This is a genomic window from Mycobacterium sp. B14F4 (assembly GCF_039871645.1).
GTDB lineage: Bacteria > Actinomycetota > Actinomycetes > Mycobacteriales > Mycobacteriaceae > Mycobacterium.
In genome coordinates this window covers 956,137-1,003,523 of the sequence record NZ_JBDPMF010000001.1, presented here as the reverse complement: position 1 = coordinate 1,003,523, position 47,387 = coordinate 956,137, and the positions used below count along the sequence as shown (strand labels likewise).

The 47,387-nt window shown below is 67.9% G+C and carries 49 protein-coding genes and 2 pseudogenes (1 of these 51 running past the window's edge); 24 read left to right on the top strand and 27 right to left on the bottom strand.

The window, feature by feature from the left end:
• Positions 1–260: 260 nt before the first annotated feature.
• Positions 261–1,145 carry an acyl-CoA thioesterase domain-containing protein gene (locus ABGB19_RS05055; protein ID WP_347684626.1) on the bottom strand — a complete coding sequence of 295 codons (885 nt, stop codon included), beginning with the start codon at positions 1,143–1,145 and terminating at the stop codon, positions 261–263.
• A 78-nt stretch (positions 1,146–1,223) separates the two neighbouring features.
• Between ABGB19_RS05055 and ABGB19_RS05050 the strand changes: the two genes are divergently transcribed.
• The 4 genes from ABGB19_RS05050 to ABGB19_RS05035 all read left to right on the top strand — a co-directional run bounded on the left by ABGB19_RS05050 (position 1,224) and on the right by ABGB19_RS05035 (position 5,674).
• Positions 1,224–1,847, top strand: a complete 624-nt coding sequence (locus ABGB19_RS05050; RefSeq protein WP_347684624.1) for a TetR/AcrR family transcriptional regulator — start codon at positions 1,224–1,226, stop codon at positions 1,845–1,847.
• 130 nt (positions 1,848–1,977) lie between these two features.
• A complete protein-coding gene (locus tag ABGB19_RS05045; RefSeq protein WP_347684622.1) occupies positions 1,978–3,201 on the top strand; it encodes an amidohydrolase family protein in 1,224 nt (407 codons plus the stop codon).
• A gap of 80 nt (positions 3,202–3,281) precedes the next feature.
• The gene (locus ABGB19_RS05040) at positions 3,282–4,418 is read left to right on the top strand and encodes an acyl-CoA dehydrogenase family protein (protein WP_347684620.1); all 1,137 of its coding nucleotides are present in this window, start codon (positions 3,282–3,284) and stop codon (positions 4,416–4,418) included.
• Positions 4,418–5,674, top strand: coding sequence for an acyl-CoA dehydrogenase family protein (locus ABGB19_RS05035; RefSeq protein ID WP_347684618.1), 1,257 nt, complete (start codon positions 4,418–4,420; stop codon positions 5,672–5,674). The genes ABGB19_RS05040 and ABGB19_RS05035 overlap by 1 nt, the downstream gene beginning before the upstream one ends.
• Positions 5,675–5,720: 46 nt before the next feature.
• On the opposite strand, the gene ABGB19_RS05030 is transcribed toward ABGB19_RS05035, so the two are convergent.
• The gene (locus tag ABGB19_RS05030) at positions 5,721–6,737 is read right to left on the bottom strand and encodes an Rv2578c family radical SAM protein (protein ID WP_347684617.1); all 1,017 of its coding nucleotides are present in this window, start codon (positions 6,735–6,737) and stop codon (positions 5,721–5,723) included.
• 190 nt (positions 6,738–6,927) lie between these two features.
• Here ABGB19_RS05030 and helR point away from each other — a divergent pair, with 190 nt between their 5' ends.
• The 3 genes from helR to ABGB19_RS05015 are packed head-to-tail and all read left to right on the top strand — an operon-like array spanning position 6,928 to position 10,620.
• Positions 6,928–9,105 carry an RNA polymerase recycling motor ATPase HelR gene (gene helR / locus ABGB19_RS05025; RefSeq protein ID WP_347684615.1) on the top strand — a complete coding sequence of 726 codons (2,178 nt, stop codon included), beginning with the start codon at positions 6,928–6,930 and terminating at the stop codon, positions 9,103–9,105.
• Between the two features lie 23 nt (positions 9,106–9,128).
• Complete coding sequence (locus tag ABGB19_RS05020; protein WP_347684613.1) at positions 9,129–9,722, top strand: TetR/AcrR family transcriptional regulator; 594 nt, start codon at positions 9,129–9,131, stop codon at positions 9,720–9,722.
• 10 nt (positions 9,723–9,732) lie between these two features.
• On the top strand, positions 9,733–10,620 hold the full coding sequence (locus ABGB19_RS05015) for a haloalkane dehalogenase (protein ID WP_347684611.1): 888 nt from the start codon (positions 9,733–9,735) through the stop codon (positions 10,618–10,620).
• A gap of 22 nt (positions 10,621–10,642) precedes the next feature.
• Here the strand turns inward: ABGB19_RS05015 and ABGB19_RS05010 are convergent, their stop codons facing one another.
• Entirely contained in the window at positions 10,643–11,062 is a 420-nt protein-coding gene (locus ABGB19_RS05010) for a hypothetical protein (protein WP_347684609.1), read from the bottom strand.
• Between the two features lie 244 nt (positions 11,063–11,306).
• On the opposite strand from ABGB19_RS05010, the gene urtA reads away from it, so the two are divergent.
• From urtA to ABGB19_RS04980, 6 genes are all read left to right on the top strand, one after another.
• The gene (gene urtA / locus ABGB19_RS05005) at positions 11,307–12,572 is read left to right on the top strand and encodes an urea ABC transporter substrate-binding protein (protein ID WP_347684607.1); all 1,266 of its coding nucleotides are present in this window, start codon (positions 11,307–11,309) and stop codon (positions 12,570–12,572) included.
• Positions 12,573–12,579: 7 nt separating this feature from the next.
• Positions 12,580–13,464 (top strand): urea ABC transporter permease subunit UrtB, encoded by an 885-nt coding sequence (gene urtB / locus ABGB19_RS05000; RefSeq protein WP_347684605.1) that lies wholly within the window; start codon positions 12,580–12,582, stop codon positions 13,462–13,464.
• Complete coding sequence (gene urtC, locus ABGB19_RS04995; protein WP_347684603.1) at positions 13,461–14,576, top strand: urea ABC transporter permease subunit UrtC; 1,116 nt, start codon at positions 13,461–13,463, stop codon at positions 14,574–14,576. The genes urtB and urtC overlap by 4 nt, the downstream gene beginning before the upstream one ends.
• Positions 14,573–15,394 carry an urea ABC transporter ATP-binding protein UrtD gene (gene urtD, locus ABGB19_RS04990; RefSeq protein WP_347684601.1) on the top strand — a complete coding sequence of 274 codons (822 nt, stop codon included), beginning with the start codon at positions 14,573–14,575 and terminating at the stop codon, positions 15,392–15,394. The genes urtC and urtD overlap by 4 nt, the downstream gene beginning before the upstream one ends.
• A complete protein-coding gene (gene urtE / locus ABGB19_RS04985) occupies positions 15,394–16,086 on the top strand; it encodes an urea ABC transporter ATP-binding subunit UrtE (protein ID WP_347684599.1) in 693 nt (230 codons plus the stop codon). The genes urtD and urtE overlap by 1 nt, the downstream gene beginning before the upstream one ends.
• A gap of 114 nt (positions 16,087–16,200) precedes the next feature.
• Complete coding sequence (locus ABGB19_RS04980; protein WP_347684597.1) at positions 16,201–16,728, top strand: hypothetical protein; 528 nt, start codon at positions 16,201–16,203, stop codon at positions 16,726–16,728.
• A gap of 153 nt (positions 16,729–16,881) precedes the next feature.
• On the opposite strand, the gene hisS is transcribed toward ABGB19_RS04980, so the two are convergent.
• Together hisS and ABGB19_RS04970 are read right to left on the bottom strand one after the other, a co-directional pair.
• Positions 16,882–18,147, bottom strand: coding sequence for a histidine--tRNA ligase (gene hisS / locus ABGB19_RS04975; protein ID WP_347684595.1), 1,266 nt, complete (start codon positions 18,145–18,147; stop codon positions 16,882–16,884).
• Positions 18,147–18,833 carry an MBL fold metallo-hydrolase gene (locus ABGB19_RS04970; RefSeq protein ID WP_347684593.1) on the bottom strand — a complete coding sequence of 229 codons (687 nt, stop codon included), beginning with the start codon at positions 18,831–18,833 and terminating at the stop codon, positions 18,147–18,149. Before ABGB19_RS04970 ends, hisS begins: the two co-directional genes overlap by 1 nt.
• A 105-nt stretch (positions 18,834–18,938) precedes the next feature.
• Here ABGB19_RS04970 and ABGB19_RS04965 point away from each other — a divergent pair, with 105 nt between their 5' ends.
• Positions 18,939–19,811, top strand: a complete 873-nt coding sequence (locus tag ABGB19_RS04965) for a peptidylprolyl isomerase (protein ID WP_347684591.1) — start codon at positions 18,939–18,941, stop codon at positions 19,809–19,811.
• Between the two features lie 4 nt (positions 19,812–19,815).
• Positions 19,816–20,847 (top strand): peptidylprolyl isomerase, encoded by a 1,032-nt coding sequence (locus tag ABGB19_RS04960; protein ID WP_347684589.1) that lies wholly within the window; start codon positions 19,816–19,818, stop codon positions 20,845–20,847.
• Between the two features lie 9 nt (positions 20,848–20,856).
• Here ABGB19_RS04960 and ABGB19_RS04955 read toward each other — a convergent pair whose 3' ends face one another.
• From ABGB19_RS04955 to yajC, 7 genes are all read right to left on the bottom strand, one after another.
• Positions 20,857–21,150 (bottom strand): DUF4333 domain-containing protein, encoded by a 294-nt coding sequence (locus ABGB19_RS04955; protein WP_347684587.1) that lies wholly within the window; start codon positions 21,148–21,150, stop codon positions 20,857–20,859.
• A 76-nt stretch (positions 21,151–21,226) separates the two neighbouring features.
• Positions 21,227–23,686 (bottom strand): RelA/SpoT family protein, encoded by a 2,460-nt coding sequence (locus ABGB19_RS04950; protein WP_347684583.1) that lies wholly within the window; start codon positions 23,684–23,686, stop codon positions 21,227–21,229.
• 46 nt (positions 23,687–23,732) lie between these two features.
• Positions 23,733–24,311, bottom strand: coding sequence for an adenine phosphoribosyltransferase (locus tag ABGB19_RS04945; protein ID WP_347684577.1), 579 nt, complete (start codon positions 24,309–24,311; stop codon positions 23,733–23,735).
• On the bottom strand, positions 24,266–25,930 hold the full coding sequence (locus ABGB19_RS04940; protein WP_347684575.1) for an ABC transporter substrate-binding protein: 1,665 nt from the start codon (positions 25,928–25,930) through the stop codon (positions 24,266–24,268). The genes ABGB19_RS04945 and ABGB19_RS04940 overlap by 46 nt, the downstream gene beginning before the upstream one ends.
• Positions 25,931–25,936: 6 nt before the next feature.
• Complete coding sequence (gene secF / locus ABGB19_RS04935; protein ID WP_347684573.1) at positions 25,937–27,187, bottom strand: protein translocase subunit SecF; 1,251 nt, start codon at positions 27,185–27,187, stop codon at positions 25,937–25,939.
• Position 27,188: 1 nt separating this feature from the next.
• Positions 27,189–29,006 carry a protein translocase subunit SecD gene (gene secD / locus ABGB19_RS04930; RefSeq protein WP_347684571.1) on the bottom strand — a complete coding sequence of 606 codons (1,818 nt, stop codon included), beginning with the start codon at positions 29,004–29,006 and terminating at the stop codon, positions 27,189–27,191.
• Positions 29,007–29,085: 79 nt separating this feature from the next.
• A complete protein-coding gene (gene yajC / locus ABGB19_RS04925) occupies positions 29,086–29,421 on the bottom strand; it encodes a preprotein translocase subunit YajC (protein ID WP_347684569.1) in 336 nt (111 codons plus the stop codon).
• 262 nt (positions 29,422–29,683) lie between these two features.
• On the opposite strand from yajC, the gene gabT reads away from it, so the two are divergent.
• On the top strand, positions 29,684–31,024 hold the full coding sequence (gene gabT, locus ABGB19_RS04920) for a 4-aminobutyrate--2-oxoglutarate transaminase (protein WP_347684567.1): 1,341 nt from the start codon (positions 29,684–29,686) through the stop codon (positions 31,022–31,024).
• 29 nt (positions 31,025–31,053) lie between these two features.
• Entirely contained in the window at positions 31,054–32,487 is a 1,434-nt protein-coding gene (locus ABGB19_RS04915; protein ID WP_347684743.1) for a gamma-aminobutyraldehyde dehydrogenase, read from the top strand.
• 11 nt (positions 32,488–32,498) lie between these two features.
• Here ABGB19_RS04915 and ABGB19_RS04910 read toward each other — a convergent pair whose 3' ends face one another.
• Positions 32,499–33,332 (bottom strand): alpha/beta fold hydrolase, encoded by an 834-nt coding sequence (locus ABGB19_RS04910; protein WP_347684565.1) that lies wholly within the window; start codon positions 33,330–33,332, stop codon positions 32,499–32,501.
• A 62-nt stretch (positions 33,333–33,394) separates the two neighbouring features.
• Here ABGB19_RS04910 and ABGB19_RS04905 point away from each other — a divergent pair, with 62 nt between their 5' ends.
• Positions 33,395–33,859: a MarR family transcriptional regulator gene (locus tag ABGB19_RS04905; RefSeq protein WP_347684563.1), complete on the top strand. Its 465-nt coding sequence runs from the start codon at positions 33,395–33,397 to the stop codon at positions 33,857–33,859.
• 29 nt (positions 33,860–33,888) lie between these two features.
• Here the strand turns inward: ABGB19_RS04905 and ABGB19_RS04900 are convergent, their stop codons facing one another.
• Positions 33,889–34,662, bottom strand: a complete 774-nt coding sequence (locus tag ABGB19_RS04900) for an SDR family oxidoreductase (protein WP_347684561.1) — start codon at positions 34,660–34,662, stop codon at positions 33,889–33,891.
• Positions 34,659–35,477: a MerR family transcriptional regulator gene (locus tag ABGB19_RS04895; RefSeq protein ID WP_347684559.1), complete on the bottom strand. Its 819-nt coding sequence runs from the start codon at positions 35,475–35,477 to the stop codon at positions 34,659–34,661. Before ABGB19_RS04895 ends, ABGB19_RS04900 begins: the two co-directional genes overlap by 4 nt.
• A gap of 89 nt (positions 35,478–35,566) precedes the next feature.
• On the opposite strand from ABGB19_RS04895, the gene ABGB19_RS04890 reads away from it, so the two are divergent.
• On the top strand, positions 35,567–35,917 hold the full coding sequence (locus ABGB19_RS04890; RefSeq protein ID WP_347684557.1) for a nuclear transport factor 2 family protein: 351 nt from the start codon (positions 35,567–35,569) through the stop codon (positions 35,915–35,917).
• A 249-nt stretch (positions 35,918–36,166) separates the two neighbouring features.
• On the opposite strand, the gene ABGB19_RS04885 is transcribed toward ABGB19_RS04890, so the two are convergent.
• From ABGB19_RS04885 to ABGB19_RS04850, 8 genes are all read right to left on the bottom strand, one after another.
• The gene (locus tag ABGB19_RS04885) at positions 36,167–36,895 is read right to left on the bottom strand and encodes a hypothetical protein (protein WP_347684554.1); all 729 of its coding nucleotides are present in this window, start codon (positions 36,893–36,895) and stop codon (positions 36,167–36,169) included.
• A gap of 187 nt (positions 36,896–37,082) precedes the next feature.
• Positions 37,083–37,994 (bottom strand): alpha/beta hydrolase, encoded by a 912-nt coding sequence (locus ABGB19_RS04880; protein ID WP_347684552.1) that lies wholly within the window; start codon positions 37,992–37,994, stop codon positions 37,083–37,085.
• A 9-nt stretch (positions 37,995–38,003) separates the two neighbouring features.
• Positions 38,004–38,390, bottom strand: coding sequence for a DUF1304 domain-containing protein (locus tag ABGB19_RS04875; protein WP_347684741.1), 387 nt, complete (start codon positions 38,388–38,390; stop codon positions 38,004–38,006).
• Positions 38,390–39,028, bottom strand: a complete 639-nt coding sequence (locus tag ABGB19_RS04870) for a hypothetical protein (protein WP_347684550.1) — start codon at positions 39,026–39,028, stop codon at positions 38,390–38,392. Before ABGB19_RS04870 ends, ABGB19_RS04875 begins: the two co-directional genes overlap by 1 nt.
• A 12-nt stretch (positions 39,029–39,040) precedes the next feature.
• Complete coding sequence (ruvB, locus tag ABGB19_RS04865) at positions 39,041–40,111, bottom strand: Holliday junction branch migration DNA helicase RuvB (RefSeq protein WP_347684548.1); 1,071 nt, start codon at positions 40,109–40,111, stop codon at positions 39,041–39,043.
• On the bottom strand, positions 40,108–40,695 hold the full coding sequence (ruvA, locus tag ABGB19_RS04860; RefSeq protein WP_347684546.1) for a Holliday junction branch migration protein RuvA: 588 nt from the start codon (positions 40,693–40,695) through the stop codon (positions 40,108–40,110). The genes ruvB and ruvA overlap by 4 nt, the downstream gene beginning before the upstream one ends.
• On the bottom strand, positions 40,692–41,267 hold the full coding sequence (gene ruvC, locus ABGB19_RS04855; RefSeq protein ID WP_347684544.1) for a crossover junction endodeoxyribonuclease RuvC: 576 nt from the start codon (positions 41,265–41,267) through the stop codon (positions 40,692–40,694). The genes ruvA and ruvC overlap by 4 nt, the downstream gene beginning before the upstream one ends.
• A gap of 75 nt (positions 41,268–41,342) precedes the next feature.
• Positions 41,343–41,648: a hypothetical protein gene (locus tag ABGB19_RS04850; RefSeq protein WP_347684542.1), complete on the bottom strand. Its 306-nt coding sequence runs from the start codon at positions 41,646–41,648 to the stop codon at positions 41,343–41,345.
• A 129-nt stretch (positions 41,649–41,777) separates the two neighbouring features.
• Here ABGB19_RS04850 and ABGB19_RS04845 point away from each other — a divergent pair, with 129 nt between their 5' ends.
• On the top strand, positions 41,778–43,001 hold the full coding sequence (locus ABGB19_RS04845) for a mechanosensitive ion channel domain-containing protein (RefSeq protein WP_347684540.1): 1,224 nt from the start codon (positions 41,778–41,780) through the stop codon (positions 42,999–43,001).
• Here the strand turns inward: ABGB19_RS04845 and ABGB19_RS04840 are convergent.
• Entirely contained in the window at positions 42,975–43,580 is a 606-nt protein-coding gene (locus tag ABGB19_RS04840) for a helix-turn-helix domain-containing protein (RefSeq protein ID WP_347684538.1), read from the bottom strand. The genes ABGB19_RS04845 and ABGB19_RS04840 overlap by 27 nt on opposite strands.
• Before the next feature lie 64 nt (positions 43,581–43,644).
• Here ABGB19_RS04840 and ABGB19_RS04835 point away from each other — a divergent pair, with 64 nt between their 5' ends.
• Together ABGB19_RS04835 and ABGB19_RS04830 are read left to right on the top strand one after the other, a co-directional pair.
• On the top strand, positions 43,645–44,478 hold the full coding sequence (locus ABGB19_RS04835; RefSeq protein WP_347684536.1) for an alpha/beta hydrolase: 834 nt from the start codon (positions 43,645–43,647) through the stop codon (positions 44,476–44,478).
• A gap of 210 nt (positions 44,479–44,688) precedes the next feature.
• Positions 44,689–45,090 (top strand): nuclear transport factor 2 family protein, encoded by a 402-nt coding sequence (locus tag ABGB19_RS04830; RefSeq protein ID WP_347684534.1) that lies wholly within the window; start codon positions 44,689–44,691, stop codon positions 45,088–45,090.
• A 6-nt stretch (positions 45,091–45,096) separates the two neighbouring features.
• On the opposite strand, the gene ABGB19_RS04825 is transcribed toward ABGB19_RS04830, so the two are convergent.
• From ABGB19_RS04825 to ABGB19_RS04815, 3 genes and pseudogenes are all read right to left on the bottom strand, one after another.
• Positions 45,097–45,855 carry a YebC/PmpR family DNA-binding transcriptional regulator gene (locus tag ABGB19_RS04825; protein ID WP_347684532.1) on the bottom strand — a complete coding sequence of 253 codons (759 nt, stop codon included), beginning with the start codon at positions 45,853–45,855 and terminating at the stop codon, positions 45,097–45,099.
• 64 nt (positions 45,856–45,919) lie between these two features.
• Positions 45,920–46,354, bottom strand: a complete 435-nt coding sequence (locus tag ABGB19_RS04820; protein WP_347684530.1) for a hypothetical protein — start codon at positions 46,352–46,354, stop codon at positions 45,920–45,922.
• Positions 46,351–46,686: pseudogene (locus ABGB19_RS04815) on the bottom strand (TetR/AcrR family transcriptional regulator); the annotation flags it as partial. The gene ABGB19_RS04820 and the pseudogene ABGB19_RS04815, both read right to left, overlap by 4 nt.
• On the opposite strand from ABGB19_RS04815, the pseudogene ABGB19_RS04810 reads away from it, so the two are divergent.
• Positions 46,676–47,113 (top strand): annotated as a pseudogene (locus ABGB19_RS04810) (CocE/NonD family hydrolase C-terminal non-catalytic domain-containing protein); the annotation flags it as partial. The pseudogenes ABGB19_RS04815 and ABGB19_RS04810 sit on opposite strands and share 11 nt — an antisense overlap.
• A gap of 60 nt (positions 47,114–47,173) precedes the next feature.
• Positions 47,174–47,387: the beginning of an acyl-CoA dehydrogenase family protein gene (locus ABGB19_RS04805; protein ID WP_347684528.1), read on the top strand. Its footprint extends 998 nt past the window's final position; the window shows 214 of its 1,212 coding nt (coding positions 1–214); its start codon is at positions 47,174–47,176; its stop codon lies off the right edge, out of view.

The window sequence follows — 47,387 nt, the reverse complement described above, 5'->3', positions numbered from 1 at the left end:
GTTGCACGTGCACCTTTTCGCAGTTCCATCGCCCCAGCTTTGCGCCACCAGGCTGAACCGACGTTGCGCGACACACCTACCTGTCGCTCGGCCTCGAGCACCGGAGTGCCGGCACACACCAGGTCGAAGAACTGTCTCCGCACCGCCAATGGGACGGGGTATCCAGACGGCATTGCAACCTCCAAACGGCGATATTGCAGTGACCGTATGAATCTGCCCGTCAATTCGCCTGCACAACTTCAGTTTCGGCGGGGAAAAGTCTAGAGGCGCGACTGTTCCTTGATCGCGGTGTCAGTGGTGCGCAGCGGACGGATCAGCGCGTCCTGGGTGAACGACGCGATCAGCTCACCGGACTCGGTGTGGACTGTGCCGCGCACGTAGGACATGCCGGCGCCCACCTGCGTGCTCTCGTGGCTGTAGAGCAGCCACCCGTCCCACGTGAACGGCTCATGGAAGCTGACCGAGACGGTCATCGGCGCGGTCGACACCGTGAGGTGCGACTGCGCCGTGCCGATCCCTTCGTGCGCACGCATCGTCGTCGAAATACCGAGGTGGCCGGTGAAGTACGCGATCAGCGCCTTGGCGAGGTCGTCTCGCGTCGGAATGGGGTCGTAGTGCAGCCAGGCGTACAGCTCCGGGGGCCCGACCTCGTCGGGGCTGTTGACGTCGACCACGTCCACCAGCCGCAACTGCCTGCCGGTCATGGGCATCGCGGAGACGTTGGCATCGGCGGGGGCCGCGACGTCGGGACGGGGCAGCGCATGGCGGATGACGTCGGCGGTCGGCACGTCGGCCAGCACTGTGACGGTGATGCACCGCTTGCCGTTCTGCTTCGCCGCCACAACTGCCGTTGCGGTGGAACGGCCTTCGCTGACGACGTCGACCTCCAGTTCGACCGGTCCGGCACTGACCATCACCGCGCGCGCAAACACCGCATACACCGAGCGCACCGACTTGCCTCCGAATCGCTTGGCCGCTGCGACGATCGCCTGGGCCAGCACCTGGGTGCCCTCCACCACCTGCCGCGCGTCCTCGCCTGCGGGGCCGGTATCGGCGGTGAAGAGGTTCTCGCCGGCCGGCTGCACGTCGAACAGGTCGAGCAGCCCTTGCACGGTCCACGGCATCTGCGCTGAGTCTGTCGTCATGGAACGCAACAGTAACCGAGCTTCTGCAAAAGCGGTAACGTCATTACCAGCGGGTCCCGATGCCGGAAGGTGACGACGATGGCGAAGCCGAGCGGACGTACGGCGAGCACTGTCGGCGCCGATCCCGAGTCACGACCCAAGCGCTTCATGAAATCGGCGCTGGCGATCCTCGGCGAGACCGGGCGCACCGACTTCACCGTTCTCGAGGTGGTCGAGCGGTCCAAGACCTCGCTACGGTCCTTCTACCAACACTTCTCGACAAAGGACGAGCTGCTTCTCGCGCTGATCGACAAGATCATGTCCGAGTCGACGCGGCGGTGGCGCGAGGACACCGCCGACCTGCCCGCCGCCGAAGCGTTGCGGGTGCTCATCGACCGGATCTGCACGCCGGCCGAGACGACCACGCAGGACAAGGTCAACCGCGGTCTGACCTATTACAACGATCGCCTCGCCGAGGCGCTGCCACGCGAGTACGCACGCGTCCTCTCCCCCGTGCACGACTTGATCAAGGACATCATCAACCGCGGCGTGACCGAGGGCGCCTTCCGGACCGACCTCGACGTCGAGGCCACCGCCGCGCTGATCATGCAGTCCGCCCTGGGCGCGATGCGGCTGCAGGTGCTGGGCGCCGAACTCAACGGCGCCCCGGTCGCCGCCGACCACATCTACGACTTCTGCGTCAGCGGCCTGCTCGCCCGCTGACGGCCTGCACCGCGTCTGACCTGCGCTGCACCCCGTGGAGAACGAGCTTCTCGGTGGCTGCTGTTTTCGCTGGTCCAGAAGTGGTAATGTCATTACCACCACGGCACAACAAGACTTCCAGGAGGCGACTATGACGCGCAAGCTTCCCTATCCGGTGTTCGACGCCGACAACCACTTCTACGAGCCGAAGGAAGCGCTGACCAAGTTCCTTCCCGACCGCCGCAAGAACGTCATCGACTACATCGAGGTCCGCGGCCGCACCAAGATCATGGTGCGCAACCAGGTCAGTGACTACATCCCCAACCCGACGTTCGAGGTCGTCGCGCGGCCCGGCGCGCAGGAGGAGTACTTCAAGCACGGCAGCGGCGGCAAGAGCTTCCGCGAGGTGATGGGCAAGCCGATGAAGGCGATCCCGGCCTTCCGCGAGCCCGCCGCTCGGCTCGAGGTGATGGACGGACTGGGCCTGGACTACTCGCTGATGTTCCCGACGCTGGCCAGCCTGGTCGAGGAGCGGATGAAGGACGATCCCGAGCTCATCCTCGACGTCATCCACGCGCTCAACGAGTGGATGTACGAGACCTGGCAGTTCAACTACCAGGACCGCATCTTCTCCACGCCGGTCATCAACCTCGGCATCGTCGACCGCGCACTCGAGGAACTCGAGTGGTGCCTGGAACGCGGCGCCAAGACGGTGCTCGTGCGTCCGGCCCCGGTGCCCGGTCTGCGCGGTACGCGGTCCTTCGGGCTGCCGGAGTTCGACCCGTTCTGGGATGCGTGCGTCAAGGCGGGCATCCCGGTGTCGATGCACGCCTCGGACTCCGGTTACGCCGAGTACCTCAACGACTGGGAGCCCGCCGACGAGTATCTGCCGTTCAAGCCGACCGCGTTCCGCATGGTCTCGATGGGCAAACGCCCCATCGAGGACTCGATGGCCGCGTTGGTGTGCCACGGCGCGCTAACCCGCAATCCCGATCTGCGCATCCTGTCGATCGAGAACGGCGCGGACTGGGTGCCTTATCTGTTCAAGCAGTTCGAGGGTGTGTACAAGAAGATGCCGCAGGAGTTCCCGGAGAATCCCATCGAGGCGTTCAAGCGTGGCGTGTACGTTGCGCCGTTCTGGGAGGACGACTTCAAGCAGATGGCCGATATCCTCGGCGTCGACCGGGTGATCTTCGGATCGGACTGGCCGCATCCCGAAGGCCTGGCCGAGCCGACGCACCTCATCGACGACCTGCAGGGCCTCGACGAGGAGGGTCAGCGAAAGGTGATGGGCGGCAACATGGTCGAGCTGTTCAAGGTGCCCAACGAGATCGTCCACAACCCCGACGTACCCGCGCTCGTCATCCCCGCCTGATCTGAGGGCTCACGTCGTGAACGTGCGTGTCGATCCGTCGGCACGCACATTCGCATCACCACGAAAGCGAGCTGGCGCCAGTGACCGACAGCGCTGAGAACCCCGAGGTACTGCTTTTCGCCTCGACGACGCAATCCTTCCTCGAGAAGGAGACACCACTGGGCCGCATCCGCGAGATGCACGATGCGGGAACCTCTTTCGACGCCGGCTGGTGGCGTCGCGCCACCGAACTGGGCTGGACCAGCCTGCTGGTGCCCGAGGATCTCGGCGGCGGCAGCGTGTTGGGCGACGGCGTGCGGGATCTGGCCCTGGTGGCAGGGATCGCGGGCAGGACCGTCGCTCCCGGTCCGCTGCATCCCGTCAGCACCGTGCTTGCCGGCCTCGTCGAGGCCCCGGACAACCACGGCGACACCATCGAGGCGCTGATCGCCGGCGAACTGGTGGCGTCCTGGGCCGTCTACGAACCGGGTCAGCCGTGGGCACCGCTGAGGCCCTCGGTCACCGCGACGCCGACCGGTGGCGGATTTCGGGTCGACGGGGTCAAGGACCGCGTCGAGGCCGGCGCCGACAGCGGAATATTCCTTGTCACAGCGCAATCCGAGGGTGCGGTGCGCCAGTTCCTGGTTACCGCCGACGCGCCCGGCGTGCAGGTGGAGCGGCAGAGTTCGATCGACATGGTCAAGACCTTCGCCCGGGTGCGGTTCGACGGCGTCGAGATCGACGGCACCGCCGCGGTCGGCTCGGCCGGGCAGACCGAAGCGCTGATCGCCCGGCAGAGCCAGATCGCCGCGATCCTCCAGTGCGCCGAGGTCGTCGGCATCCTCGACACGGTGCTGGACTTCACCATCCAATGGGGCTTCGACCGGCATTCGTTCGGCCGCCCGCTGGGCTCGTACCAGGCGCTCAAGCACAAATACGCCGATCTGAAGATCTGGTTGGAGGCGTGCCGCGCGACGACCACCGCCGCGGTGGCCGAAGTGGCCAGTCGCTCCCCCGGCGCCGAACTCGCGGTCAGCGTGGCGAAATCCTATGTGGGCGAATATGCGCCGGGCATGGTGCAGCAGTGCGTTCAGCTGCACGGCGGCATCGGCGTGACGTGGGAACACGATCTACACCTCTTCCTGCGGCGAGTCACGTTGAACCGCTCGATGTTCGGCACGCCCGAGGATCACAATCTTCGCGTCTACGCGCTCAACAAGGAGTTGGAGCCAGCCTGATGACCGAGACGACATCGGCACCGTCGACGACCGACGAGTCCGTCGCGGACTTCGCCGCCCGCGCGAAAGCGTGGCTGGCCGAGAACATGCCGCCGATCGATCCGAACAACCCGCCGGAACACGACCGCGGCGAAGAGGAGCCGTGGCTGCGCGCGCGCGAGCTGCAGAAGAAGCTCTACGACGGCGGGTTCGCCGGGATTTGCTTCCCGAAGGAGTACGGCGGTCTGGGGCTGCCGATCGCCTACCAGAAGGCGTTCGACACTGTGTCGCGCAGCTACGAATTGCCGATCATCCTCAACACACCGACGTTCACGATCTGCGCCGCGACCATCCTCGACACCGGCAGTGAACAACAGAAACGTCAACACATCTCGGCCGCACTGCGCGGCGAAGAGGTGCTGGTGCAGCTGCTGTCGGAGCCGAGCGGCGGGTCGGACCTCGCCGGTGTCATCACCCGCGCGGACCGCAGGGGCGACAAATGGGTGATCAACGGCGCCAAGACCTGGAGCACAAGCGCATTCGCGGCCGACTACGGGCTGATGCTGGCGCGCACCAATTGGGACGTGCCCAAGCACGAGGGCCTGACGATGTTCCTGGTGCCGATCGACAGCCCGGGCATCACGTTGCGGCGCATCAAGCAGGTCAACGGTTCGGTCGAGTTCTGTGAGGAGTTCTTCGACAATCTCGAACTCGGCGACGACGCCGTGGTCGGGGAGGTCAACGAGGGCTGGCACGTCGCGTCGCGCCAGCTGTACCACGAGCGGCGGGCCGTCGGTGGCGGCTCGGAGTTCGCCAGCGGCATTGGCGCCGAAGGCAAGTCCGACGTGCCGATCAACTACGTCGAGCTGCTGGACAAGGTGGGCCAGCCCGACAACGAGCGCCTCCAGCAGATGGCGGGCCGGGCGCTGGCGCACCGGGCGGTGCAGGAGCAACTGGTCGACCACGTCTATCACGGCGTCCTCGACGGCTCGCTGCCCCCGGCGGCGGGTTCGATCATCCGCATCACGCACGCCGAAGTCCACCACCTGGAGTTCGACACCGTCTTGTCGATCGCGGCGAGCGGCGGCGTCGTCGACGTCGGCGACGACCTCATCCGATACGGCGAGCGGTACCTGTCGCGGCAGACTGCTGCGCTGGGCGGCGGCACCACCGAGATCGCGCGCAACATCATCGGCGAGCGGGTGCTGGGCTTCCCGCGCGAACCGGCCGCCGACCGTGGCGTGCCGTTCAATCAGGTCAAACGCAACAAGGGCTAGGACACCGCGGCGGGCCGCGAATCAGGACACCGCGGCGGGCCGCGAATCAGAACAACGTCGGCTGCAACTCCCGTGCGGGCGCTGCTGCCGGAACATCGGCCGCCCGGAACGAGCGGCGGTCCGGCGCCAGTCCATGCCGAGCGACCAGAGGTGCAGCTCTGTCGTGCAACATCTTTCGGTAGTCCTGCGGCAGGTAGGCCCCACGCCGGTACAGATCCCGGTACACCGCCACGAGCTCGGGGTGTGAGCGCGCCAGCCAGCCCATGAACCATCCGCGCGTCGAGCCGCGCAGGTGCAGCCCGAATACGGTGACACCGGTGGCGCCCGCGGCCGCGATCTGGCCGAGCAGGGAGTCGAGATGCTCCGCCGAATCCGTCAGGTGCGGCAGTATCGGCGCCACCATGACGTGGCAGTCGAGTCCGGCGTCGCGGATCGCGGAGATCAGGCCGAGTCGAGCCTGTGGCGAGGGTGTTCCCGGTTCGACGTCGCGGTGCAGGTCGGGGTCCCCGACGGCCAGCGACACCGCCACGCTGATGTCGACGTGCCGCGCCGCCTCGATGAGCAGCGGCAGATCGCGGCGCAGCAGCGTGCCCTTCGTCAGGATCGAGAACGGCGTACCCGAGTCGGCGAGGGCGCCGATGATGCCGGGCATCAAGGCGTAGCGGCCTTCGGCGCGTTGATACGGGTCGGTGTTGGTGCCCAGCGCGACGGTCTCGTGCAGCCACGACGGCCGGCCCAGTTCCCGGCGCAGCACGTCGGCGACGTTGGTCTTGACGACCACTTGGCTGTCGAAGTCCGTGCCGCAGTCGAAGTCGAGGTATTCGTGGGTGGGGCGCGCGAAGCAGTACCGACAGGCGTGCGAGCATCCGCGGTAACCGTTGACCGTGTACTTGAACGGGAGCATCGAGGCGCTCGGCACCTTGTTCAGCGCCGACTTGCAGAGCACTTCGTGGAAGGTGACGCCCTCGAACTGCGGCGTGCGCACGGTGCGGACAAAGCCGATCCGCTGCAGGCCGGGCAGGGCTCCGTCGTCAACTCCGACGCCCTGTCCTTCCCACCGCATACGAATCATTCGAACGCATGTTCGAGGCAATGTCAAGGACCTGCGGCAAACGGGAGGAGGCCGGTTCGTCGTCCCACTCCAATCTACAGCGCAGGTAGGGGCTTGCGGCAAGGCCGGGGTGATGAGTCAAAATCGCTGGCCGGAGCCGAAATCGACGGGTTCGGTATCGACGAAAGGAGCCGGGACGCGCGTGCCAGGTCATGATCACGCAGCCGAGCTGCAGGCCGAACAGCATTACGTCGCAGCGCTTTACGCGCGCCTCGACGCCGAGCGTGCGCGGGTGAAGGACCGGTACCGCGCCGTCCTGCGCGGTGACGGCGAGTCGCTCGTCGATCGCGACGCCGAAGTCCATGCCCTGGCCAAGCAGATGAACCGGCTGAACGTGGCCGACCACGGGCTGTGTTTCGGCCGACTCGACAGCGTCACGGGCGACCGGTCCTACATCGGTCGGATCGGGCTGTTCGACGAGTGTGACGACTACGAACCGCTGCTGCTCGACTGGCGCGCACCGGCGGCGCGCGCGTTCTACACCGCCACCGCCGCGCATCCGGAGGGCATGCGCCGTCGCCGTCAGTTCCATCCGCTCGGGCGCCGGGTGCTCGACTTCACCGACGAGGACCTTGGCAGGCCCGGCGAAGACGCTCGTGGCGATGCCGCACTGCTGGCAGCGGTCAACGCGCCGCGCGGTGAGGGGATGCGCGACATCGTCGCAACCATCCAGGCCGAGCAGGACGAGATCATCCGGCTGGACCATTCGGGCGTGCTGGTGATCGAGGGCGGACCCGGCACCGGCAAGACCGTGGTGGCGCTACACCGCGTCGCGTATCTGCTCTACACCCAGCGCGAGCGGATCGAGCGGCACGGAGTTCTCGTGGTGGGGCCCAATCCGACGTTCCTCGACCACATCTCGCGGGTGCTGCCGTCACTCGGCGAGACCAACGTCGTGTTCATGACCACCGGCGACCTGATGCCGGGTCAGCGCGTCACGGCGCAGGACGAGCCGGCGGCCGCCCGGCTCAAGGGTTCGCTGAAGATGCTCGACGTGCTCGCCGCGGCGGTCGCCGACCGCCAGCGGCTGCCTGAGGAACCGCTTCTCATCGAGCTCTCGGACGTCACGGTCCGCATCGACGCCGAGACCGCGCAGTGGGCCAGGCAGGAGGCGCGGGACAGCGGTAAGCCCCACAACGAGGCCCGCGCGGCATTCCGCGAGATCGTCACCTACGTGCTCACCGAACGCGCGATCGCCCGGATCGGCAAGGGCTGGTTGACCCGCCGGGATCGCGACGCCTGGGAAAGCCTGCGATCCGACCTGGTCGACGAGCTCGCCGACCACGATCAGTTCGCCGCGGCACTCGACGCGCTGTGGCCGATCCTGACGCCGCAATCGCTGCTGGCGTCGCTGTTCTCGTCCCCCGAGCGACTGGCTGCCGCCGGCGCCGGGCAGGCGCTGTGGCGCGCCGACGGCGACGCGTGGACGGTGTCGGACGTGCCGCTGCTCGACGAACTGGTCGACCTGCTGGGCCACGACGGGCCGACCGATCAGGCGGAGGCGAAGCAACGACGGGCCGAAGAGGCTTACGCCGCCGGGGTCCTCGACCTCATGGTCGCCCGTGAGGACCTGATGGACGACGAGGACCATCTGCTCGCCAGCGACCTTCTCTACGCCGAGGACCTCGCCGACCGTTTCGCCGAACGCGACACCCGGGATCTGGCGGAACGTGCGGCCGCCGACCGGAACTGGACCTATCGCCACGTCGTGGTCGACGAGGCCCAGGAACTGTCCGAGATGGACTGGCGGGTGTTGATGCGGCGGTGTCCGAGCAAGTCCTTCACGGTGGTGGGTGACCTCGCCCAACGCCGGTCCGCGGCGGGGGCGACGTCCTGGGAGTCGATGTTGGCGCCCTACGTGCCCGGTCGATGGCTCTACCGGCCGCTGTCGGTGAACTACCGCACACCGGCCGAGATCATGACCGTGGCCGCGGCCCTGCTCGCCGAGTTCGCGCCCGGGGTGCAGCCACCGGAGTCGGTCCGCGCGTGCGGCGTGCCGCCGTGGTCACGGCGGGTCGCTGCGGACGAGATACCCTGTGCCATCGATGAATTCGTGCGCAAAGAGGCGGGTCGCGAGGGCACCAGCGTCCTGATCGGGCCCGCGGACGTGCCCGGTGCCGTGCCGCCCGCCGAAACGAAGGGGCTGGAGTTCGACGCGGTCCTGGTCGTGGAGCCGGAGCGGATCCTCGCCGACGGGCCGCGCGGCGCGGCGGACCTGTACGTCGCTCTCACCCGTGCCACCCAGCGGCTGGGAGTGCTGCACCGTGAGCCGCTGCCTGCCGTCCTGAGCGGGCTCACCGGGGCGAGCGCACCCGCCTGACCACATGTGGCATGATGCACATCATGCGAAATGCGTCCGGCCCGCGGGCCAGGGCCAAGCAGCAGTCGCTCGACCGGATCCTGGACGCGGCGGCCCGCCGGATCCGCGAGGAAGGCCTCGACGGCGCGGCGATCGTGCCGGTGATGCGCGAGGCCGGCCTCACCCACGGGGCGTTCTACTCGCACTTCACGAATAAGGACGAACTGGCGTGTGCAGCGTTCGCGCGGGCGATCACGACCGGCCGCGCGCAGTGGATCAAGCCGTCTCGGGGCGAGTCCTGGGGCGCCCGGCTGACGAGCCTCGCCAAGCGGTATCTCACGCGCGCCCACCGCGACGACCTGGCGACCGGTTGCGCGTTCGCAGCAGTGGGCTCCGAGACCGCACACGCACCCGAACCGTTCCGGGCAGGCTACGAGCGCGAGTTACGCGCGTCGCTGGCCGCTATCTGCGACGGTGACGAATCCGCCGACCGCCTCGACGACGCGATCGCGCTGATGGCGCTCTGCGTGGGCGGATTATCGCTGTCCCGAGCGGTCGTGGACCGCGATCTGTCGGACCGGATTCTTCGTGCTGCGCGCGAGACTGCGGCAAAACTCGCTGCAGAACAACACGATTGAGGAGGATGTCGTGACCGATCGGCCTTTCGGAGAGCTTCGTTATACCGAGATCAACGGTAAGCGGATGGCCTACGTCGACGAGGGCTCGGGTGACGCGATCGTCTTTCAGCACGGCAACCCGACCTCGTCGTATCTGTGGCGCAACGTGATGCCGCATGTGCGCGACCTCGGCCGACTGGTGGCGTGCGACCTGATCGGCATGGGCGGTTCGGACAAGCTCGACGATTCCGGACCGGACCGTTACCACTACGCCGAGCAGCGCGAGTACCTGTTCGCGCTGTGGGATTCACTGGACCTCGGCGACCGCGTCATCCTCGTCCTGCACGACTGGGGATCGGCGCTGGGCTTCGATTGGGCCAACCAGCACCGCGACCGGGTCGCCGGCATCGCCTACATGGAAGCCATCGCGATGCCGATCGAGTGGTCGGATTTCCCGGAACCCGTGAGCGGGGTGTTCCAGGGTTTCCGCTCCCCCGAAGGCGAAGCCATGGTGCTCGAGCAGAACATGTTCGTCGAAGCCGTGCTGCCCGGCGCGATTCAGCGCAAGCTGACCGACGAGGAGATGGATCACTATCGAGCGCCGTTCCGGAATCCCGGCGAGGACCGCCGCCCGACACTGTCCTGGCCGCGCAACATCCCGATCGAGGGCGAACCGGCCGACGTCGTGGCCATCGTCGAGGACTACGGGGCGTGGCTCGCTCAGTCGGAGGTGCCGAAGCTGTTCGTCAACGCCGACCCGGGTGCGATCACCCGGGGCCGTGTCCGCGACTTCGTTCGAACCTGGCCGAACCAGACCGAAGTCACCGTCGCGGGAACACATTTCATCCAGGAGGACAGCCCGGACGAGATCGGGGCCGCGCTCGCGGCATTCGTACGTTCGGTGCGTGCCGCCGGCTGACGGTCGGTCTAGGCGCCGCGGATCACCACTGGCCGAGCTGGCACTGCACGGTGTAGGGACCGTCTTGCTGGACCGCCACCTGACCGTCGATCGCGATCTCACAGTGGGGGTTCGGCGAGCCCTGCATGGCATGCACGCCGGTGCTCGCGGTGAGGATCGCCCACTGCGGGTCCTCGAGCGTCGTCTCGAAGACCCACGGCACACCCGGCTGCAGGACCAGTTCTTCCTTCTTGAGGAAGGCGTACGCGTCGGCGTTGTACGCCTCCTTGCTCGGAGGCTGAGCCGTGAGGTAGTTGAGGGTGTAGTCCGCAGCACCGGCCGAAACCAGCGTGTAGCGGACGACATGGCCTGCGGGCTGAGCGGTCGCCGTCCCGGCACCGATCACAATCGACGCTGCTGCCAGCATGAACGCAGCCCCGACTCTGGTTGTCGCTGTTCGCATGTCCGTCACATCGCCGCACCGTACCGGATCGTTACACCAGCGGCAGGACGGCACCCCGCGACGGACGAACGGCAAACCAACCACAGGGCAGCGACAGGTTAACCAGTTCGTCACACACAGACATTTCGCAGAAACACCGCCGCTCTAACGTCCCGATTCGACACCTCTGGGGTGTCGCGACTCTCGCACTCGACTCGACTTCGGTCGGGGGCTGTGCGCTGCGGATATATAGGGAAAGGCTGTCATGCGACTACCACGACGCTCGTCGGTGAAACGGTCGGCTCTCGCTGCGGGAAGCATCGTCGCCGCGGCAAGCCTGGTGCTGGCCGGCTGCGGAAGCAAGGCGACCGAGTCGGACTCGGCAAACGCCCAATCGTGCGTCGACACCTCCGGTCCGACGGTCAAGGTCGGCGCGCTGAACTCGCTGTCGGGCACCATGGCAATCTCGGAGGTGACGGTTCGCCACGCCATCGACCTGGCCGTCGAGCAGATCAACGCCGCGGGTGGCGTGATGGGCAAGCAGCTCCAGCTCGTCGGCGAGGACGGCGCGTCGGAGCCCACGGTGTTCGCGGAGAAGGCCGAGAAGCTGATCTCCAGCGACTGTGTCGCTGCGGTGTTCGGCGGCTGGACGTCGTCCTCGCGCAAGGCCATGCTGCCGGTGTTCGAGAGCGCCAACTCGCTGCTGTACTACCCGGTGCAGTACGAGGGGCTGGAGTCGTCGAAGAACATCTTCTACACCGGTGCGACCACCAACCAGCAGATCGTGCCCGCGCTCGACTACCTCAAGGGCCGCGGAATCACGTCGCTGTACCTGGTGGGTAGCGACTACGTCTTCCCGCAGACCGCCAACCGGATCATCAAGGCGTACGCCGGCGCCAACGGCATCGAGATCAAGGGCGAGGACTACACCCCGCTGGGCTCGACGGATTTCTCGACGATCGTCAACAAGGTCCGCACCGCCGACGCCGACGCCGTGTTCAACACGCTCAACGGTGACTCGAACGTGGCGTTCTTCCGTGAATACAAGAACGTGGGCCTGACGCCGGAGGCGATGCCGGTGGTGTCGGTGTCGATCGCCGAGGAGGAGGTCGGCGGCATCGGCGTGCAGAACGTCACCGGCCAGCTCACCGCGTGGAATTACTACGAGACGGTCGACACTCCGGTCAACAAGGCGTTCGTCAAGGCCTATAAGGACAAGTTCGGCGCCGACAAGCCGACGTCGGATCCGATGGAGGCGGCCTACGTTTCGGTGTTCCTGTGGAAGAACACCGTCGAGAAGGCACAGTCCTTCGACGTCAAGGCGATTCAGGACGCCGCCGGCGGCGTGACGTTCGACGCTCCGGAGGGTCTGGTGACCGTCGACGGCGAGAACCACCACATCACCAAGACGGCCCGCATCGGTGAGATCCGGCCCGACGGCCTGATCTACACGATCTGGGAGTCGCCCGGGCCGATCGAGCCGGATCCCTACCTGAAGTCCTACCCGTGGGCCGCGGGCCTCTCCAGCTGATTCGGGGATGGATGTCCTGATCGGGCAGCTGGCAACGGGATTGAGCCTCGGCTCGATCCTGTTGCTGGCCGCTCTGGGGTTGTCGTTGACGTTCGGCCAGATGGGCGTCATCAACATGGCGCACGGCGAGTTCATCATGGCAGGCTGCTACACCGCCTACGTGGTGCAGCAGATCGTGTCCAGTGCCGGTGCGTCACTGCTGATCTCGCTGGTGCTCGGCTTCGTGGTCGGCGGTGCGATGGGCGCGCTGCTGGAGACGACACTGATCCAGCGCATGTACGACAGGCCGCTCGACACGCTGTTGGTGACGTTCGGGGTCGGGCTGGTACTGCAGCAGGTGGCCCGCGACATCTTCGGCGCGCCGGCGGTGAACGTGGTGGCACCGGCCTGGTTGTCCGGCGGTGTGGAGATCCTCGGGGCGGTGGTGCCCAAGACGCGCATCTTCATCCTGGTGCTGGCCGTCGCCTGCGTCGCGGCGCTGGCCGCAGCGCTGAAGGCCAGCCCGATGGGCCGGCGCATCCGGGCCGTGGTGGCCAACCGCGACCTCGCCGAGACCAGCGGCATCTCGTCGCGCAAGACCGACGTGACAACGTTTTTCATCGGTTCCGGGCTGGCCGCGGTCGCCGGGGTGGCGCTGACGTTGATCGGCTCGACGAGCCCGACCATCGGCCAGAGTTATCTGATCGACGCGTTCCTGGTGGTCGTGGTCGGAGGCCTCGGCCAGATCAAGGGCACGGTCATCGCAGCGTTCGCGCTGGGCTTCCTCAACTCGTTCATCGAGTACAACACCACCGCGTCGCTGGCGAAGGTGATCGTCTTCGTGATCATCGTGATCTTCCTGCAGGTCCGCCCGCAGGGGCTGTTCACCGTCCGGACAAGGAGTCTGGTGTGAGAACCATCCTGGGCCGATGGCAGACGTGGGCGGGGTTCGGCGTCGCCGCGGTGGTGCTGTTCGGTGTCGCACCGTTGGTGCTGTCCGATTTCCGGCTCAGCCTGCTGGGCAAGTTCCTGTGTTTCGCGATCGTCGCGGTGGGCATCGGGCTGGCGTGGGGCCGTGGCGGCATGCTGGTGCTGGGCCAGGGGGTGTTCTTCGGCCTCGGCGGCTACATGATGGGCATGCACCTCAAGATCGCCGATGCGCAACTGCGCGGCGACGACGTGCCGGACTTCATGCAGATCGCCGGCGTACGCGAACTGCCGGCCTACTGGGCCCCGTTCGCCTCCCCCACCTTCACGCTGCTGGCGATCGTCGTGCTGCCCGTTGGCATCGCCGCCGCGCTGGGCCTGGGCGTGTTCAAGCGCCGAGTCAAGGGGGCCTACTTCGCGATCCTGTCGCAGGCATTGGCCGCGGCGCTGGCGATCCTGCTGGTCGGCCAGACCGGTCTGGGAGGCAGCAACGGCCTCAACAGGTTTCGCACGTTCTTCGGGTTCACCCTGAACGATCCGGCCAACCGGCGGATGCTGTACTTCATCGCCGCCGGCGTGCTGCTTCTCGTCGTAGCCGTGGTACGGCAGCTCATGCAGAGCCGGTACGGCGAGCTGCTGGTGGCGGTGCGTGACGGCGAGGAGCGCGTGCGCTTCCTGGGCTACGACCCGGCCAACGTCAAGGTTGTCGCGTACACCGCCGCCGCGTTGTCCGCCAGCATCGCGGGCGCACTGTTCGCGCCGATCGTCGGGTTCATCGCACCGTCACAGGTCGGCATCCTGCCGTCCATCGCGTTCCTGATCGGGGTGGCGATCGGCGGGCGCACCACGCTGCTTGGCCCGGTGCTCGGCGCGATCGGTGTCGCGTGGGCGCAAACCCTGTTCTCCGAACGTTTTCCGTCCGAATGGACCTACGCCCAGGGCCTGTTGTTCATCGTCGTCGTCGGCTTCTTCCCCGCCGGCCTGGCCGGGCTGGGCGTGCTGCTCAACCGCCGCGCCCGGGAGCCGAAAGACCGGCCCGATCCGAATCCCGTGACCGAGACCGATCCCGACACCGAGAAGGTGGGCGCCTCCACATGACCACCGAAGCGCAGCCGGTGGCGGGCGGCATCGTCGGCATGGGCTCCGAGTACCTCGAGGTGCGCGGCCTCACCGTCGATTTCGACGGCTTCAAGGCGGTCAGCGACGTCGATCTGACCCTCTTCCAGGGTGATCTGCGGTTCCTCATCGGTCCCAACGGTGCGGGTAAGACCACGGTCATCGACGCGATCACCGGCCTGGTGAGCACGACGGGATCGGTCAACAAGTCCGGCGTCGAACTGCTCGGCAAGAAGGTGCATCAGATCGCCCGACTGGGCGTGGGCCGCACCTTTCAAACGGCCAGCGTCTTCGAGCAACTGACCGTGCTGCAGAACCTCGACATCGCCGCGGGCGCGGGCCGGTCGGTGTGGACCCTGCTGCGCCGGCGCAACGGTGTGCTGCCCGCGATCGAGGAGGCACTGGAGACGATCGGGCTCGCCGACCTGGCGGACAAACCCGCCGGTGTGCTGGCGCACGGTCAGAAGCAGTGGCTGGAGATCGGCATGCTGCTCGTGCAGAACGCCGACGTCCTGCTGCTCGACGAACCGGTCGCCGGTATGAGCCACGAGGAACGCGAAGAGACCGGAAACCTGTTGCGGCGCATCGGTGGTCAGCGGACCGTCGTCGTCGTCGAGCACGATATGGACTTCATGCGCGCGTTCGCCACCTCGGTCACCGTGCTCGCCCGCGGCCAGGTCATCGCCGAGGGATCGGTCGCCGAAGTGCAGGCCAACCCGAAGGTGCAGGAGGTGTACCTCGGCACGGCCGCAGCGGGCGCTTCGGCCTTGGCGGACCAACTCATCGAGGAGAACCCCTGATGCTCCAGCTTGTCGACGTGCGCTGCGGTTATGGCAGGTCGGAGGTGATCCACGGAGTCAGTGTGGAGGTGCCGTCCGACGGGGTGGCCGCGGTGATGGGCCACAACGGCGCGGGAAAGACCACGCTGCTGCGCGCCGCGGTCGGGCTGCTCAAGTGCAGTGCGGGCAAGGTGATCTTCGACGGCGACGACATCACCCGACTGCGGCCGAGCGCGCGCGTGGCGCGCGGGTTGGCCTACGTTCCGCAGGGCCAGCAGTCGTTCGGGCAGTTGACGACGATGGAGAACCTTCAGGTCGTCGCCGACGGGCGCAGGAACGGCAGGCAGCTGATCGACGAACAGCTCGACCTGTTTCCCGCGTTGAAGGAGCTCTTGACCCGGCGCGCGGGGCTGTTGTCGGGCGGCCAGCGCCAGCAGCTGGCGATCGCCCGCGCGCTGATCACCACCCCGAAATGTCTCATCCTCGACGAGCCGACCGAGGGCATCCAGCCGTCGGTGGTCGCCGAGATCGAGGCCGCGATCACCGACCTCACCAGGCGCGGTGACCTCGGCGTGCTGCTTGTCGAACAGCACATCGGCTTCGCGCTGGAGTCGTCGCAGCAGTACTACATTCTGGAGTCCGGCCGGATGACCTCCAGCGGCGCCGGCGGCTCGGCATCCGAAGCCGACGTCCGCGCCGCCATGGCCATCTGACTCCCCCCATCGGCGCGCCTCATCTGCGCGAGTGTGCGTGTTCGCACACGACACGCGGCAACTCTTCGACAGTTCGCGCACGCTCGCCGCGGGTGAGATGGCACGCTGCATGGCGTGAACGCACCTCCTGAGCCCCGGGTACTGGTCGACGCGGGCGGACTCGTCGTCACCGACGACGGTCGGCGGGTCAACGTCATCGACCGGCGCACGGGCGGGCTCGCGGTGACCGCGTTCGTGATCGGGGTGCTCACGTTCGTCGTCGGAGGGTTCGGCGTCGTCACGCTCGTCGCGGGTACGCCATCGCGGTCGGTCGGCGCCGTATTCCTCGCTGCCGGTGTCGCGCTTGCGGTGCTGCTGTTCGCCATGGTGCGCAAGTTCCGTCAGCGTCGGAGGCAGCCGTTGCACGCCTGCCGGTCGGTCGCCGTGCTCGACCGCAAGCTCAACCTGTTCAGTCACGGCGGCGGCGCACTGGTGCAACTGGATCACGTGCGGTTCGCCCGGCGGTTCCAAATCGGTTCCAGCTCACCAAAACTCGTGGCGATCACACCGGACGGCACGAAGGTGCTCAAGCGGGGCAATCCGTTCGACGGCGGGATAGGCAGGGTCGACGAACTGCTGACCGACGTCGCAGGCGGCGCCTGACCGTCACGTGTCCACGACCTCGGGCTCCTTTGGCCGAAGAGCCGAACCGCGTTGTCCGCGAGCGCCGCTCGACCGGGCGCGAACGTGCAGGTCCTGCAGTAATTTCGCGGCGTGTCATGTGCGAACACGCACGCTCAAGCGGAAAAAGGGGAACTAGCCGCGGTTGAGGCGGGTGAGGACTTCGGCCAGCACCGCGCCGACGGGGACGTCGGTCTGCTCACCGGTCGCGAGGTTCTTCACGCCGACGGTGCCCGCCTCGATATCGCGGTCGCCGGCCACCAGTGCGAGCGCGGCACCCGACCGATCCGCCGCACGCATCGCGCCCTTGATGCCGCGATCGCCGTAAGCCAGGTCGACACGCACACCGGCGGCGCGCAAGCGGGCGCTCAGCACCGACAGCGTCAGCTTCGCCTGCTCCCCTAGCGGAACTCCGAACACGTCGACCCGCGCGGTGCCGCCGACCTCCTTGCCCTCGGCCTTCAGCGCCAGCACCGTGCGGTCAACTCCGAGCCCGAAGCCGATGCCCGACAAGTCTTTTCCGCCGAGCTGGTGCATCAGGCCGTCGTAGCGTCCGCCGCCGCCGATGCCGGACTGGGCGCCCAGGCCGTCGTGCACGAACTCGAACGTGGTCTTGGTGTAGTAGTCCAGACCACGCACCATGCGCGGGTTGATGACGTAGGGCACGTCGAGGGCGTCCAGGTGCGCCAGCACGGTGTCGAAGTGCTGCTTGGCGACATCGGAGAGGTGATCCAATATCACAGGTGCATGAGCGGTCATTTCACGTATGGCTGGACGCTTGTCGTCGAGCACCCGCAGCGGGTTGATCTCGGCGCGCCGGCGGGTCTCCTCGTCGAGGTCGAGCTTGAACAAAAAGTCCTGCAACAACTCTCGATACTGCGGCCGACAGCTGTCGTCACCCAGCGAGGTGATCTCCAGCCGGAACCCGTCGAGGCCGAGCGAGCGGAAGCCCGCGTCGGCCACCGCGATCACCTCGGCGTCCAGCGCGGGGTCGTCGACCCCGATGGCCTCGACACCCACCTGCTGCAGCTGGCGGTAGCGGCCGGCCTGCGGACGCTCGTAGCGGAAGAACGGCCCGGCGTAGCACAGCTTCACCGGAAGCGGCCCGCGGTCCAGGCCGTGCTCGATGACCGCGCGCATCACGCCGGCCGTGCCCTCCGGGCGCAGCGTCACCGACCGGTCGCCGCGGTCGGCGAAGGTGTACATCTCCTTCGACACGACGTCGGTCGACTCGCCGACACCGCGCGCGAACAACGCGGTGTCCTCGAAGATCGGCAGTTCGATGTCGCCGTATCCCGCCCGGCGGGCGGTGTCGAGCAGGCCGTCGCGCACGCCGACGAACTGCGCCGAGTCGGGCGGCAGATAGTCCGGGACGCCCTTGGGCGCCTGAAACTCACTCACTAGGTCAAGCCTTCGAGGAACGGGTTGTGCCGGCGCTCGAATCCGATCGTGGACTTGGGGCCGTGCCCCGGTAGTACCACGGTGTCGTCGTCGAGCACCAACAGTTTTGTCAGGATCGAGCCGAGCAGGTCGCGTCCGCTGCCGCCGGGCAGATCGGTGCGGCCCACGGACTGCCGGAACAGGGTATCGCCCGTGAACGCCACCGAGCCGGGCCCCGCCCCGATGGCCGCATCGACCCGGAACACCACCGACCCGCGGGTGTGGCCGGGCGTGTGGTCGACGGTCAAGGTGATGCCGCCCAACTCGATCTTGTCGCCGTCGCGGTCCAGCTCGACGACCTGCTTGGGTTCGCGGAACAAGGCCCCGAACGCGAGGCGGCCCAGGCCGGCGAAGACTCCCTGCCCGAAGTCCTTGATCGGGTCGGTGAGCATGAACCGGTCCTCGGGGTGGATGAAGGCCGGGCAGCCGTACATGTCGGCCACCTTCTGCGCCGACCAGATGTGGTCGATGTGCCCGTGGGTGAGCAGCACCGCCGCCGGGGTCAGGTGGTTCTCGTCGAGGATCCGGCGCAGCGGAGCCATCGCCCGCTGTCCCGGGTCGACGATGACGGCGTCGGCGCCGGGCCGGGGGGCCAGCACGTAGCAATTGCACGCCAACATGCCGGCCGGGAAGCCGGTGATCAACACGACGTCCAGTTTCCCACCCCGCGATGGTGTGGGGTGCGGCGCCACACTCAGCTACGCCTGGCACACTCGTTGCCGACCGATCAACTCACCAGGAGGACACCGGCGGTGCCGACCAACGAACAGCGGCGGGCGACAGCGAAGCGCAAACTCGAGCGGCAATTGGAGCGGCGCGCCGAAAAGGAACGCAAGCGGCGCCTCTGGACGATCGTCGGGACGGCGGTCGGCGCCATTCTGGTGGCCGCCGCCATCGTCGCGACGTTCGTCGTGACCAACAAGGACTCCGACAGCCAGAACGCGGCCGCCACCGGCACCTCGAGCACGGCGGCCGCCCCGTCGGCGCCCGGGGGGCTGCCCGCGTTCGCCGCACCCGCCGGCCTTGGCGAGAACTGCTTGTACCCGGCTTCGGCCGAGAAGGCGAGCAAGGACGTCACGCCGCCGCGGACCGGCAAGGTGCCGACCGATCCCGCCGAGATAAGCGCCAGCATGTCCACCGACCAGGGCAACATCGGGCTGCTGCTCGACAACGGCAAGACGCCGTGCACCGTGAACAGCTTCGCCAGCCTGGCTCAGCAGGGCTTCTTCGACGACACCCCGTGCCACCGGCTGACCACGGCGGAGTCGCTGTCGGTGCTGCAGTGCGGCGACCCGACCGGCGAGGGCACCGGCGGGCCGGGCTACTCGTTCGCCAACGAATACCCGACCAATCAGTACCAGCCCGACGACCCCAAGCTGCTGGAGCCGGTGCTTTACCCGCGCGGCACCCTGGCCATGGCCAACGCCGGCCCGAACACCAACGGCAGCCAGTTCTTCCTGGTGTACGGGGACTCGCAGTTGCCGCCGGGCTACACGGTGTTCGGCACCATCGACGAGACCGGCCTGGCGACACTGGACAAGATCGCCGCGAAAGGGGTCGCCGGTGGTGGCGACGACGGCGCCCCGGCCACCCCGGTCAAGGTCAAGTCGATCCTGCTGGACTGACGAGGTGAGCACCCCGCCCCCGCCGTACGGCGAGTATTCGCCGCCGCCCGCCGGCGGATATCCGCCGCCGTACGGCTACCCGGCGGGGTACCCGGGCTACGGCTATCCGCAGCCCAAGCCGACCAACACGATGGCCATCGTGGCGCTGGTGTGTGCGTTCGTGTTCGCGCCGCTGGGCATCGTGTTCGGTCACCTTTCGCTGTCGCAGATCAAGAAGACCGGTGAGGACGGCCGCGGGCTGGCGATCGCCGGGCTGATCATCAGCTATCTGGTGTCGGCGCTGACCATCCTGGTGATCGTGATCAGCGTCGTCTTCGTGGCGACTGTGGCCCGCGATCTGGAATCCTTCGACGGCATGGTGCCCAACGATCCCGGCATCACGGCGCCGCCGGGCACCGCGCCCGACGAACTGCCCGAGTTCAAGCCGCCGCAGACCCTCGGTTCGAACTGCCAGTACCCGGCGACCACCGAATCGCCCGGCAAACCCGCCAAGCCCCCGCGCACCGGGCGGGTGCCGACCGATCCCGAGTTCGTCAGCGCCAGCATGACGACGAACCAGGGCGACATCGGCCTGCAACTGGACAACGCGAAGGCGCCGTGCACGGTAAACAACTTCGCCAGCCTGGCCCAGCAGGGGTTCTTCGACGACACGCCCTGCCACCGCCTCACGACGGGCGACCTCGCGGTGCTGCAGTGTGGCGACCCGACGGGTTCGGGCACCGGCGGACCGGGTTACCGGTTCCCGAACGAGTATCCGACGAACCAGTACCGGCTGAGCGATCCCGCGATGAAGACCCCGGTGCGCTATCCGCGCGGCACGCTGGCCATGGCCAACGCCGGTCCCGGGACCAACGGCAGCCAGTTCTTCCTGGTATACGAGGACTCGTCGTTGCCACCGACGTACACGGTGTTCGGCACGATCGATGAGACCGGTCTGGCCACGCTGGACAAGATCGCCGCCGAGGGCGTCGCCGACGGTAGCGGAGACGGCGAACCGTCGGCTGACGTCCGGATCGAATCGGTCCGGCTGGACTGAGGCTTCCCGCTACTTGGCGGGTGCGGTCTCGATGTAGAACTCGACGTCGTCACCCTCGACCTTGGTGACGCGCATGTTCGCGGTGTACTCCACGTTCTCCGGTCCGGTGAACGTGCACTCGAACTTCGTGCCCTCCTTGGCCTCGACGCCGTCCGGGCACTTGACGTCCGTGGGCTTGAATCCCGTCTGCTCGTTGACCAGGTCCACGACGGACTGTGCCGCACCTTCCGACTTGATCGTGGAACTGCATCCGACGATGACCATGGCGAGCGAAGCGAGCAGGACCACCACCCCAGTGCGCATCGTCGCAGTATTGCAGAGATGGCAAATATTGACGCTCTGAACACTTAATTCGGGCACGCCGGCTTGCGCCGGCGTCTCATGCTGCCGACGTGACGCGGTAGACGTCGTAGACGCCCTCGACGTTGCGCACCACGTTGAGCACGTGACCCAGGTGCTTGGGGTCGCCCATCTCGAAGGTGAACCGGCTGATCGCGACCCGGTCGTTGGAGGTGGTCACCGACGCCGAGAGGATGTTGACCTTCTCGTCGGCCAGCACCCTGGTCACGTCGGACAGCAACCGGTGCCGGTCGAGCGCCTCGACCTGAATCGCCACCAGGAACACCGAGGAGGGCGACGGCGCCCACTTCACCTCGATGATGCGCTCCGACTGTTGTTGCAGCGACGCGGCATTCGTGCAATCGGTGCGGTGCACGCTGACCCCGCCGCCGCGCGTGACGAAGCCCATGATGTTGTCGCCGGGTACCGGGGTGCAGCACTTGGCCAGCTTGGTCAGCACACCCGGCGCACCGGGCACGGACACCCCGACGTCGTCGTTGGTGCGGTGCCGCACAGGCATGGTCGCCGGAGTGGAGCGCTCGGCGATCTCGTCGGCGGCCTCCTCGTCGCCGCCGAGCTGGGCCACCAGTCGCTGCACGACGTGCCGCGCGGAGACGTGGCCCTCCCCGACAGCGGTGTAGAGCGCCGACACGTCGACGTACCGCAACTCGCGCGCGAGCGCCGCCATCGACTCGCCGTTCATCACGCGCTGCAACGGAAGTCCGCCGCGACGGACTTCGCGGGCGATGGCGTCCTTGCCCGCCTCGAGCGCCTCCTCGCGGCGTTCCTTGGCGAACCACTGCCGGATCTTGGCCTTCGCCCGCGGCGACACCACGAAGGTCTGCCAGTCCCGCGACGGGCCCGCGTTGGGCGCCTTGGAGGTGAACACCTCGACGACTTCGCCGTTTTCGAGCTTGCGCTCCAGCGCGACGAGCCTGCCGTTGACCCGCGCGCCGATACAGCGGTGACCCACCTCGGTGTGCACCGCGTAGGCGAAGTCGACCGGCGTCGACCCGGTGGGCAGGGTGATTACGTCACCCTTCGGGGTGAACACGAAGATCTCCTGCACCGCAAGGTCGTAGCGCAGCGACTCGAGGAACTCGCCGGGGTCGGCGGCCTCCCGCTGCCAGTCCAGCAGCTGACGCATCCACGCCATGTCGTCGATCTCGGCGGCGGCGTGTCCGGCCGGTAACCCGTTACGCCCCTTGGCTTCCTTGTACCGCCAGTGCGAGGCGATCCCGTACTCCGCGGTGCGGTGCATGTCGCGGGTGCGGATCTGCACCTCCAGCGGCTTGCCCTCCGGTCCGACGACCGTGGTGTGCAGCGACTGGTAGACGCCGTACCGCGGTTGGGCGATGTAATCCTTGAAGCGGCCCGCCATCGGCTGCCACAGCGAGTGCACGACGCCCAGCGCCGCGTAGCAGTCCCGGATCTCGTCGCACAGGATCCGCACGCCGACGAGATCGTGGATGTCGTCGAAATCGCGACCCTTGACGATCATCTTCTGGTAGATCGACCAATAGTGCTTGGGCCTGCCCTCGACGACCGCGTTGATCTTGGAGGCGGTGAGCGTGGCGTTGATCTCCGCGCGGACCTTCGCCAGGTACGTGTCGCGCGACGGCGCGCGGTCGGCGACCAGGCGCACGATCTCGTCGTACTTCTTCGGGTGCAGGATCGCGAATGACAGGTCCTCCAGCTCCCACTTCACGGTCGCCATACCCAGCCGATGCGCAAGCGGGGCAATGACTTCCAGCGTCTCGCGGGCCTTGCGCGCCTGCTTCTCCGGCGGCAGGAACCGCATGGTGCGCATGTTGTGCAGCCGGTCGGCGACCTTGATCACCAGCACGCGGGCGTCGCGGGCCATCGCGATGATCATCTTGCGGATGGTCTCGCCCTCGGCGGCCGTGCCCAGCGCGACCTTGTCCAGCTTGGTGACGCCGTCGACCAGATGGCCGACCTCGGTGCCGAACTCCTCGGTCAGCGCCTCCAGCGTGTAGCCGGTGTCCTCCACGGTGTCGTGCAGCAACGCCGCGATCAGCGTGGTGGTGTCCATGCCCAGCTCGGCCAGGATGTTGGCCACCGCGAGTGGGTGGGTGATGTAGGGGTCGCCGGACCGGCGCAACTGGTCGGCGTGGCGCTCTTCTGCCACCTCGTAGGCGCGCTGCAGCAGCTGCAGGTTGGCCTTCGGGTAGAACTCCTTGTGCACGGCGACCAGCGGTTCGAGCACCGGGTTGATGGCGCTGCGCTGCGACGTCATCCTGCGCGCGAGCCGGGCGCGCACCCGCCGCGACGCGCTCGCCGAGGTCTTGTGTTGCTCCTGCTCCTCGCGTCCGCGGGGTTGTTCCTGCTCCTCGCGTCCGCGGGGTTGTTCCTGCTCCTCGCGTCCGCGGGGTTGTTCCTGCTCCTCGCGTCCGCGGGGCGGCTCCAGCGGCGGGGTCTCGGGCACCTGCGCGCCAGGCGGCGATTGCACGGCCTGGCCCGTGCCGGGCTCGTCAGCCATGGTCACCTCCCCGAGGGATAGTCGGTAGCCCTTCCGAGGATATCGCTCAGACCCGGTGCAGCGACGTGACCGGTAGAGGGTCGAGCACGTCGCGGCCGTTCAGCGCGGTGAGTTCGAGCAGCACCGCCGCCCCGGTCACCGCCGCCCCGGCGTGCCCGAGCAGTCTGACCGCCGCCGCCGCGGTGCCGCCGGTGGCCAGCACGTCGTCGATGATGAGTACGGTCCGGCCGGTGAGATCGATGCCGTCGGCGGGGATCTCCAGCGTCGCGGTGCCGTACTCCAACGCGTAGCGCTCGCTGTGCACCGGTGGCGGCAGCTTGCCGCCCTTCCGGATGGCCAGCACGCCGGTGCCCAGGCGCAGCGCCACCGCCGCACCCAGCAGGAAGCCGCGCGCATCGATGCCCGCAACCAGGTCGACGCCGCTCGCGGACTCAGCGAGCGCATCGGTGACGGCGGCCAGCCCGCGCGCGTCGGCCAGCAGCGGGGTGAGGTCCTTGAACTGGATGCCCGGTTCGGGGAAGTCGGGCACCTCCCGCATCATCGACGCGATCAGCGCCGAGATACCGGCGTCGTCCGAGCTCACTGCTCCAGCACCCAGCGGTCCATGTTCCACCCCGCGCCCCATCGCGTCGGATTACTGCTCACCGCATACATCTTCGTCGATGCGAGCAGCGTCCGCTGCTGACGGTAGAGCGGCAGCGTCGGCATGTCGGCCCACAACACCGGGCCGCCCTCGCCGAGCAGGCGCGCCAGTTCCTTGGGATCCGAGGCGACGGCCATCGAGGCGATGATGCCGTCGATCTGCGGGTTGGAGTACCGAGGCAGGTTGTTGCCGTTGCCGGTGTACAACTCGTAGGCGTCCATCGCCGACGAGCCGGTCGACCCACTGCCCGCGGCTCCCCCGGTGCTGGCGATCAGCACGTCGATCTCGCTGTTGCGCAGCGTCAGCGGGCCGACGGTCTCCGACGCCGCGTCCTGCACGGTGATTCCGGCCGGCGCGCACGACTTGGCGATGGCGCCGACGGTGGCGGCCAGCCGGGCGTTGGGGCTCTGATAACCGATCCGCACGGTCAGCGGCTTCGCGCCGAGCGCGGCACGTGCGGCGTCGGGGTTCGCCGCGACGAACTGCCCGGCCTCGGCGGCGCCTTCGGCCGCGCTGTAGGCGTCCTCGCTCGCGGGGTTCAACCGCGAGTTGGCGATGGGCACCTCGGCGTTGCGGGCGATCACGTCGCGCGGCGTGCAGTGGGCCAGCGCACGGCGGGCCGGCGGTCCGGCCATCACGCCCTCGGGCGCGAAGATGAGCTGCTCGATGCCCGCCGACGCGGAGTCGGTGCGCACGTAGTCGTCGGGCAGGTTGAGCGTGCCCGAGGAGCCGGCGGCGACATCGACCACGTCGTAGGCGCCCTGGTTGATGCGGTCCTGGATGTCGGCTCCGCGCGGCCACACGGTGACCCGCTCGGTGACCGGTGCCGCACCCCACCACTTGTCGTTGGCGACCAGCACGACGGCACCGTCGTCGGTCACCGAGTCGAGCTTGTACGGGCCCGACGACGGGAACTTCTTGAGGTCCCCGATGTTCATGCCGGGCTTGAGCTGCCAGCCGGTGTTCCAGACCCGGGCGATGCGCTCGACCGCCGGACCGTCGTTCTCCAGGATCGCGGTGGTGACCCCGCCGTCGCCGAGTCCGAGCTCGTCGGCGATGACGTGCGACGGCATCATCGAGGTCGCCGCGAACAGCTGCCCGAAGTCGGTGAACCCGCGGTCGGGAGCGAACGACACGCGTGCCTTCTTCTGGCCCGGGGTGCAGTCGACCGTGGCGATGTCGCTGTAACCGGCTCGGCTCGCGGCGTCGAAGGCCGGGAAGCGGCCGGCCTGCGCCGCCCAGCTCAGCACCATGTCGTCGCAGGTGATCGGTTTGCCGTCGGAGTAGACGGCGTTGGCGTTGATCTCGTAGTCGAGGACCAGTGGTGCGCGTCCGACGACGGAGATGGTGCCGAAGTCGTGGTCGCCGACGACCTGGCCGTCGGGTCCGTGGTAGTTGAAGCCGGTGAGCACCCTGGCGAACGCCTGTGGCCCGCCCGATGCGGCGCCGGCCACCGTGTTGGTGTTGTAGGTGATCAGCGCGCCGTCGACGGCGTAGTCGATGGCGTCGGCGGGACTGGCCGTGCACGCCGAACCCGTCGCCGCGATGGCCACCAGCACCGTCGCCAGGACGCCTCCGCGCCCGGCATTGCGAGGCGACATGTGTGTCTACCGCCGCCGCGTGTCGCGCTTACCCGACGGTCGCCCGGTCCGACTCGTGGTGGGCCGCACCGGCCGTGCGCCCGGAGCGGGCTTGTCCGGCGGCGGGGTGGACTCGGCCCGCGCGATGGCGCCGACGGTCTCCTGCTCTTGGTCCGCCGGGGCGTCGGCTGATTTCGCCGCGGCGCCCTTGCGGCGGTTCATCACCCGGCGGGTGTGCGTGCGGACCAGTTCGGTGCGTTCGCGCAGCGTCACCAGCAGCGGGGTCGCGAAGAAGATCGACGAGTAGGTGCCGACGATGACGCCGACCAACTGCACCAGCGCGAGATCCATCAGGGTGCCGACACCGAGCAGCCAGACTGCGACGACCATCAGTGCCAAGATCGGAAGCACCGAGATCAGGCTGGTGTTGATCGAGCGCATGAAGGTCTGGTTGACGGCGAGGTTGGCCTGTTCGGCGAAGGTGCGCCGGGTGGTGTGTTCGAAGCCCTGCGTGTTCTCCTCGACCTTGTCGAACACGATGACGGTGTCGTACAACGAGAAGCCGAGGATTGTGAGCAGGCCGATCACCGTCGCCGGCGTCACCTCGAACCCGACGAGGGAGTACACCCCCGCGGTGACGACCAGGTCGAAGACCAGCGTGGTCAGGGCCGCGACCGCCATGTAGCGCTCGTAGCGCACGGTGATGTAGAGGGCCGCGAGCACCAGGAACACCACCAGGGCGATCAGCGCCTTCTGGGTGATCTGCCCGCCCCAGGTCTCGGACACCGCCGAGTCGCTGATGGCCTGCTTGCTCGGTTGGCCGTCAGAGCCCCGGGGCTGGAACGCGTCGAACAGCGCGGTGCGCAGTTCCTCGATCTCCTGATTGTCGAGGGTCTCCGAGCGGATCTGCACCGTCGCGGAATCACCGCTGCCGACGGCGACCACCGACTGCGGCGGGGCCCCCACGGTGTCGCTGAAGACGGTCTCGACCTGCTCGACGGTGACCGTGCCGGACGGCGTGACCGCAGGCATCGAGACCTTCGTGCCGCCCTCGAAGTCGATCCCGAAGGTGAAGCCGCGCAACAGGATACTGGCCAGCGCGACCGCGACGATCAGTCCGCTGATCGTGTACCACAGCTTGCGCTTGCCGATGACCTCGAACGCGCCGGTGCCGGTGTAGAGCCGGACGAAGAAGCCGTGCTTCGGCGTTGCGGCGTCGAGGTCGGGCGCCTCGACGGCGCTGGTCTGCGGTTCCTGACCAGAGTGCTTGGCCGCCATATCAATTCCGTCCCATCGCATGCGCGGCCGCTCGCCGTTCGCGGGCGATCTGCTGAACCGCGCCGAGGCCGTTCAGCGACGGCTTGGCCAAGAGCGTCGACTTCGACGCCAGGTACACCAGCGGCCAGGTCACCAGGAACACCACGACAACGTCGAGGACCGTCGTCAGCCCCAGCGTGAACGCGAAGCCCTTGACCTGACCCACGGCGAGCACGTAGAGCACCACGGCGGCCAGCAGCGTCACCGCGTTGCCGGACACGATCGTCTTGCGGGCACGCGCCCAACCGCGCGGCACCGCCGAGCGGAACGAACGTCCTTCCCGGATCTCGTCCTTGATGCGTTCGAAGAACACCACGAACGAGTCGGCGGTCATACCGATACCGATGATCAGACCCGCGATACCGGCCAGGTCGAGCGTGTAGTTGATCCATCTGCCGAGCAGCACCAGGATCGCGAAAACCATTGCGCCGGAAGCCACCAGCGACAGCGCGGTCAACACCCCCAGAACCCGGTAATAGAGCAGGGAGTAGAGCAGCACGAGGGCCAGCCCGACGGCACCGGCGATCAGGCCCGCCCGCAGCGAGGACAACCCCAGGGTGGCCGAGACGGTTTCGGCCTCCGACGACTCGAACGACAGCGGCAGCGAACCGTACTTCAGCACGTTGGCCAGTTCGCGCGCCGTGCTCTGGGTGAACTGGCCGGTGATCTGTGTGCGGCCGCCGGGAATGGCTTCCTGAATCTCGGGCGCGCTCATCACCTTCGAGTCGAGGACGAACGCGGTCTGCGTGCCGACGTTGGCGGCGGTGAAGTCCGCCCAGGTCTTCGACGCGTCGCCCTTGAACTGCAGGTCCACGACGTACTCGCCGCGCTGCTGGTCGAGCCCGGAGGTGGCGTCCTCGATCTGCTCACCGTTGATGATCGACTTGTCTAGCAGGTACACGTTGCCGTCCTGTCCGCAGGTGATCAGCGGCAGGTTCGGATCGTCGTTGCCGGCCAGCACGTCTTCCTCGTCGCAGCGGGTCGCCTGGAACTGCAGCGCGAGGATCTGGATCTGCTGGTCGTTGCTCTGGCGCAACTGTTTCTCGTCGGCGATGCGCTGTTGCAGCGGGACGTCTTCGGGATTCTGCGGCGCCGTGGGCGCGGGCGCTCCCGGCGTGGGCGCTGCCGGCGTCGGCGCCCCCGGCGTGGGCGCTCCGGGCGTGGGTGAGGGCTCGGGAGCCGGCTGAGCCGGGGGTTCCTGGGGGAACGGGCGGGGCTGCGGGGCCGGCGGTTGCTCACCAGCAGGAGGCTGCGCTCCGGCGGGCGGCGCGGGCTGGCCGCCGGGCAGCGGGGCGCCGGGCTCGGCCGGAGCGATCGGCGGCAGGCCGGGCACCGCGGGCGGCGCTCCCGGTGGCGCGCCGGGCGGGGCTTCGGTCGGCGGCTGTTGCTCCGCCCCCTGCGACGGGATGACGTGGATGACCGGCCGGATGTAGAGGCGCGCGGTCTGGCCCAGGTTGCGGGCGTCGCTGCTGTCGCTGCCGGGCACCGTGATGACCAGGTTGTTGCCGTCGATGATCACCTCGGACCCGGACACGCCGAGGCCGTTAACCCGGTCGTTGATGATCTGCTGGGCCTGGTTGAGCGCGTCACGGGTGGGCGGGGACCCGTCCGGGGTGCGCGCGGTCAGGGTGACGCGGGTGCCGCCCTGCAGGTCGATGCCGAGTTTGGGCTCGGCGATCTTGTCTCCGGTCAGGAAGACCAGGCAGTAGGCGCCGACGAGCAACACCAGATAAAGCGCCAGGTAGCGGGCAGGGTGGACCGGCGTCGAAGACGATGCCACGTTTCCTCAGGTCTCCTCGAGATCAGTTCGTCAGCACCGCAAAGAGTACGTGCTCTTTCTGTGCAGTTGCCCCTCGGACTCAGCCGTCGGTCTTGGTGTTCGGCCTGTCGGTGAGCTCGGTCGCGGTGGACTCGGGCTCGACGTCGTCGAAGTCGTCGTCGTCGGTGATGCGGTCGCGCACGGCCAGCTTCATCCAGGTGGTGACGACGCCCGGCGCGATCTCCAGGTCGATGCTGTCGTCGGTGATGCCGACGATCGTGCCCTCCAGGCCCGAGGTGGTGTGGATGCGGTCGCCGATCGTCAGCGATTCGTGCAGATCGATGGTCGCTTGCATCGCCTTCTTCTGCTTGCGCGATGCGAAGAACATGAATGCGCCCAGCACGATGAGCAGGGGCAGGAATATGACCAGATCCATGGCAACAACTGTCTTTCGTTTGGTCGGGTAGTCCGGCGCACCCGCCAGCGGGCCACGCGCCTCGTAAGTGACCAGTGTGCCATTGCGGTGTTCCGCGGTTATGGGCCCATGGCCGGCGTCGCCGCGCGGGCCGCCGGCCTTTCGAGCCCGGCCCGCCGGCGACGACGGATTCCGTCGCCGCGTCGCTTGGGAATCGACCATCTCGTCACAGCCTGTCCGCGATGCCGACCGGATCGGTGCTTTCCCGACTAGGCTCACAGCGATGAGCACTCCGGAGCAGAGCCGCCATCTCGCCACACCGCTCCCGGGGCCACGCTCGCAGAGCCTGATCGACCGCAAGGCCGCCGCGGTGGCGCGCGGCGTCGGGAACACCATGCCGGTGTACGCGGCCCGCGCCTTCGGCGGCATCGTCGAGGACGTCGACGGCAACCGCTTGATCGACCTCGGCTCGGGTATCGCGGTCACCACGATCGGCAACTCCGCGCCGCGCGTGGTCGACGCCGTGGCGCGTCAGGTCGCCGACTTCACCCACACCTGCTTCATGATCACGCCGTACGAGGGCTACGTCGCGGTCGCCGAAGCGCTCAACCGACTCACCCCCGGAGCCCACGAGAAGCGCACGGCGCTGTTCAACTCGGGTTCGGAGGCCGTGGAGAACGCGGTCAAGATCGCCCGTTCGTACACCCGCAAGGCGGCCGTCGTGTCCTTCGACCACGCCTACCACGGCCGCACGAACCTGGCCATGGCCCTGACCGCCAAGTCGATGCCCTACAAGCACGGGTTCGGCCCGTTCGCGCCGGAGGTCTATCGGGCGCCGCTGTCGTACCCGTTCCGCGACGCGGAGTTCGGCAAGGAGTTGGCCACCGACGGCGCGCTGGCCGCCAAGCGCGCGATCACCGTAATGGACAAGCAGGTCGGTGCGGACAACCTGGCCGCGGTGATCATCGAGCCGATCCAGGGCGAGGGCGGGTTCATCGTTCCCGCCGACGGGTTCCTGCCCGCACTGCACGACTGGTGCCGGGACAACAACGTGGTGTTCATCGCCGACGAGGTGCAGACCGGCTTCGCGCGTACCGGCGCGATGTTCGCCTGTGAGCACGAGGGCATCGAGCCCGACCTGATCGTCACCGCCAAGGGCATCGCCGACGGCCTGCCGCTGTCCGCGGTCACCGGGCGCGCCGAGATCATGGACGCTCCCCACGTCAGCGGGCTCGGCGGAACCTACGGCGGCAATCCGCTCGCCTGTGCCGCCGCGCTGGCGACGATCGAGACGATCGAGTCGGAGAACCTGGTTGCCCGTGCCCGCCAGATCGGGACGCTGATGAAGGACCGGTTGGGGCGGCTGCAGGCCGAGGACGGGCGGATCGGCGATGTGCGGGGCCGCGGCGCGATGATGGCGATGGAGTTCGTCGCGCCCGGCACGCTCGAATCCGATCCCGACCTGGTCAAGGCGTTGTGCGCCGGGTGCCACGCGGCGGGCGTGATCGTGTTGTCCTGCGGCACCTATGGCAACGTGCTGCGCTTCCTGCCGCCGCTGGCCATCGGCGACGACCTGCTCGTCGAGGGCCTCGACGTGCTCGCTTCCGTGCTCAAGAACCTGTAACCGGCAAGGAGATAACGATGACCAGCCAACTGACCGCTGTTCAGAACTTCATCGGCGGCGAACTCGTCGACTCGGTCAGCGGTGCGACGATGCCGCTGGTCGACCCGGCGACGGGTGAGAAGTACGCCACCGCGCCGATCTCCAACGAGGCCGACATCGACAACGCGTACGCCGCGGCCGCCAAGGCCTTCGCGGACTGGAAGCGCACCACCCCGTCAGTGCGGCAGAAGGCGCTGCTGGACTTCGCCGACGACGTCGAGAGGAATGCGCAGGCGCTGGTCGAGGCCGAGGGCCGCAACACCGGCAAGCCGAATCACGTGACGATGGCCGAAGAGATCCCGCCGATGGTCGACCAGATCCGCTTCTTCGCCGGTGCCGCACGGATGCTGGAGGGCAAGTCGGCAGGCGAGTACATGGAGAACCACACGTCGTGGATCCGGCGCGAACCGGTCGGCGTGGTCGGCCAGGTCGCGCCGTGGAACTACCCGATGATGATGGCGGTCTGGAAGTTCGTGCCCGCCGTGGCCGCGGGCAACGCCGTCGTCATCAAGCCCAGCGACACCACCCCGGTCACGACGGTGATGCTCGCCGAGATCGCGGCGCGTCACTTCCCGCCAGGCGTGCTGAACGTCGTTTGCGGCGACCGCGTCACGGGCGCCGCGGTGGTTGCGCACCCGACGCCGGCGATGGTGTCGATCACCGGATCGGTGGCCGCGGGCCGCGCCGTGGCGGTCAGCGCGGGCGGACACCTCAAGCGCACACACCTGGAGTTGGGCGGCAAGGCGCCGGTCATCGTCTTCGATGACAGCGACATCGCCACGGCGGCAGAAGGTATCGCCACGGCGGGCTACTTCAACGCCGGCCAGGACTGCACGGCGGCCACGCGGGTGCTGGCGACGGCGAAGGTCGCCCCGGAGTTGACGGAGGCACTTGCCGAGCAGGCGCGCGGGGCGACCACGACCTACGGCAAGCCGGCCGACGACGAGGACGCGTGGGTGCCGCCGGTGAACAACTCGACGCAATTGGAGCGGGTGCTCGGCTTCCTAGGTGATGTGCCCTCCCATGCGACGGTCGCCGTCGGCGGAGAACGCCAGGGCGACAGGGGTTTCTACGTCGAGCCGACGGTGATCGGCGGGCTGCGTCAGGACGACCGGTTGATCCAGCAGGAGATCTTCGGCCCCGTCATCACGGTGCAGTCGTTCTCCGATGAGGACGAGGCGATCGCCTGGGCCAACGGCACCGAGTACGGGCTGGCGTCGTCAGTGTGGACCAAGGACGTGTCGCGGGCGTTGCGGGTGTCGGCTGCCCTGGATTTCGGCTGCGTGTGGATCAACACCCACATCCCGCTGGTGGCCGAGATGCCGCACGGCGGGTTCAAGTCCTCAGGCCACGGCAAGGACCTGTCGATGTACGGCTTCGAGGACTACACCCGCATCAAGCACGTGATGGCCTACACCGGCTGACTTGTGAAGCCTCAGCCGCGCTGAGCGCGGGTGCAGCTCCACAACTCGCAGAGCAATGCCAGGATTCGGCCGCGGTCGATCAGCAGCGGCGAGACATGACCGGTGCCCGCGACGTCCTCGACACGACAATCGTGGATGACGCCGCAGGTGCGACTGGCCTCGTCGGGACGCCATCCGGTGACGTCGTCGCGCACCGACATCACCAGTGTCGGCACCCTGATGTCGACGAGCAGATGCTCGATGCCGGTGCGGTGCAGCATCATCGACCGCATCGCGTGGTACATGCCGTCACGGTCGGCGTCACGGAACGACGCCATGACGGTGGCCGCCTGTTCGGGCGCCGCCGCGATGGCGTCACTGCCGATCAGGGAGTCGAACAACAGCTTGACGACGAACCGTCTCGGCCCCACCGACCGGTAGAAGGCCACCAGCGGCCACGCCTTGGTGAGCTTCTCCCCCAACGTGAAGCCCTGAATCGGGGTGCCGATGGTGGTCAGGGTGCGCAGCCGCTTACCCGTCGCGAGACGGATGCCGACGTGCCCGCCCCACGCGTTGCCGATCCAATCGACCGGCTCGGTGATGCCAAGCCCGTCGAGGGCCTGCTCGGCGGACGCCACTACTTCTTCGAAGGTGAAGTCGCGCGGCACCGGGTCACTTCTGCCGTGCGACGGTCCGTCAATCGTGAATGCCGTTCGGTGCTGCGCGATGTCGTCGATCAAGGGACCCCAGGACCGCGAGTCGACAAACAGGCTGTGCCACAACACGACAGGCGGACCCGTGCCGGTGCGACGGACGTGCAGCCGGCCGAGGTCGGTCCCGACGAATCGCGCGCTCGGCTGGTTCATGGCGGGCCTCCCCAAATACTTCGGCAACCGAAACTTCGGTAACCGTAGTATCCTCGTGAGCCATGGGTTCGTCAAGGAATCGGTCACCCGACCAATTGGCCATCGGACAGCTTCTGGTGAGGCTGCTGCGCGAGTTCCGTGAGGATCTCGGTGCGCCGCGCGCCGACGCCGGTTACGGCGATGTCCGCGAGCCGCACTTGCAGATCTTCGGCAACATCCGCATGGGCGGCACGCGGCTGACGGAGTTGGCGGACCGCGCGCAGCTGAGCCTGGCGGCGACCTCGGAGCTCGTCAACGACCTCGAGCAGTTGGGGTATCTGACGCGTCGGCCGGATCCGGCCGACGGGCGGGCGAAGTTGATCGACCTGACGAAGCGGGGCCGTGCGTTGATGGCCGACGCCGGCGCGCGTGTCGCCGACATCGAGCAGCGCTGGTCGGCCATCGTGGGAGCACGGAACTTCAGGCAGATGTGCCGGACCATGCAGCGCTTGCTCGACGAGCTCGACCCCAAGGACGCGCGAAGCTAGATTCCGCTGGCCTGACTCGCGGTACGCACCTAGATTGTCGGCACGGTGCCGCCGTCGACAACCACGTCGGCGCCGACGATCGAGGATGCGGCATCGGACACCAGGAATCCGACCACCTCGGCGATCTCGGCCGGCATGGCGGGCCGGCCCAGCGGGATCCCGCCGAGGGCGGACATCAGTGATTCCAAAGCCGCGTCGCGGCTCCCATCACCGACTGCGGCGATCCGGTCGATGAGCGCATCGGCGGCGCTGGTCTGGATGAATCCCGGCGACACCATGTTGACGCGAATTCCCTTGGGCGCCAGCTCATTGGCGAGGCCTTTGCTGTATGCCCGCAGAGCCGCCTTGGCTGCTGCGTAGCCGAGAGTACCGTCGTAGAGCGGCATGCGGCCCTGTATCGATCCGATGTGCACCACAGCGCCCGCGGCCGATTCGATCATCATCGGCAGCAGCGCACGGTCCAGCCGAACAGCCGCCAGCAAGTTGAGGTCGAACTCGTCGCGCCAGTCTTGATCGGACAGCGCGGCGAACCCACCCGACGGCGCGCCGGACCCGCCCGCGACGTGAACCACGATCTGTGCGCCACCGACATCAGCGACGTGGGATGCCACCGCTTCGACGCCCGCCGCGGAGGTGAGGTCCGCGGCGACGAAATCGTCTGCGGCGGAGTGGTCGTCGGCGGGGTGTTCGCGAGCCACCGCGGTCACCTGCGCCCCCGCCGACTTGAGCCGTGCGACGATCGCGGCTCCGGCGCCCCTGGTGCCGCCGGTGACCACCGCGCGCCGACCCTCCAGCGCACTCATGCGTCGGCCCGAAAAATCGGCCAGCACAACGCCGTCACCCATTGTTCGGATTCGCCGGTGTCCCATGAGAATCGCTCGTAGTACTCCCGAAGCGGACCTTCGATGCTGATCTCGTGCCGCGTCGCATACTCACCAAGAGCGCTGTAGGCGAGGTCGACGTCGTCATGCGAACCGTTGTGCAGTATGACTGCGAGCTCGGCCGCCGGGATCGTCACCGGCCCCACCCGCCCAACGGAGCGAACGACGCCGTCGACAGGGATGAAGACCGTCGCGGTGCCGTGGTCCCGAGCGAAGATGTCGAATCCGAACAGTGCCCCGGGCGCGCCGGTCGGGGTCAGCGCGTCGTCGGCGGTCACCGTCGCTCGCAACTCCCCGACAGCACCCTGCCACCAGGGCAGCAGATCGTCACGCTCGACGGTCGCGGTGATCGCGGCCGCCGGTGTGGCGGCGACACTGCGGTGTTCGATGCCTGAGCTCTGGGCCGGCCGCTTGAGGATGGCCCGCAGTGACTCGACGGCACTGCGGGTTGCGGCGAGCTGGCTCTCCAACCGTTGCAGATGGCCGCTGATCAGCTCATTGCGGGCGGACGGCGCCGAGGTGAGCACCGCACGTACGTCGGCGATCGGCATGCCGAGTTCGCGAAGCCGTCGCACCACTTGCGCGGTGGGCACCTGGTCGTGCGCGTAGTAGCGGTAGCCGCTGGCCGGGTCGATCCGGGCCGGCTCGAGCAGGCCCACCTCGTGGTAGTGCCGCAGCGTCTTGATCGACAATTGCGTCATTCGGGAGAAGTCACCGATCGACAATGCAGTGCTCACCGGCTCAGTGTGCAGTCTCCCTCTGGAGGAGGGTCAAGACCGGAACGTCGGTTTGACTCTCCGGTGACCGTCGGGTCGATGCTGGCGGCATGTTCACCTCAATCTCTCCGGCCGCGCGGCGATATGTCGACGCGGTCAACGCCTTCGACGTCGATGCGGTGCTGGCCACTTTCGCACCCGATGCGGTCGTCAACGACAACCACCGAGAGTTCGCCGATCCGGACTCCATCCGTGCGTGGGTGACCGCCGAGATCGTCGGTGCACGCGTCACGATGGAGATCACCGAGATCATCGAGCGGGCCGGCATCACCGTGTTACGGGCCCGATACGACGGCGCCTATGACAAGACCAATCTGCCCGACGAGCTGATCCTGACCAACTACATCCTCATCCGCGAGGATCGGATCGCCGCTCTGTTCATCACCTTCAACAACACGTGACGCCCCGATGCGCGCGGACCGTTCACGCCGGCCGGGGTCGAATGAAGTGCGGACAACGGGCAAAATCCCTTGCATTACCATAATTTTCCGGACTCGATACCCACAGCCGGAATCACGTGACCATGCACCAAAACGGCGCACGGACTGTGACGGCGGCGCCGGTGGAAGTCGACTCTCCCACGTTACGTGCGACAAGACGCACGGTGCCCCGAACACCCGGGGTGTCGGGGCACCGTGCGCCTGTGGGACTTAGTGGCGCGCGAGCCGGTCTCCGCGGTTGCCGCCGCCGCGGAGCTTGTCGCGCCAGCTTCGACGACGCGGCTGAGCTTCGGCTGTCGGTCCGATGACCTCGGTCCGCTGCTCGGCCGTCGCCGGCATCGGCTCGCCGGTCGCGGGAGCATTAGCCCCGGTCGAGGGAGCAGTAGACCCAGTCGCGGGAGCAGTAGCCGGAGCTGCAGCGGCGGCCGGCGCGGTAGCCGGACGCTCCTCCCAGGTGATGTCGCGGACACTGCGAACGGAGGTCCGGCCAAGCGCGGCGGCGCCGAGGAACACGATCAGTGCGCCGAGACCGTAGAAGTACACCAGCTCCAGCACAACTCGCTTGCCTTCGGTCGCCGCGGCTGGCGTGCCCGCATCGCCGATCCCCAACGGACCGGCCAGCAATCGCCCGACGATGAACCACGCGCCGCCTGCCACGGCCAGCCAGCCGCCCAGCTGGGCCGTCGCGCGGTTTTTCGACATCAGCAGAAGCAGCCCGCCCAGTACGGTCACGGCACCGGGCAGCACCTCGAGCCAGCCTCGGCCGGTCGTCCAAGTCCACGGCTGATCCGGGGTGAATGCGAAGTCGAAATAGGGGCCCAGGAAGGGGATGAGCGCACCCCAGAGTCCCAGCAAGATCAGCAGGAAGCCGCTCGTCGCACCACGGCTGCGCGGCATCTTCATCCGGCCGCCGCGAGGGTGAACACGTGTCTCGGTCATGGTTGATCCTCCTAAGTGGATGCGCGACGAGTACCCGTATGAATCTCTGCATAACCGTCAATTACGTGCTGACCGGGTTGGCGTTATGCGCCTCGACGGAGATGCGGCCCGACAGGTACTGGCCGACGCATGCGAGCCGTGGGCTCGCCGGTGCGCCGACTTCACGGCTAGCCCGCTTCTGGCGCCGTCACGCCCCGGCCCGCACCCGGTCGACCACCGCAACGATGTTGTCCGCCACGAACTCCGGCTGATACAGCATCATGTTGTGCCCACTGCCCACGGAGACGACGTTCGTCGTACCCAGCGCAGCGGCCAGGAGGTGGTTCGCCTCGTGAATCTGCTCCAGCGTGTAGTTGTCCGGCCTGACCGCCTCGGGCGGCGGGAACTTGTCGGCGCTGAGCACGATGGCCGGGACCGTCGGCAGCGGCGGCGCGGCCCTGATCCGCGCGAACGCGTCGTCCATCAGCACGGCTTCGCCGCCGGGTTCGGGCGCCGTCGCGCTGTCACGTTGGAATGCCGCGTTCTGGGCGGGAGTGCCGACGGCGGGCAGGAACTCCGACGTGCCATCGACCATCACGATGCCGGCCACCAGGTCCGGATGGGTCCTGGCGAGCAGGTCGAGGACGAGCCCGCCGTAGGAGTGCGCGGCGAACACGAACGGCGCCTGCAGCTGCGCGGCGGGGATCAGCGCCAACACGTCGTCGACGTCCTGCTGAACGTGGTGCGGCTGCGGCACGGGTGTCGACCGGTCCGGCCCGTCGGGTCGCGTGTCGGGGCGGTCGTACACGCAAATCCGCGTCGTCCTCGCCACGGTGGGCTGCACGGCCCGCGGGCTCGCGACGAACTGCGCCTGCTCGATGAGGTCGTAGGGCGAGGAGCGGATCGGATCGTCCGGCGGAACAACGACATTCCACGCCTCGGCATAGCTGCCCTTGCCGGGGATGACGAACACGGTCGGCGCTCCCGTGCCCTGACAGTTCAGGAACAGCGCGCGACCGCCGCCGATGTCGACGAGCCGCGTATCCGGGGCGGCGCCACTGGACGCACACCCCGCCGCCACGACGAGGGCCACGAACGCCACGACCCATCGCCGCCCCACCCGGCGACGCTACAACGTGACGGCCACCCCCAGCAGGACTACGGCGATCAGCGGAAAAATTCCCTGGATCACGGCGGCCCGCGCCTTGTCGGGCGACGACACCAACAGCACGACGGCCGCGGCCAGCATCGACCCGACACCGGCGAAGATCAGCGCGATCCCGATGTAGTTGTAACCGAGTCCGCCGATCACGATGCCCGCAGCCGTGATGATCGCCAGAAACAGGTTGTAGAACCCCTGATTGAACGCCAGTTCCTTGGTGGCCAGCGCCTGCTCTTCGGTGATGCCGAACGTCGCGCGGGTGCGCGCCGACGTCCACGTGAAGGACTCCATCACCCAGATGTAGACGTGCAGCAGCGCCGCTAGCGTCGCGAAGAACAGCCCGGCGAAACCCATCACACACCGACACTCTCGACGCGGACCACCGGCGGTATCGCCAGCATCCCAAGGCCGGTGATGCCGACCCACGCGAGGCTGCTCAGCGCAGCGGGCAACGGGATCCACGTATGAAGCAGCGGCAGCACACCCAGGATCGCGCCGGCCGCCCACCATTTGGGCAGGACACCCGTCCGCCAGATGCCGAAGGAGGCCGCGAAAATCATTATGGCCGCGCCGATCTGACAGTAGTGGTACAGCCATACCGCCAGTGCGAGCAGCGGTTGAGTGAACTCGGTGACGGTCTCGTCACCGAACCGGACGATGGCCGCTGGATAGGCCACCTCGGCGGCGAATCCCGCAGCCGTCAACGCGAAGAAGGTCACTCCGCCGGCCAGCGCCGCATACACCTCACTGTTGGGCCCGCACGCCGAGCGCAGCATCGACACGAGAACGGCGAGAAAGAGCAGGCCGAAGAAGATGTGCAGAAGCGGGACAATGCCGTTGGCGGTGACGAAGGAGGAACCGCTGTCGTAGTACTCAACCGCCTGTTGGGCCGTCCGCGGCGCGTCCGGAGTGCCCACCACGTACGCCGGGATCATCGCCAACGCCGAGACCGCTCCACACGCGCCACCGAGCCTGATTGTGCCGCTTCCCATTTCGTTCCCTCCTCAGTCGAACAAGCCGGCTTGCCCCAGACCGCCGACCCCGGGCGGCGGTGTCATCCCGAGGTGCGTCCAGGCCTGCACGGTGGCGACGCGACCGCGCGGAGTGCGGGCGATCATCCCGGCGCGCACCAGGAACGGTTCGCAGACCTCCTCGACGGTGGTCGCCTCCTCCCCGACCGCGACGGCCAGCGTGGAGACACCGACCGGTCCACCACCGAAACTCTTGGTGAGCGCGGACAACACGGCACGGTCGAGCCGATCGAGCCCGAGCTCGTCGACGTCGTACACCTCGAGTGCCGCCTTCGCGATGTCGCGGGTGATGATGCCGTCGGCGCGCACCTCGGCATAGTCGCGCACGCGGCGCAGCAGGCGGTTGGCGATGCGTGGGGTGCCGCGCGAGCGCCGCGCGATCTCCGCGCCCGCGTCGGCGCCCAACTCGATGCCAAGGATGCCCGCCGATCGCGTCAGCACCCGTTCGAGCTCGCCGGGTTCGTAGAAGTCCATGTGGGCGGTGAACCCGAACCGGTCCCGTAGCGGGCCGGTCAGCGCACCGGACCGGGTGGTGGCCCCAACGAGGGTGAACGGCGCCACCTCCAGCGGGATCGACGTCGCCCCGGGCCCTTTGCCGACGACGACGTCGACGCGGAAGTCCTCCATCGCGAGGTAGAGCATCTCCTCGGCGGGCCGGGCGATGCGGTGGATCTCGTCGATGAAGAGCACATCGTGTTCGACGAGGTTCGACAACATCGCCGCCAGATCGCCCGCCCGTTCCAGCGCCGGCCCCGACGTGACCCGCAGCGAGGAGCCGAGTTCGGCGGCGATGATCATCGCCAGCGACGTCTTGCCCAGCCCCGGCGGGCCCGACAGCAGGATGTGATCCGGTGTGCCGCCGCGGTTCTTGGCGCCCTCGATCACCAACTGCAATTGTTCGCGCACGCGCGGCTGGCCGATGAACTCGCGCAGCGAGCGTGGGCGCAGGCTGGCGTCGATGTCGCCCTCGCCGACGGTCAGCGCGGGTGTGACCTCGCGGTCGTCGGATTCGTCGGTGAAATCGGACTCCGTGAACCGGCTCATTTGTTGCCCAACATCGACAGCGCGGCCCGCAGCGCGGTGGACTGCGTGGCCTCGGGATCGTTGGCCAACACCTTGTCGGTGGCCTCCTCGGCCTGTTTGACCGCGAAGCCGAGGCCGACAAGCGCTTCCACCACCGGACCGCGCACGGAATGACCGCCCACCGAGAACCCGCCGGACGCGCTCACGGTGCCGACCTTGTCGCGCAGGCTCAACGCCATCAGTTCGGCGGTCTTCTTGCCGACCTTCGGTATCCGGGTGAGCGCGGTGATGTCGCCCTCGCCGATCGCCTGGCGCAGCGTGGGCCCGTCGTACATGGCCAGCGCGCCCAGCGCGATGCTCGGTCCGATGCCGCTCACGCCCAGCAGGGTCAGGAACAGGTCGCGTGCGTCGGCCTCGACGAAGCCGTACAGCGTCTGGGAGTCCTCGCGCACGATCATCGCGGTGATCAACCGCGCTTCGCTGCCGCGCCGCAGCGTCGCCAGCGTCGACGGGGTGGCGATCACCTTGTAGCCGACGCCTGCGGCTTCGATGACCACATGGTCGAGTGCGATGTCGAGAACCTCACCACGGACGGATGCGATCATCGTGCCGCCTTCGCTTTCGCCTTCTGGGCCTTGAGAGTTGCCTTGTACTTCCGTTGCTGTTCGGCGGCGAGGGCTTCGGCCGCGGCCATTCGCGCGATCATCGGCGCCCGCCAGCAGTGGCAGATGGCCAGCGCCAACGCGTCGGCGGCGTCGGCGGGCGTCGGTTTGGTCTGCAGCGCAAGGATTCTGGTGACCATTGCGGTGACCTGGGCCTTGTCGGCGTTGCCGTTGCCCGTGACCGCGGCCTTGACCTCGCTGGGCGTGTGGAAGTGCACGTCTATGTCGCGTCTGGCCGCGGCGAGCGCGATGACGCCGCCCGCCTGCGCGGTGCCCATGACGGTCGAGACGTTCTGCTGGGAGAACACGCGCTCGATCGCGATGACATCGGGCCGGTGGGTGTCCATCCAGTACTCGACGGCTTCGCTGATCGTCAGCAGTCGCCGGTGCAGCGGGTCGTCGGACGGCGTACGGACCACGTCGACGTCCAACGCGATGACCTGCCGGCCCCTGCCGCTCTCGATCACCGACAGGCCGCATCGCGTCAACCCGGGGTCGACACCCATAACCCGCACGTCAGGACCCTTCTGTGAACACTTGTTCGAGAGCTTAACCGCCAGGCCGGACAGCTCCCGGCAGGACACGCGACCTCAGATGGTGAACTGCCCGCCGCGGCCGCCCGCCGTCACCTCCACCAGGATCTCGTTGACGCGACACTTCGACCCGGTCCACCCGCGGACCAGCTCGCGCCCCACTTCGTGCCCATCGCGCTCGATCACCACCGCCCAGCGCACCCCGACGAACTTGCCGATCAACCAGAACGGCCACAACGCGACGAACAACAACCCGACCAGGACGGCGAACAGGTCGGTGAAGTCAGCGAGGTCGCCGGGAAACGGCCACCAATCGCGATACACCGACCACGCCCTGCCATGCCTGTCCACGACCACTACCATCGGCCTATTTTGCTTGTCTCAGCACCGAATCCGCGTCGCGACGCCCCGGCGCCGATGTGACGTCGGCGCACAATCTCGCTAACGTCGCGCGAGGAACTGACCTCGATCCGTGGGAGCTGAACTCACCCGATGCCGGAAGACCAGGAACTTCAGTCCGCGACCAACCTCGCCGTCACCCTGACCTGGGCCGCAGGGGCCATGGTGGCCGCCTACCTGGCGGGAGTGGTGCTCAGCTGGGTGCTGGCCCGGTTCGGGCGACGCAGCGGCGCGCTGTGCGACATCGCGACGCTGACCCGCATGCCGGTGCGCACGGTGCTCATGGTGTTCGCCGCATCGATCGCGGTGAAACAGACCTCCGACGCGTCCGACTCCTGGCGCGGCTGGGTCGACCACACCCTGCTGATCATCCTGATCGCGGCCATCACCTGGCTGGTCACCAGCCTGGTACGGGTCGTGGAACGACGCATGATCGCCGCTTACGGCGGCGGCGCCGAGGAGATCTCCGACGCCGACCGCAAATGGCGCCGGGTCCGCACCCAGGTGCAGGTGCTGCGCAGGCTCGCCATCGCGGTCGTCGTCATCCTCGGCGGCGCGGCGATCCTGACGACCTTCCCGTCGTTCTCCGACATCGGCACGACGGTGTTCGCCTCGGCCGGTGTGCTCTCCGTCGTCGCGGGCCTGGCGGCGCAGACCTCGCTCGGCGCGGTGTTCGCCGGCATGCAGATCGCGTTCTCCGGCGCCATCCGAGTCGGTGACGTGGTGCAACTCGAGGACGGGCAGTGGTGGGGCCGCATCGAGGAGATCACGCTGAGCTACGTCGTCGTGCGCCTGTGGGACGAGCGCCGCCTGGTGCTCCCGTGTACGTACTTCACCACCGAACCGTTCGAGAACTGGACCCGCAGCGCCACCGAGCTGATGGGCACCGTCGAGTTCGACGTCGACTTCTTCGTGCCGTTCAACGACATGCGTGCCGAGCTGGACCGGCTGCTGGCCGAAAGCGACCTCTGGGACGGCCGCCGTGGCGTGCTGCAGGTCACCGACGCCGTCGGCGGCGTGGTGCGCGTGCGGATCGTGGTCAGCGCCGACAACGCAGGCGCGCTGTTCGACCTGCGCTGTGCAATCCGCGAAGGCATGGTCAACTGGGTGCAGCGCACCAGCGGCGCGGCCCCGATGCAGCGCATCGAGCCGGCGACGCCGTCGGAGCACGCCGCGGACCAGGGCCGCGAGCGGGAGGCGCCCCGCGTATCGCCGGGCATGTTCTCGGGCAGCCCTGAGGCCGACGAGCGCGCCCGCGCCTTCGACCATTCCGACGACCACGCCGACCAGTTAGCCCGCACCAACGGCCGCGGCTGAGCGCGGCGCCAACGCGACGCCCCGATAGCGCGGGGCCAGCGCGGCGCCCGCGGCCAGCAGCGGCTCGGTGCTGCGCAGGGTGCGGGCGAGCACGAACGCCCCCTCCAACGCCGCGATCAGGGCCAGCGTCACCTCGCGGGCCTGCGTGTCGGGGAGCCCGCGCGTGACGAAGTAGGCCGCGCCGCCGTCGATCCAGCCGCCGAACACCGACGCCGTCGTCTGGCGGAGGTCCTCGACGGTGTCGGCGACCTCGGCCGCGACGCTGGCGACGGGGCACATGTTGGCGAAGCCGGTGCCTGCCATGTCGTCGGCCGCCTGGCGGAACACACCGTCGATGGCGGCGCCGAGATCGGCGTAACCGTCGACGATCGACGGGATGAGCAGGCCGTACGCCGCCCCGGCGTTGAGCAGCGCCTCGCGCGCGATCTGCGCCTTCCCGCCGCGGAAGTGGTGGTACAGCGATCCGATCGGAGCGCCGGACGCCGCGGCGATGTCCTTCATGCCGACGGCCGCGTAGCCTTTGTGGCGCATCAGCTCGGCCGCGGCGGTCAGGATCGATTCCCGGGTGGATCTTGCCATCGACGCCTCCTACGGACAGACTAGAGCATACGTTCTAGAATCAGCGTTCTAATGAGAGGCCGCCATGCCGACCGTCGACGTCACCGCCGGAACCGTCCAGTACCGCGACGAGGGTGACCCGGGCGGTCCGCCCGTCGTCCTGCTGCACGGCCTGCTGATGAACGACACCCAGTGGGATCTCGTGCTGCCACTGCTGCCGCCGGAGTTCCGCTATCTGCTTCCCGTGCTGCCGATGGGCGGCCACCGCATTCCCATGCGCGACGACGCGGACCTGACCCTTTCAGGCATGGTCAACATCGTCGCGGACTTCCTCGACGCACTGAACCTGTCCGACGTCACCCTCGTCGTCTCCGACTGGGGCGGGCCCCTGTTTCTGACCGACATCGGCCGCGACAAACGGGTTGCGCGGCTGGTCATCTGCCCGTCGGAGGCCTTCGACAACTTCCCGCCGGGCTTCCCCGGCAAGGTCGCGTGGTTGGCCAGCCGAACGACTCAGACGGTGTCCCTGGCGATGCGCCAACTGAGAATCGGCTGGCTGCGCAGGCAGTGGTTCATGTTCGGCCAGATGGCGAAGAAGCCGCTTCCGCAGAGCATCGTCGACAACTGGATGGCGGCGGGACTCACCGACGCCAGGATCCGACGCGACCTCGTCAAGTACTGCCGAACCAGATTCGACGGCGCCGACCTGATTCGGGCCACCGAACGACTGCGTGAATTCGACGGTCCGGCGCTGGTGTTGTGGAGCCGCAACCCCGTGATGCCGACCGATCACGCGGATCGGCTGAAAGCGTTGCTGCCCCGGGCAACGGTGCGCTACGTCGACGACGCATATGTACTCGTGATGCTCGATCAGCCGCAGCAGACGGCCACGGCAATCGGCGAGTTCCTCACTGGCTAGGCAGAATCCGCGGCGTACTGCGCGGCGCCGGACTGTATGGACGCCGCCTTCCAGCCGCGCACCTTCTCGCGGCCGACCACCGTGCCATCCCGTTCGACGCGGATCTCCCAGGCCACCCCGAGCCATTCGAGGGCGAGCCAGAACCATCACCTTGGCCCATGGGAGCGGTCTCCGATCTGTCGCCGATGCCGGTTAGCAGATAATCAAGCGATGCCGTTCCGGGGTCCCGCCGAGGACAGACAACTCATTCGCGAGCGTTTCGAGGTCTACAGCGATGCAGTGATCCGCCAAGACCTCGACACCTATCTGGCGTGTTGGGCCGACGACTGCCGTCGCACCGGATCCGGCGGCGAGTGCGCCGGTAAGGACGCCCTGCGCGCGCACTGGCATCAGATCTTCGGCGCCGTCGAGCAGATGATGTTCTTCACCCAGATGGCCTCGCTGACCGTGGAGGCCGACCGGGCGAGCGCGCGGTCGTACTGCCTGGAGATCCTGCAGGTGCGCGATCAGTCGACCCGACGGCTGGTCGGCGAGTACACCGACGAACTCGTCAGGGTCGACGGGGACTGGCTGTTCGCCCATCGCCACTACCGCGTGGCGATGACCTTCTAGTCCTCGCTAGTCCTCGTTGTCGAGTTCGGCCGCGACGTCGTCGGGGATCTCGATGTTGGTGTAGACGTCCTGGACGTCGTCGAGGTCTTCGAGCGCGTCGACGAGCTTCATGATCTTGCGGGCCCCGTCGGCGTTGAGCGGAACGGTGACCGACGGCTCGAAGCCGGCCTCGGCCGACTCGTAGTCGATCCCCGCATCCTGTAGCGCGGTGCGCACGGCAACGAGATCGCTTGGCTCGCAAAGGATCTCGAAGGTATCGTCGAGATCGTTGACGTCTTCTGCGCCGGCCTCGAGCACGGCCGTCAGCACGTCGTCCTCGGTGAGGCCGTTCTTCTCCAACGTGATGAGGCCCTTGCGGGAGAACAGGTAGGCCACCGATCCCGGGTCGGCCATGTTGCCGCCGTTGCGGGTCATCGCCACGCGCACCTCACCGGCGGCGCGGTTGCGGTTGTCGGTCAGGCACTCGATGAGCACCGCGACGCCGTTGGGTCCGTAGCCCTCGTAGGTGATGTTCTGATACTCGGCGCCGCCGGCCTCCTCGCCGCTGCCGCGCTTGCGGGCCCGTTCGATGTTGTCGTTGGGCACCGACGACTTCTTCGCCTTCTGGATCGCGTCGTAGAGCGTCGGGTTGCCCGCCGGGTCACCTCCGCCGACGCGGGCGGCCACCTCGACGTTCTTGATCAGCTTGGCGAACATCTTGCCGCGGCGTGCGTCGATGACGGCCTTCTTGTGCTTGGTGGTGGCCCACTTGGAATGGCCGCTCATCAGGTATGACCTTCTTTCGCTGACTGCAAAGTCCGGTCAACGAGTCTACGTGGACTCGCTCGGCCTACCGAACCGCGTCGAGCGGGGTGATCGCGACGACCCGGTAGCCCGCCGCGGCGGGCCAGCCGATGTGGCCCTGAACGTGGATCTGGATCCAGGTCGGCGCACCGGACGGGTCGTCGGTAAAGGTCGCCGCGGCGTCGACGATCGCGCCCGTCTCTCCCGAGGCTTGCAGGACGACCGACACGGACAGCGTCGGACCGCCCAGCGTGGCCCGGTTGTACGCAAGACTGTCCGGGATGAAGAACGATGCCGAGAAGTTCGGCGTCCGAATACCTTTCGGCGCGTTCGGCGCCCTGCGCAGCATGAGGCCGGAAACGATGGGTTTGCCGTCGAACCAGGCGGTGCCGGTGTATTCGGTGCGGCGGGCCTCACCACCGGCCGCGAGGCGCACGATCGTATCGATGCGCGGCTGCGGCTCGACCTCGACCATCGTCATATCAGCGTCCCATCGATGTAGTGCTGGAGGTTGGGCGCCACCGCCCTGACAAGGTCATCTTCGCTCATCGAGGCGACTGGTTCGATCGCCCACACGAAGCGCATCATCGCCAGCCCCATGATCTGCGAGGAGATCAGCCCGCTGCGCTTTCGCCGGTCGGCCTCGTCGACGCCGAGTTGCGACACCCCCATGAGGCCGCTCTCGACGACGCGGCGCAGCTTCTCGCGCGTCGTCTCGTCGTGCGCCGCGGTGAGCAGGACCGCCCGCAGCACCGGGCCGATCTCGTCGTCGCGCCAGGCCGCGAGCATGCGCCGCAGCAGGGCGGCGCCGAGGTCGCTGGTCGACGTCGTGGGCGAGATCGAGCTGCGCCTCGTCGCCTCGGCAACCGCGGTCGACACCGCGTGGATCGCCACCCTTCAAGACGTCGCGCCCGATGGCGAGGTGACCGATGTGACGGCGGGCTGGCTGCGCGCGAGCCTGCGCGGGGTCGACGAGTCGTCCAGCACCCCCGGGGCGCCGGTGCTGCCGTGCCGGTCGCCGATCGCGGTGCCGATCGGTCACGACGTGGAGTACCGGATACCCCTTGTGCCCAATGCCCGCCGCTTCGCGGCGGGACACCGGATCCAGTTGGTGCTGACGAGCGACGACCAGGACCCGTCGATGCCCGCGATCATGAACTTTCGGCATGCCAGCGTCGGCACCAGCAGCGTGAACACGGTGCGGTCGTCGTCCCGGCTGCTGCTCCCGGTACAGGCGTGACTGCTGTTACCGCGGACACAGCACTAGCCGACCTAACTTACTCTGAAGTAAGATCCGTCCATGTCGTTCTCGCTTGAGCTGCCGCCCGATCTCGTCCACATCCGCGACTGGGTGCACGAGTTCGCCTCCGACGTGATCCGGCCGGCCGCGGCCGAGTGGGACGAACGCGAGGAGACACCGTGGCCGATCATCCAGGAGGCGGCCAAGGTGGGCCTCTACTCCATGGAGTTCTTCGCCGAACAGTCCGCCGAGCCCTCGGGCCTGGGCATGCTGA

Bases quoted from the DNA above. Each gene is read 5' to 3' on its own strand.
- ABGB19_RS04835 (WP_347684536.1), top strand. From the start codon at position 43,645: ATGCCGACCGTCGACGTCACCGCCGGAACCGTCCAGTACCGCGACGAG.
- ABGB19_RS04900 (WP_347684561.1), bottom strand. From the start codon at position 34,662: ATGAGTGCGCTGGAGGGTCGGCGCGCGGTGGTCACCGGCGGCACCAGG.
- ABGB19_RS04825 (WP_347684532.1), bottom strand. From the start codon at position 45,855: ATGAGCGGCCATTCCAAGTGGGCCACCACCAAGCACAAGAAGGCCGTC.
- ABGB19_RS04830 (WP_347684534.1), top strand. From the start codon at position 44,689: ATGCCGTTCCGGGGTCCCGCCGAGGACAGACAACTCATTCGCGAGCGT.
- ABGB19_RS05010 (WP_347684609.1), bottom strand. From the start codon at position 11,062: ATGCGAACAGCGACAACCAGAGTCGGGGCTGCGTTCATGCTGGCAGCA.
- ABGB19_RS04910 (WP_347684565.1), bottom strand. From the start codon at position 33,332: ATGAACCAGCCGAGCGCGCGATTCGTCGGGACCGACCTCGGCCGGCTG.
- ABGB19_RS05020 (WP_347684613.1), top strand. From the start codon at position 9,129: ATGCGAAATGCGTCCGGCCCGCGGGCCAGGGCCAAGCAGCAGTCGCTC.
- ABGB19_RS05045 (WP_347684622.1), top strand. From the start codon at position 1,978: ATGACGCGCAAGCTTCCCTATCCGGTGTTCGACGCCGACAACCACTTC.
- ruvA (WP_347684546.1), bottom strand. From the start codon at position 40,695: ATGATCGCATCCGTCCGTGGTGAGGTTCTCGACATCGCACTCGACCAT.
- ABGB19_RS04840 (WP_347684538.1), bottom strand. From the start codon at position 43,580: ATGGCAAGATCCACCCGGGAATCGATCCTGACCGCCGCGGCCGAGCTG.
- ABGB19_RS04820 (WP_347684530.1), bottom strand. From the start codon at position 46,354: ATGACGATGGTCGAGGTCGAGCCGCAGCCGCGCATCGATACGATCGTG.
- ABGB19_RS05035 (WP_347684618.1), top strand. From the start codon at position 4,418: ATGACCGAGACGACATCGGCACCGTCGACGACCGACGAGTCCGTCGCG.
- ABGB19_RS04890 (WP_347684557.1), top strand. From the start codon at position 35,567: ATGTTCACCTCAATCTCTCCGGCCGCGCGGCGATATGTCGACGCGGTC.
- ABGB19_RS05050 (WP_347684624.1), top strand. From the start codon at position 1,224: ATGGCGAAGCCGAGCGGACGTACGGCGAGCACTGTCGGCGCCGATCCC.
- urtB (WP_347684605.1), top strand. From the start codon at position 12,580: ATGGATGTCCTGATCGGGCAGCTGGCAACGGGATTGAGCCTCGGCTCG.
- ABGB19_RS05030 (WP_347684617.1), bottom strand. From the start codon at position 6,737: ATGCGGTGGGAAGGACAGGGCGTCGGAGTTGACGACGGAGCCCTGCCC.
- gabT (WP_347684567.1), top strand. From the start codon at position 29,684: ATGAGCACTCCGGAGCAGAGCCGCCATCTCGCCACACCGCTCCCGGGG.
- ABGB19_RS04885 (WP_347684554.1), bottom strand. From the start codon at position 36,895: ATGACCGAGACACGTGTTCACCCTCGCGGCGGCCGGATGAAGATGCCG.
- urtD (WP_347684601.1), top strand. From the start codon at position 14,573: ATGACCACCGAAGCGCAGCCGGTGGCGGGCGGCATCGTCGGCATGGGC.
- ruvB (WP_347684548.1), bottom strand. From the start codon at position 40,111: ATGAGCCGGTTCACGGAGTCCGATTTCACCGACGAATCCGACGACCGC.
- ABGB19_RS04875 (WP_347684741.1), bottom strand. From the start codon at position 38,390: ATGGGTTTCGCCGGGCTGTTCTTCGCGACGCTAGCGGCGCTGCTGCAC.
- ABGB19_RS04850 (WP_347684542.1), bottom strand. From the start codon at position 41,648: ATGGTAGTGGTCGTGGACAGGCATGGCAGGGCGTGGTCGGTGTATCGC.
- ABGB19_RS04845 (WP_347684540.1), top strand. From the start codon at position 41,778: ATGCCGGAAGACCAGGAACTTCAGTCCGCGACCAACCTCGCCGTCACC.
- ABGB19_RS05055 (WP_347684626.1), bottom strand. From the start codon at position 1,145: ATGACGACAGACTCAGCGCAGATGCCGTGGACCGTGCAAGGGCTGCTC.
- ABGB19_RS04945 (WP_347684577.1), bottom strand. From the start codon at position 24,311: ATGGGGCGCGGGGTGGAACATGGACCGCTGGGTGCTGGAGCAGTGAGC.
- ABGB19_RS04940 (WP_347684575.1), bottom strand. From the start codon at position 25,930: ATGTCGCCTCGCAATGCCGGGCGCGGAGGCGTCCTGGCGACGGTGCTG.
- urtE (WP_347684599.1), top strand. From the start codon at position 15,394: ATGCTCCAGCTTGTCGACGTGCGCTGCGGTTATGGCAGGTCGGAGGTG.
- ABGB19_RS04950 (WP_347684583.1), bottom strand. From the start codon at position 23,686: ATGGCTGACGAGCCCGGCACGGGCCAGGCCGTGCAATCGCCGCCTGGC.
- ABGB19_RS04870 (WP_347684550.1), bottom strand. From the start codon at position 39,028: ATGGGAAGCGGCACAATCAGGCTCGGTGGCGCGTGTGGAGCGGTCTCG.
- ABGB19_RS04905 (WP_347684563.1), top strand. From the start codon at position 33,395: ATGGGTTCGTCAAGGAATCGGTCACCCGACCAATTGGCCATCGGACAG.
- urtA (WP_347684607.1), top strand. From the start codon at position 11,307: ATGCGACTACCACGACGCTCGTCGGTGAAACGGTCGGCTCTCGCTGCG.
- secF (WP_347684573.1), bottom strand. From the start codon at position 27,187: ATGGCGGCCAAGCACTCTGGTCAGGAACCGCAGACCAGCGCCGTCGAG.
- ABGB19_RS04955 (WP_347684587.1), bottom strand. From the start codon at position 21,150: ATGCGCACTGGGGTGGTGGTCCTGCTCGCTTCGCTCGCCATGGTCATC.
- yajC (WP_347684569.1), bottom strand. From the start codon at position 29,421: ATGGATCTGGTCATATTCCTGCCCCTGCTCATCGTGCTGGGCGCATTC.